The organism is Parageobacillus sp. G301, from assembly GCF_030268025.1.
Classification (GTDB): Bacteria; Bacillota; Bacilli; order Bacillales; family Anoxybacillaceae; genus Parageobacillus_B; species Parageobacillus_B toebii.
Map to the genome: position 1 here is coordinate 1,112,965 of NZ_BSDB01000002.1, position 56,008 is coordinate 1,168,972.

Annotated in this window: 63 protein-coding genes, 3 pseudogenes and 1 riboswitch (2 of these 67 running past the window's edge); of the genes and pseudogenes, 54 read left to right on the top strand and 12 right to left on the bottom strand. The window is 42.1% G+C overall.

Features of this window, described 5'->3' with window-relative positions; translation table 11 throughout:
* On the top strand, positions 1-83 hold the 3' portion of the coding sequence (locus QSJ37_RS14410; RefSeq protein WP_015864493.1) for a rhomboid family intramembrane serine protease. It extends 1,087 nt beyond the left edge of the window; 83 of the gene's 1,170 nt are visible here — the last part of the coding sequence; its start codon lies off the left edge, out of view; the stop codon is at positions 81-83.
* On the opposite strand, the gene QSJ37_RS14415 is transcribed toward QSJ37_RS14410, so the two are convergent.
* Complete coding sequence (locus QSJ37_RS14415; protein ID WP_015864492.1) at positions 80-952, bottom strand: hypothetical protein; 873 nt, start codon at positions 950-952, stop codon at positions 80-82. The two genes, QSJ37_RS14410 and QSJ37_RS14415, sit on opposite strands and share 4 nt — an antisense overlap.
* 169 nt (positions 953-1,121) lie before the next feature.
* Here QSJ37_RS14415 and QSJ37_RS14420 point away from each other — a divergent pair, with 169 nt between their 5' ends.
* From QSJ37_RS14420 to QSJ37_RS14430, 3 genes are all read left to right on the top strand, one after another.
* Positions 1,122-1,334: a YqgQ family protein gene (locus QSJ37_RS14420; RefSeq protein WP_285755816.1), complete on the top strand. Its 213-nt coding sequence runs from the start codon at positions 1,122-1,124 to the stop codon at positions 1,332-1,334.
* Between the two features lie 6 nt (positions 1,335-1,340).
* The gene (locus QSJ37_RS14425; protein WP_285755817.1) at positions 1,341-2,297 is read left to right on the top strand and encodes an ROK family glucokinase; all 957 of its coding nucleotides are present in this window, start codon (positions 1,341-1,343) and stop codon (positions 2,295-2,297) included.
* Positions 2,298-2,429: 132 nt separating this feature from the next.
* Positions 2,430-3,596 (top strand): M14 family metallopeptidase, encoded by a 1,167-nt coding sequence (locus tag QSJ37_RS14430; protein ID WP_285755819.1) that lies wholly within the window; start codon positions 2,430-2,432, stop codon positions 3,594-3,596.
* Positions 3,597-3,649: 53 nt separating this feature from the next.
* Here QSJ37_RS14430 and QSJ37_RS14435 read toward each other — a convergent pair whose 3' ends face one another.
* Together QSJ37_RS14435 and QSJ37_RS14440 are read right to left on the bottom strand one after the other, a co-directional pair.
* On the bottom strand, positions 3,650-3,826 hold the full coding sequence (locus QSJ37_RS14435) for a DUF2759 domain-containing protein (RefSeq protein ID WP_015864488.1): 177 nt from the start codon (positions 3,824-3,826) through the stop codon (positions 3,650-3,652).
* Positions 3,827-3,912: 86 nt separating this feature from the next.
* Positions 3,913-4,323, bottom strand: coding sequence for a hypothetical protein (locus tag QSJ37_RS14440; protein WP_285755820.1), 411 nt, complete (start codon positions 4,321-4,323; stop codon positions 3,913-3,915).
* Between the two features lie 267 nt (positions 4,324-4,590).
* On the opposite strand from QSJ37_RS14440, the gene QSJ37_RS14445 reads away from it, so the two are divergent.
* Positions 4,591-5,223 (top strand): MBL fold metallo-hydrolase, encoded by a 633-nt coding sequence (locus QSJ37_RS14445; protein WP_285756148.1) that lies wholly within the window; start codon positions 4,591-4,593, stop codon positions 5,221-5,223.
* Positions 5,224-5,512: 289 nt separating this feature from the next.
* Entirely contained in the window at positions 5,513-6,646 is a 1,134-nt protein-coding gene (locus tag QSJ37_RS14450) for a class I SAM-dependent methyltransferase (protein WP_483313616.1), read from the top strand.
* 48 nt (positions 6,647-6,694) lie between these two features.
* Here the strand turns inward: QSJ37_RS14450 and QSJ37_RS14455 are convergent, their stop codons facing one another.
* Both QSJ37_RS14455 and QSJ37_RS14460 read right to left on the bottom strand, forming a co-directional pair.
* Entirely contained in the window at positions 6,695-6,937 is a 243-nt protein-coding gene (locus QSJ37_RS14455) for a DUF2626 family protein (RefSeq protein ID WP_285755823.1), read from the bottom strand.
* A 186-nt stretch (positions 6,938-7,123) separates the two neighbouring features.
* A complete protein-coding gene (locus tag QSJ37_RS14460) occupies positions 7,124-7,822 on the bottom strand; it encodes a helix-turn-helix transcriptional regulator (protein ID WP_285755825.1) in 699 nt (232 codons plus the stop codon).
* 200 nt (positions 7,823-8,022) lie between these two features.
* Here QSJ37_RS14460 and comGA point away from each other — a divergent pair, with 200 nt between their 5' ends.
* The 8 genes from comGA (at position 8,023) to QSJ37_RS14500 (ending at position 12,426) form a co-directional block, all read left to right on the top strand.
* Entirely contained in the window at positions 8,023-9,090 is a 1,068-nt protein-coding gene (gene comGA / locus QSJ37_RS14465) for a competence type IV pilus ATPase ComGA (protein WP_285755826.1), read from the top strand.
* Between the two features lie 71 nt (positions 9,091-9,161).
* Complete coding sequence (comGB, locus tag QSJ37_RS14470) at positions 9,162-10,184, top strand: competence type IV pilus assembly protein ComGB (protein WP_285755828.1); 1,023 nt, start codon at positions 9,162-9,164, stop codon at positions 10,182-10,184.
* A gap of 14 nt (positions 10,185-10,198) precedes the next feature.
* Positions 10,199-10,495 (top strand): competence type IV pilus major pilin ComGC, encoded by a 297-nt coding sequence (comGC, locus tag QSJ37_RS14475; RefSeq protein WP_285755829.1) that lies wholly within the window; start codon positions 10,199-10,201, stop codon positions 10,493-10,495.
* A complete protein-coding gene (gene comGD / locus QSJ37_RS14480; RefSeq protein WP_285755830.1) occupies positions 10,479-10,922 on the top strand; it encodes a competence type IV pilus minor pilin ComGD in 444 nt (147 codons plus the stop codon). Before comGC ends, comGD begins: the two co-directional genes overlap by 17 nt.
* The gene (gene comGE / locus QSJ37_RS14485; RefSeq protein ID WP_285755833.1) at positions 10,906-11,229 is read left to right on the top strand and encodes a competence type IV pilus minor pilin ComGE; all 324 of its coding nucleotides are present in this window, start codon (positions 10,906-10,908) and stop codon (positions 11,227-11,229) included. The genes comGD and comGE overlap by 17 nt, the downstream gene beginning before the upstream one ends.
* Positions 11,226-11,648: a competence type IV pilus minor pilin ComGF gene (gene comGF / locus QSJ37_RS14490; RefSeq protein WP_285755834.1), complete on the top strand. Its 423-nt coding sequence runs from the start codon at positions 11,226-11,228 to the stop codon at positions 11,646-11,648. Before comGE ends, comGF begins: the two co-directional genes overlap by 4 nt.
* 16 nt (positions 11,649-11,664) lie before the next feature.
* Complete coding sequence (gene comGG / locus QSJ37_RS14495; protein WP_015864478.1) at positions 11,665-12,051, top strand: competence type IV pilus minor pilin ComGG; 387 nt, start codon at positions 11,665-11,667, stop codon at positions 12,049-12,051.
* Between the two features lie 195 nt (positions 12,052-12,246).
* Positions 12,247-12,426 carry a YqzE family protein gene (locus QSJ37_RS14500; RefSeq protein ID WP_015864477.1) on the top strand — a complete coding sequence of 60 codons (180 nt, stop codon included), beginning with the start codon at positions 12,247-12,249 and terminating at the stop codon, positions 12,424-12,426.
* Positions 12,427-12,481: 55 nt separating this feature from the next.
* On the opposite strand, the gene QSJ37_RS14505 is transcribed toward QSJ37_RS14500, so the two are convergent.
* Both QSJ37_RS14505 and QSJ37_RS14510 read right to left on the bottom strand, forming a co-directional pair.
* Positions 12,482-13,273 (bottom strand): YqhG family protein, encoded by a 792-nt coding sequence (locus QSJ37_RS14505; RefSeq protein ID WP_285755835.1) that lies wholly within the window; start codon positions 13,271-13,273, stop codon positions 12,482-12,484.
* Complete coding sequence (locus QSJ37_RS14510) at positions 13,260-14,927, bottom strand: DEAD/DEAH box helicase (RefSeq protein ID WP_285755836.1); 1,668 nt, start codon at positions 14,925-14,927, stop codon at positions 13,260-13,262. The genes QSJ37_RS14505 and QSJ37_RS14510 overlap by 14 nt, the downstream gene beginning before the upstream one ends.
* Positions 14,928-15,163: 236 nt before the next feature.
* Positions 15,164-15,252: riboswitch (glycine riboswitch) on the top strand.
* Between the two features lie 156 nt (positions 15,253-15,408).
* On the opposite strand from QSJ37_RS14510, the gene gcvT reads away from it, so the two are divergent.
* From gcvT to QSJ37_RS14530, 4 genes are all read left to right on the top strand, one after another.
* On the top strand, positions 15,409-16,503 hold the full coding sequence (gcvT, locus tag QSJ37_RS14515; protein WP_285755837.1) for a glycine cleavage system aminomethyltransferase GcvT: 1,095 nt from the start codon (positions 15,409-15,411) through the stop codon (positions 16,501-16,503).
* 22 nt (positions 16,504-16,525) lie between these two features.
* Positions 16,526-17,872 (top strand): aminomethyl-transferring glycine dehydrogenase subunit GcvPA, encoded by a 1,347-nt coding sequence (gene gcvPA / locus QSJ37_RS14520; protein ID WP_285755838.1) that lies wholly within the window; start codon positions 16,526-16,528, stop codon positions 17,870-17,872.
* Positions 17,865-19,322 (top strand): aminomethyl-transferring glycine dehydrogenase subunit GcvPB, encoded by a 1,458-nt coding sequence (gene gcvPB, locus QSJ37_RS14525; protein ID WP_285755839.1) that lies wholly within the window; start codon positions 17,865-17,867, stop codon positions 19,320-19,322. Before gcvPA ends, gcvPB begins: the two co-directional genes overlap by 8 nt.
* A gap of 598 nt (positions 19,323-19,920) precedes the next feature.
* Complete coding sequence (locus tag QSJ37_RS14530) at positions 19,921-21,114, top strand: ROK family transcriptional regulator (protein WP_285755840.1); 1,194 nt, start codon at positions 19,921-19,923, stop codon at positions 21,112-21,114.
* 167 nt (positions 21,115-21,281) lie between these two features.
* On the opposite strand, the gene QSJ37_RS14535 is transcribed toward QSJ37_RS14530, so the two are convergent.
* Positions 21,282-21,656: a rhodanese-like domain-containing protein gene (locus QSJ37_RS14535; RefSeq protein WP_015864470.1), complete on the bottom strand. Its 375-nt coding sequence runs from the start codon at positions 21,654-21,656 to the stop codon at positions 21,282-21,284.
* A 164-nt stretch (positions 21,657-21,820) separates the two neighbouring features.
* Between QSJ37_RS14535 and QSJ37_RS14540 the strand changes: the two genes are divergently transcribed.
* The 5 genes and pseudogenes from QSJ37_RS14540 to QSJ37_RS14560 all read left to right on the top strand — a co-directional run bounded on the left by QSJ37_RS14540 (position 21,821) and on the right by QSJ37_RS14560 (position 27,569).
* The gene (locus QSJ37_RS14540; RefSeq protein ID WP_285755841.1) at positions 21,821-22,657 is read left to right on the top strand and encodes a lipoate--protein ligase family protein; all 837 of its coding nucleotides are present in this window, start codon (positions 21,821-21,823) and stop codon (positions 22,655-22,657) included.
* A gap of 258 nt (positions 22,658-22,915) precedes the next feature.
* A pseudogene (locus tag QSJ37_RS14545) lies at positions 22,916-23,701 on the top strand (ribonucleotide reductase N-terminal alpha domain-containing protein); the annotation flags it as partial.
* A 243-nt stretch (positions 23,702-23,944) separates the two neighbouring features.
* Positions 23,945-24,127 carry a hypothetical protein gene (locus tag QSJ37_RS14550; protein ID WP_285755842.1) on the top strand — a complete coding sequence of 61 codons (183 nt, stop codon included), beginning with the start codon at positions 23,945-23,947 and terminating at the stop codon, positions 24,125-24,127.
* 116 nt (positions 24,128-24,243) lie between these two features.
* Positions 24,244-26,031, top strand: a pseudogene (locus QSJ37_RS14555) (vitamin B12-dependent ribonucleotide reductase); the annotation flags it as partial.
* 128 nt (positions 26,032-26,159) lie between these two features.
* Entirely contained in the window at positions 26,160-27,569 is a 1,410-nt protein-coding gene (locus QSJ37_RS14560; RefSeq protein WP_285755844.1) for a glycoside hydrolase family 18 protein, read from the top strand.
* An 81-nt stretch (positions 27,570-27,650) separates the two neighbouring features.
* Here the strand turns inward: QSJ37_RS14560 and QSJ37_RS14565 are convergent, their stop codons facing one another.
* Complete coding sequence (locus QSJ37_RS14565) at positions 27,651-28,067, bottom strand: hypothetical protein (RefSeq protein ID WP_285755845.1); 417 nt, start codon at positions 28,065-28,067, stop codon at positions 27,651-27,653.
* A gap of 115 nt (positions 28,068-28,182) precedes the next feature.
* On the opposite strand from QSJ37_RS14565, the gene QSJ37_RS14570 reads away from it, so the two are divergent.
* The 4 genes from QSJ37_RS14570 to QSJ37_RS14585 all read left to right on the top strand — a co-directional run bounded on the left by QSJ37_RS14570 (position 28,183) and on the right by QSJ37_RS14585 (position 31,907).
* Positions 28,183-28,758, top strand: a complete 576-nt coding sequence (locus QSJ37_RS14570) for a DUF2332 family protein (protein ID WP_285755846.1) — start codon at positions 28,183-28,185, stop codon at positions 28,756-28,758.
* 269 nt (positions 28,759-29,027) lie between these two features.
* Positions 29,028-30,296, top strand: a complete 1,269-nt coding sequence (locus QSJ37_RS14575) for a DUF445 domain-containing protein (RefSeq protein ID WP_285756149.1) — start codon at positions 29,028-29,030, stop codon at positions 30,294-30,296.
* A gap of 208 nt (positions 30,297-30,504) precedes the next feature.
* The gene (gene mntR, locus QSJ37_RS14580) at positions 30,505-30,933 is read left to right on the top strand and encodes a transcriptional regulator MntR (protein WP_015864465.1); all 429 of its coding nucleotides are present in this window, start codon (positions 30,505-30,507) and stop codon (positions 30,931-30,933) included.
* 89 nt (positions 30,934-31,022) lie between these two features.
* Complete coding sequence (locus QSJ37_RS14585) at positions 31,023-31,907, top strand: patatin-like phospholipase family protein (RefSeq protein ID WP_285755847.1); 885 nt, start codon at positions 31,023-31,025, stop codon at positions 31,905-31,907.
* A gap of 147 nt (positions 31,908-32,054) precedes the next feature.
* Here the strand turns inward: QSJ37_RS14585 and QSJ37_RS14590 are convergent, their stop codons facing one another.
* Positions 32,055-32,414 carry an SA1362 family protein gene (locus QSJ37_RS14590; RefSeq protein ID WP_285755848.1) on the bottom strand — a complete coding sequence of 120 codons (360 nt, stop codon included), beginning with the start codon at positions 32,412-32,414 and terminating at the stop codon, positions 32,055-32,057.
* 21 nt (positions 32,415-32,435) lie between these two features.
* The gene (locus tag QSJ37_RS14595) at positions 32,436-33,380 is read right to left on the bottom strand and encodes a DUF1385 domain-containing protein (protein ID WP_285755849.1); all 945 of its coding nucleotides are present in this window, start codon (positions 33,378-33,380) and stop codon (positions 32,436-32,438) included.
* Between the two features lie 193 nt (positions 33,381-33,573).
* On the opposite strand from QSJ37_RS14595, the gene QSJ37_RS14600 reads away from it, so the two are divergent.
* The 4 genes and pseudogenes from QSJ37_RS14600 (at position 33,574) to efp (ending at position 36,203) form a co-directional block, all read left to right on the top strand.
* A complete protein-coding gene (locus QSJ37_RS14600; protein ID WP_285755850.1) occupies positions 33,574-34,086 on the top strand; it encodes a YqhR family membrane protein in 513 nt (170 codons plus the stop codon).
* A gap of 66 nt (positions 34,087-34,152) precedes the next feature.
* Positions 34,153-34,484: pseudogene (locus QSJ37_RS18110) on the top strand (type II 3-dehydroquinate dehydratase); the annotation flags it as partial.
* Between the two features lie 72 nt (positions 34,485-34,556).
* The gene (locus QSJ37_RS14610; protein WP_285755851.1) at positions 34,557-35,618 is read left to right on the top strand and encodes a M24 family metallopeptidase; all 1,062 of its coding nucleotides are present in this window, start codon (positions 34,557-34,559) and stop codon (positions 35,616-35,618) included.
* 27 nt (positions 35,619-35,645) lie between these two features.
* Positions 35,646-36,203 carry an elongation factor P gene (gene efp, locus QSJ37_RS14615; protein ID WP_062678718.1) on the top strand — a complete coding sequence of 186 codons (558 nt, stop codon included), beginning with the start codon at positions 35,646-35,648 and terminating at the stop codon, positions 36,201-36,203.
* A gap of 47 nt (positions 36,204-36,250) precedes the next feature.
* Here efp and QSJ37_RS14620 read toward each other — a convergent pair whose 3' ends face one another.
* The gene (locus QSJ37_RS14620) at positions 36,251-36,436 is read right to left on the bottom strand and encodes a hypothetical protein (RefSeq protein ID WP_285755852.1); all 186 of its coding nucleotides are present in this window, start codon (positions 36,434-36,436) and stop codon (positions 36,251-36,253) included.
* Positions 36,437-36,623: 187 nt separating this feature from the next.
* Between QSJ37_RS14620 and QSJ37_RS14625 the strand changes: the two genes are divergently transcribed.
* From QSJ37_RS14625 to spo0A, 23 genes are all read left to right on the top strand, one after another.
* The gene (locus tag QSJ37_RS14625) at positions 36,624-36,905 is read left to right on the top strand and encodes a YqhV family protein (protein WP_285755853.1); all 282 of its coding nucleotides are present in this window, start codon (positions 36,624-36,626) and stop codon (positions 36,903-36,905) included.
* 60 nt (positions 36,906-36,965) lie between these two features.
* Positions 36,966-37,892, top strand: a complete 927-nt coding sequence (spoIIIAA, locus tag QSJ37_RS14630) for a stage III sporulation protein AA (protein ID WP_285755855.1) — start codon at positions 36,966-36,968, stop codon at positions 37,890-37,892.
* On the top strand, positions 37,889-38,401 hold the full coding sequence (spoIIIAB, locus tag QSJ37_RS14635; RefSeq protein ID WP_285755856.1) for a stage III sporulation protein SpoIIIAB: 513 nt from the start codon (positions 37,889-37,891) through the stop codon (positions 38,399-38,401). Before spoIIIAA ends, spoIIIAB begins: the two co-directional genes overlap by 4 nt.
* 64 nt (positions 38,402-38,465) lie before the next feature.
* Positions 38,466-38,672, top strand: a complete 207-nt coding sequence (gene spoIIIAC, locus QSJ37_RS14640; RefSeq protein ID WP_015864455.1) for a stage III sporulation protein AC — start codon at positions 38,466-38,468, stop codon at positions 38,670-38,672.
* A gap of 21 nt (positions 38,673-38,693) precedes the next feature.
* On the top strand, positions 38,694-39,077 hold the full coding sequence (gene spoIIIAD, locus QSJ37_RS14645; RefSeq protein WP_062678715.1) for a stage III sporulation protein AD: 384 nt from the start codon (positions 38,694-38,696) through the stop codon (positions 39,075-39,077).
* A gap of 40 nt (positions 39,078-39,117) precedes the next feature.
* Complete coding sequence (gene spoIIIAE, locus QSJ37_RS14650; RefSeq protein WP_285756152.1) at positions 39,118-40,266, top strand: stage III sporulation protein AE; 1,149 nt, start codon at positions 39,118-39,120, stop codon at positions 40,264-40,266.
* Between the two features lie 12 nt (positions 40,267-40,278).
* Positions 40,279-40,905, top strand: a complete 627-nt coding sequence (spoIIIAF, locus tag QSJ37_RS14655; RefSeq protein ID WP_285755859.1) for a stage III sporulation protein AF — start codon at positions 40,279-40,281, stop codon at positions 40,903-40,905.
* The gene (gene spoIIIAG / locus QSJ37_RS14660; protein ID WP_015864451.1) at positions 40,889-41,515 is read left to right on the top strand and encodes a stage III sporulation protein AG; all 627 of its coding nucleotides are present in this window, start codon (positions 40,889-40,891) and stop codon (positions 41,513-41,515) included. The genes spoIIIAF and spoIIIAG overlap by 17 nt, the downstream gene beginning before the upstream one ends.
* A gap of 23 nt (positions 41,516-41,538) precedes the next feature.
* A complete protein-coding gene (locus QSJ37_RS14665) occupies positions 41,539-42,111 on the top strand; it encodes a SpoIIIAH-like family protein (RefSeq protein ID WP_285755860.1) in 573 nt (190 codons plus the stop codon).
* A gap of 146 nt (positions 42,112-42,257) precedes the next feature.
* Complete coding sequence (gene accB, locus QSJ37_RS14670) at positions 42,258-42,776, top strand: acetyl-CoA carboxylase biotin carboxyl carrier protein (protein WP_285755862.1); 519 nt, start codon at positions 42,258-42,260, stop codon at positions 42,774-42,776.
* Between the two features lie 15 nt (positions 42,777-42,791).
* A complete protein-coding gene (gene accC / locus QSJ37_RS14675; RefSeq protein WP_285755863.1) occupies positions 42,792-44,144 on the top strand; it encodes an acetyl-CoA carboxylase biotin carboxylase subunit in 1,353 nt (450 codons plus the stop codon).
* Positions 44,145-44,162: 18 nt separating this feature from the next.
* On the top strand, positions 44,163-44,561 hold the full coding sequence (locus QSJ37_RS14680; RefSeq protein WP_285755864.1) for an Asp23/Gls24 family envelope stress response protein: 399 nt from the start codon (positions 44,163-44,165) through the stop codon (positions 44,559-44,561).
* 273 nt (positions 44,562-44,834) lie between these two features.
* Positions 44,835-45,233: a transcription antitermination factor NusB gene (nusB, locus tag QSJ37_RS14685; protein ID WP_041269708.1), complete on the top strand. Its 399-nt coding sequence runs from the start codon at positions 44,835-44,837 to the stop codon at positions 45,231-45,233.
* 19 nt (positions 45,234-45,252) lie between these two features.
* Entirely contained in the window at positions 45,253-46,116 is an 864-nt protein-coding gene (gene folD, locus QSJ37_RS14690; RefSeq protein ID WP_285755865.1) for a bifunctional methylenetetrahydrofolate dehydrogenase/methenyltetrahydrofolate cyclohydrolase FolD, read from the top strand.
* 12 nt (positions 46,117-46,128) lie between these two features.
* Complete coding sequence (xseA, locus tag QSJ37_RS14695) at positions 46,129-47,490, top strand: exodeoxyribonuclease VII large subunit (protein WP_285755866.1); 1,362 nt, start codon at positions 46,129-46,131, stop codon at positions 47,488-47,490.
* The gene (locus QSJ37_RS14700; protein WP_062752874.1) at positions 47,483-47,716 is read left to right on the top strand and encodes an exodeoxyribonuclease VII small subunit; all 234 of its coding nucleotides are present in this window, start codon (positions 47,483-47,485) and stop codon (positions 47,714-47,716) included. The genes xseA and QSJ37_RS14700 overlap by 8 nt, the downstream gene beginning before the upstream one ends.
* A 2-nt stretch (positions 47,717-47,718) precedes the next feature.
* Positions 47,719-48,612 (top strand): polyprenyl synthetase family protein, encoded by an 894-nt coding sequence (locus QSJ37_RS14705; RefSeq protein ID WP_285755867.1) that lies wholly within the window; start codon positions 47,719-47,721, stop codon positions 48,610-48,612.
* A 217-nt stretch (positions 48,613-48,829) separates the two neighbouring features.
* Complete coding sequence (gene dxs / locus QSJ37_RS14710; protein ID WP_285755868.1) at positions 48,830-50,722, top strand: 1-deoxy-D-xylulose-5-phosphate synthase; 1,893 nt, start codon at positions 48,830-48,832, stop codon at positions 50,720-50,722.
* Positions 50,723-50,725: 3 nt separating this feature from the next.
* Positions 50,726-51,559: a TlyA family RNA methyltransferase gene (locus tag QSJ37_RS14715; protein WP_285755869.1), complete on the top strand. Its 834-nt coding sequence runs from the start codon at positions 50,726-50,728 to the stop codon at positions 51,557-51,559.
* 66 nt (positions 51,560-51,625) lie between these two features.
* The gene (gene ahrC / locus QSJ37_RS14720) at positions 51,626-52,075 is read left to right on the top strand and encodes a transcriptional regulator AhrC/ArgR (protein WP_015864438.1); all 450 of its coding nucleotides are present in this window, start codon (positions 51,626-51,628) and stop codon (positions 52,073-52,075) included.
* A gap of 19 nt (positions 52,076-52,094) precedes the next feature.
* Entirely contained in the window at positions 52,095-53,816 is a 1,722-nt protein-coding gene (gene recN, locus QSJ37_RS14725) for a DNA repair protein RecN (protein ID WP_285755872.1), read from the top strand.
* Positions 53,817-53,941: 125 nt separating this feature from the next.
* Entirely contained in the window at positions 53,942-55,234 is a 1,293-nt protein-coding gene (gene spoIVB / locus QSJ37_RS14730; RefSeq protein WP_285755873.1) for a SpoIVB peptidase, read from the top strand.
* 313 nt (positions 55,235-55,547) lie between these two features.
* Positions 55,548-56,008, top strand: partial view of a sporulation transcription factor Spo0A gene (spo0A, locus tag QSJ37_RS14735; RefSeq protein ID WP_089097906.1) — the 5' portion only. Its footprint extends 319 nt past the window's final position; 461 of the gene's 780 nt are visible here — the first part of the coding sequence; the start codon lies at positions 55,548-55,550; its stop codon lies beyond the right edge, outside the window.

Here is a 56,008-nt window from a genome sequence, read left to right on the forward strand (position 1 = left end):
ACCATCTTGATTGGAAGCGGCAAGTGCGAACATTGCTAGTGACGGTGAGCGCTGCCGCCTTAGGTTTATATATCGGATTCTAACTGGAAATTTGCTGGATCAGCTGAATTTTTTCTCCATCTTTTGTCTCAGTGAGAACAATTAAGTGGGAATAATCTTTGCTTATTAAAATAAGCGGTATTGTACTGCCGATTGGCGAGAGGATGGATCCATCCTCTTTTTTTATGCCGAGAAAATAAGATTTATATATTCCTTCCCAAAGTTTCCCAAGTATTTCTTGCGTTTTTTCCATAGAAAGGTCAGGCAAAGGTTGTTCATTGTAAATAATTAAATCAGGCAAATAGAATGAATAATATTGTTGGCTGTTTATAGAGAAGTGAGATAAGAGCGATTGTGCTTTCTGCTGAAGAAATTCGTTTGTCGTTTTGTTTAATACTTTTTGCCACTCTTTTTCATCCCTTGTTGTTGCACGGTGAAAGGAAGCAAGCGGGCTGTACGGAGAATCGATCACGTACAAGTAATCGCTTGTCATTGTTTGGCTGCTTGTTATTGCATTTCCTTCATGAAGTTCTCCATGGTGAAAAGAAATCGTTTGAAAAAGATGGCTATCTTTTGCTGTCACTTTTTTTTCCTGCACTAATGTTTGGACATTATTCTTCCATTTTGACAGACGATCAACAAGACGCCCATCTGCAAAAAGCAAGGAAATATCTTGACGCAAGTAAGCGTTCCGGTCTAATGAAGACGATGTTGACCAAAGCAATGAATACTTTCCTTCCCGTTTTCGCGGCTGCAATTGAAGCTTTGTTTTTGCATCATGAAACTTTACGTGCGGATTAATCGGGAAAAAGATGATCGTTTCTTTCGTTGGTCGATGGAAGGAAAATGGAAACAATGAAATAATGCATAAAAACGCTGCTATAATCATTGTGATTGGAACTAATTTTCTCATAATAGCCCCCTACACGGACAAGTTTGTCACCAATATATGCACGTAAAGGGGAAAAGATGTATGAATTTGTTTTCCATTGTCCATGATGCGTTCAAGTTTTTTCCTTTCTTGACGAAAATGGACGTTTCTTTATACATTTATATTGAGTAAAAAATGTGCAGGTGAAACAATGAAAACGGTATACGATGTGCAGCAACTTTTAAAACAGTTTGGAACGATTATATATGTAGGGGATCGTTTAGCAGATTTAGAGCTGATGGAGGAAGAATTAAAAGAACTATACCAGTCGCAGCTGATTGATGTGAAAGATTATCAAATGGCGCTTTTTATATTAAGACATGAGGCGCAACTCGAAAGAGAAAAACGAATGAAAAAGGAATGACGAAACATGACGGAAAGATGGCTTGTTGGAGTGGATTTAGGCGGAACGACGACTAAAATGGCGTTTGTGACAACAGATGGTGATATCGTACATAAATGGGAGATCGATACCGATATTTCGAACAAAGGGGAAAACATTGTAAAGCATATATCACAATCGCTAGAGGAGACGTTACATCGCCTTGGAGAAAGCAAAGATCGGCTTTTAGCCATTGGGATCGGCGCGCCGGGACCGGTGCATATGGAAACAGGGATGCTTTATGAAGCGGTGAATTTAGGGTGGAAAAATTACCCATTAAAAGATCGGCTTGAGCGAGAAACATCCCTTCCTGTAGCGGTGGACAATGATGCGAATATTGCCGCCCTCGGGGAAATGTGGAAAGGAGCTGGAAGTGGCGCGCGCGACCTTATTTGCGTCACACTTGGTACCGGTGTCGGAGGTGGGGTTATTGCCAATGGTCGAATTGTGCACGGCGTAAACGGTGCCGGTGGAGAAATCGGCCACATGACAATGCTTCCAAAAGGCGGTGCGCCGTGTAATTGCGGTAAAACCGGCTGTTTGGAAACGATTGCTTCTGCCACGGGAATTGTAAGAATCGCAAAAGAAAAATTATCACATTGGGATAAACCGACTTTGCTTCGCGATGAAACCGTAACTGCCAAAGCGGTATTTGACGCGGCGAGAGCGAATGACGAACTAGCGCTCGAGGTTGTGGATGAAGTGATGTTTTACCTCGGACTGGCATTGGCGAATGCAGCGAATGTGTCAAATCCGGAAAAAATCGTTATTGGCGGCGGTGTATCAAAAGCAGGTAATATATTAGTAGAACGTGTCAGTACTTATTTCCGTCGTTTTGCGTTTCCGCGTGTCGCGGAGGGAGCCACGATTGTATTGGCGACGCTTGGCAATGATGCGGGAGTAATTGGCGGTGCATGGTTGGCAAAAATGTCACTGTCTGTTTGATTACAAAGTGAATATGCAAGAGGTAAACGATTCATCGAAAGGACATCTGCCGATGAATCGTTTTTTATTTTTCATTTTCTACACCGTATGCTCATATGTTGAAGGTAGAACATCTAGGAAGGAGAGACCGCTTTGAATATATATGCTTCTCTAGGTGACACGCTAGCGATGTATAGCAAATGGTTTTCCGTTCCTTACGAATTGTTGGCAGACTCTAATCCACATATAAAAAAGGATGAACTAGAACCAGGTGAAGTTGTGCGTATTCCAGGATATGAAACCGTTCATACGTGGGAAGAGTTGGCTAGTTTTTTCCCTGTGCATGAAGAAGCATTGCAACGGATGAAAGGGACGCCTGAAATTATCAGCGGATCAGTGCAGCTGCCAAAGAGAGTGATTTCCCGCGTTGTTCAAGGGCAGAAAACATACGATTTTTCCGCACTACAGCAAGATATTGAAGCACTTTGCCGCTGTTATCCATTTGTGCGAACAAGAACGATCGGATATAGTGTGCTCGGATTGCCATTAATCGAAATAAAAATTGGTCAAGGGCCGATTCGCGTTCATCTGAACGGTTCGTTCCATGCGAACGAATGGATTACAACGGCGATTATCATGACGTTTCTCAACGATTACTTGCTAGCAGTGACAAACAGTGAGCCAATTCGAGGACATCATATGCTTGATTATTATAAAAAAGTGACATTATCTGTTGTGCCGATGGTGAATCCAGATGGCGTCGACCTCGTTTTACACGGTCCCCCTGAGCAAGAACCGTATCGAAGCGAAGTGATTCGAATGAATGGAGGATTCTCCGATGACTTTTCACAATGGAAAGCGAACATTCGCGGCGTTGATTTAAATAATCAATTTCCGGCGAAATGGGAAGTCGAACGAGCCCGTAAAATTCCAAAAGCACCGGCTCCCCGTGATTTTCCGGGATTTGCACCGCTTACTGAACCGGAGGCAAAAGCGATGGCTGCATTAACGGAAGAAAGTGATTTTGACATGATTTTAGCGTTTCACACGCAAGGAAAAGAGATATACTGGGGATATGAAGGATTTGAGCCATCTGAGGCGGAAGAAACGGTAAAGGAATTTGCGAAAACGAGTGGTTATCAAGCAGTAAAGTATATTGACAGCCATGCGGGATATCGCGATTGGTTTATTCAAACGTGGAAGCGAAGAGGGTATACGGTGGAATTAGGCGAAGGAGTAAATCCGCTGCCAATTGAACAGTTTACAGAGATTTATGAAGATAGTCTTGGCATTTTTCTAGCAGCGCTGTATATGGCTTGAGGAAAATCATAACATATAAAAAACGCAAGAGGCTTGTAAATGCCTCTTGCGTTTTAATGCGTGCCTGTTGGAATACCATGGTGCAATACGGTCATGATGGTAAACCAGCCAAATACAGCAACAGCCCCAAGCCCGAAAAGAACCCCGAGTATATTTTTGTCACGCAATGAGCGTACAACTCCGTAAAGCGCTAACAGTGCAACTAATGCAAAAATAATGACTGTACCCATTATGTTTCCCCTCCTTTTCGAAATAATCCGTATACAAGATTATGTAGAAAACCGACTAATTCCTTTTCATTGTAATCATTTTTTATTTATTTGTCGAGGGTGAAAATATGAATCATCACATGATACGTATCGGCAACTTTTTTAAGCAGCGGTTCGTAATGATGGCCGATCAAATAAATCGTTTCACCATTGCTGCATTCTTTGGCTACTATATATTCTTCGAGTTGTAATATCATCATATCGATTTCTAACGGATCGCCGTCAATAATCGAAAAAGCCGTAACAACAGAAGCAAAAACATATGCGTTGTTTTCTTTCGATATGAATCCATAATCGGAGAACTGTTCTGTCAGCGCGGGATGTTCGAGCTGTATCAATCGTTCCGTTTCATTAGAAAAATGGGAAGGCGGTTGAGATAAAATCATCCATTCTTCATCTTGTTCTATCACATTTTCCATCGGAGAAAAATGAAAAGGAACGGCATATCTTACAATCATTTTCTCCCTCTTTTTTTCATTTATTCTTTTCCATTATAACACGTCTTTTGAAAATATGTAAGCGAATCCACTAACCAATGGCAAATCGATAAAGGTTAAGATAAAATAAAAATGATGATACGATAGGAATTTACTTGTAAATGTACGAAGCGCTTTTTTGTTGAAGCTGGAAAAGTGGATAAACGGTCCGCTTCTTTATCTGCCGCTATCTTCTCCAATGGATTTTCTTCATTTTGTAACCATGTCTAATTATAGGGAGGAATCATGATGAAATGGGAGCGTATTCCAGTTGGGCCGATTCAGGCAAATGCGTACATTTTATCGCATGATGATGGAACTTGTGTTATTTTTGATCCGGGAGGCGAAGGGGATAAAATTGCACGCCATATTGAAGAACAAGGATTAACACCACTTGCGATTTTGCTGACACATGCACATTTCGATCATATCGGCGGCATTAATGAAGTGAGAAAGAAATGGGAGCTTCCAATTTATATTCATGAAAATGAAAAAGAGTGGCTGACTGATCCTGCTTTAAACGGATCTGCTTATTTTAGCATCGGTCAAGTGGTTGTTCATCATGAACCGACTTGTTTGCGAGGAGAACAAACATTGCAAATTGGGGACTTTGCTTTTGAACTTTTGGAAACACCTGGACATTCGCCAGGAAGCATCTCTTACTATTGTAAAGAGATTGAAGCGGTGTTTTCGGGAGATGTCCTTTTTCTAGGAAGCATTGGGCGCACTGATTTACCAGGCGGAAATCATGAACAGCTATTGCGCAGCATTCATGATAAGCTGCTTACATTGCCGGAAGAAACAGTCGTATTGTCTGGGCATGGGCGCGAAACGACAATTGGAGCAGAAATGGATACAAATCCATTTTTGCATGGATTTTAACGCTCCTTCTTTTCTTTGAAGGGAGGAGAATTTTTGACTTTTCAATAGGAAAAGAGGAGAAGATTGTGAATGAAAAAGCAAACGTGTCGAATTCACTTTAACTACTGCAAAAGCGGCACGTTTTGCTTTTTAAAAACAAAAAACCCTTCTTTAAGAAGAAGGGTTTTTGGGGGATGTTCTATCCATATAATGGGAGGGGATATAGTTAAGCTACTATCTATAACAATATAACAGTATTTTTACTATGTCAATAGTGAAAACAAAAATAGGAGAAGGAAATATGCGAGTGGTGAACCCGATTTATGAAGCAATCAAAACTTCGGAGCTGCGGCGATTATCGTATGCAGATTACATGCAACTTGCTTTATACGACGAACGGTGCGGTTATTATATGCGCAAAAAAACGAAAATAGGAAAAGAGGGAGACTTTTTTACAAACAGCCATGTTTCTGATGTGTTCGGCAAGCTGTTTGCTTCTTTTTTTCTTCGTCTAGTAGAGAGGCAAAATGTGCCGCCGCATATTTGTGAACTTGGAGGTGGAGATGGTAGATTCGCTCGTGCCGTGTTAAACGAGTGGAAAGCAAAAAGTCCAAATACATACAGGCAGCTAACATATACGATGATTGAAACAAGTCCTGCCCATCGGGTAAAACAATTGGAAACACTTGGCGATGTTGCTGAAAAAGTGAAGCAATATAAAGATATAAAAGAATTCCAACAGCATGTATCCTCGTTTTCGGGAATCGTTTTTAGCAACGAGTTTTTTGATGCTTTTCCCGTTCATGTCATCACAAAGGAGAACGGAACAGTGTATGAGTTGTTTGTTACTGTTGATGACCACAAGTTGGTAGAGGAAAAATATCCGTTAGAAAATGAACATATTATTCAATATTTGCACGAAAGACAGCTTTCTTTAGCGGACGGGCAACGTTTAGAAGTGCCGCTTGCGCTGAAAACATTTCTTTTGGATACAGCCCCATTTTTTCGTCATTGCGTGATGTTTACTATTGATTATGGTTATACGGATGAAGAGCTGCAATTGCCGGCAAGACGGCAAGGAAGCTTGCGAGGGTATTATCGCCATCATCTAATAACAAATCCGCTTATGTATCCTGGAGAAATGGATTTGACTGCTCATATTCAGTGGGATGCGTTACGAATGTATGGCAAACAAGCAGGATGGCAATATGTTTCTATGCTAAGGCAAGACCGCTTTTTGCTCGCTGCAGGAATATTGCTATATTTAGAAGAATATAATGACTCGAATCCATTTTCCGAAAAAAGCCGGCAAAATCGGGCGATTCGTTCATTGATCATGGATGGAGGGATGAGTACGGATTTCCATGTAATGATCCAACAAAAAGGAGTTCGTATTCATTGGGATGATATATGGGTACAGCCAGAGTTTTTATCATTTGCCTGACTGGTCACAAAAAATGAGCAGGAGAAATTATCCTCCCGCTCATTTTTCTTATTCTCCCATGCCAGGGATCATCATAAATGTTGTCCAATACGTAAATGCAGCGAAGAAAATTGTTAAGTATGCTCCGAAAATATAAATGTACATTCTTTCCGTCAATTTCAAAAAACCGAGAAATAGGAAAAACACTGTTTGACCAAAGAAAATTAATGAGGTCGTATGCATATGTCCAAGATAAAACATGACTGCAAAAATGCCGGTCCAAAATGCTAAGACGCGGAACATTCGATCCATTATGTATCCCTCCTTTTTATGACCAAGTCCCTATCTTTAATTATTATAATGTACAATTTATGAGAATGTAAATAATGCTTTCAATAATAAGTCGATACACTGATAAAACAAGCTGGACCGCTGTGGCCATAAAAATGCTTTTCTGCCGATTTCGGCAGAAAAGCGATGATCAATCTGCATAAGCGCTTACTTTACTAAATTCGCCCGATATGAACAACAGTCGCAGCCTTTTATCATGTTTTCCATTTCGACTAGTTCAACGTTTGGAAAGAGAACATCAAACATTCCTTGCAAAAATGCGTAGTGCATTTGGCAAATGATTTCTGGTTCTTGAAAGGCGATTTCTTTAAATGGACAATTGAAAACTTGTAAATATATTTTACCTTCTTTTTCATTATATTCAAACGTTGGGTAAAATCCCGCCATTTCTGCTGCTTCTTTTACGATTTCCGCTTTTTCCGCAAACGTTAATTCTTGCACAGATTGATCATGAGGGATTCGCTGGGCAACGAGTTCTTTTCCGAAATTTTTTCCTGTTTCATATAGCGCTTGCTTTCCAACATCACCAAGCTTTGCCATTGTTTGAATGGCGATTTTTGAGAGAAGTTGGTAATCCCGAAATGGAAAATGAAGTTGAATTACTTTGTCAGATAGACGATAAAGCCGGCTCGGCCGTCCTCCTTTTCCTGTTTTTTGTGTTTCCGAAACGATCATATTTACATCCTCAAGCTTTGTTAAATGAAGGCGGGCGACATTTGGATGGATGTTAAACGCTTCTGCAATTTCTTGGACAGATACCTTCTTATGCTTTTTTGTAATGTATTCATAAATATGGTAGCGTGTTGGATCTGCCAATACGTTTGTAATTTTTAATGTTTGTTCCATATTCCATCACTCCTAGACGGATAAATTACTAAGTTCATTATAATACAACGGCTTTTTCGGAAGAAATGATATTTAGCACTACCATCATAAATATCGTGAAAAGTTCATTAAATGTTCATGAAATTTTTTTATTTTTGAAGCAGGAAAATAAAAAAGCAAGTCGAATACATAAACGGAGAAAGGGGGAATAGGATGAGCAAATGAATGAAATTGAATATGTTGCCGATCGTCTCATAAAAGAAGCGAGTTTGCTTCATGTATCTGACATTCATATCGTTCCGCGCAAAGACGATGCGATTGTGCGTTTCCGGTTAGATGGATTGCTGATGGAAAAGGAAGCGTTGACAAAAGAAATGTGCGAGCGGCTTATTACGCATTTTAAATTTTTAGCAGGAATGGACATTGGCGAACGCCGCCGTCCGCAAAGCGGAGCGATGGAAGCAAGGCATCAGGAAGAAATCATTCACTTACGTCTCTCCACATTACCGACATCGTATGATGAAAGCCTCGTTATCCGGCTTCTTCCGCAGAATTTTTTTATTCCTCGATCACAACTTTCTCTATTTGCAAATGCCACGAAAACGTTACTTTCCCTTTTTCGGCAGCCCCAAGGATTAATTATTTTTACAGGACCAACTGGATCAGGCAAGACATCAACATTATATACGTTATTGCGCATTTGCCAATATGAGTGGCATCGCAATGTCATCACATTGGAAGACCCTGTTGAAAAGCGAATCGACAACATATTGCAAGTGCAAATTAATGAGAAAGCGGGAATTACGTATACAACCGGTTTAAAATCTGTTTTGCGCCATGATCCGGATGTGATTATGATCGGCGAAATTCGCGACGCCGAGACCGCAAAAATTGCGGTACGCTCAGCAATGACGGGACATTTGATTGCTACGACCATGCATACAAAAAACGCTGTTGGTGCGATTTACCGTTTGCGTGAATTCGGGATTCCGCTTGGAGATATTGAGCAAACATTGCTCGCCGTGGTCGCACAGCGGCTCGTGGATTTAGTATGCCCGTTTTGCGGTGAACATTGCTCCATATTTTGCCGTAAACATCGCTCCATTCGCCGCGCTGCTGTCCATGAACTGCTGTATGGGAATGCATTGTCGAACGCCATTCAATCCGTACAAACAAAGGAAAAGACGCATCACTACTATACGTTGCAATACGTTATTCGAAAAGGAGTTGCTCTTGGATTTTTGCCAGCACACCTTCTTTACAGGCAGTGTCAAAAGTTTGATAAATAAGGAATTTGGTGGAGAAACGAGGGACGCCATCGCCTCTTGACATTCCATCGGAAAAGGCTAGGGGGGAGAAAATGAATAAACGAAAATGGCCGCTGCGTCAGCAAGGAGCATTTTTAGTACGGCTTGGAGACTTGCTTGAAAAAGGGTATTCATTATCTCAAGCTATTGAATTTCTAGAAATTCAGCAACCTCTTTCCCGCCGCCGTGACTTACAGCATTGTCTTTCCCATCTTCGTTCTGGACTGCCTTTTTATCAATCGATTGCCCCGCTTCATTTTCATCGGGAAGCAATCGGCTATTTGTTTTTTGCCGAACAACATGGCGATTTGTCACATGGAATCGCGGAAGCAGGGAAAATGCTGTTGCACAAGGCTGAATATTTACAAAGGTTTCGGAAAACCAGCAGCTATCCGCTATTTTTGCTTTTCTTTATGGTATTGATGTTAGCGATCGTGCAACATGTGCTCCTTCCTCAATTTTTTCAGTTTTCCGCATCGTTATCTTCTTCCATTACCTCTATTTTTATTCAAGTCGTTTCGATCATTCCCAATATGTTTGTCGTTTTAGGTGTTTTCGCTATTGCTTGTTTTCTTTTATACATTAGCTGGTTTCAAAAACTCGAAATACCTACACAGATCAACATAATAATGAAAATCCCTCTTATTCGCTCCTTTGCGAAGCTATATTTTACACATATGTTCGCAATGCAATTAGGCCATTTATTACAAGGTGGTTTATCTATTTATGAATCGCTGCAAATATTTGAGCGGCAAGAGAAACTCCCTTTTTTACGTGAGGAAGGAAAAAGAATGAAACAACAGCTTGTCAAAGGAATATCGTTAGATGCCATTATTGCGTCACGTGAGTACTACGAACAAGAGTTGGCGCTTGTCGTTCGTCACGGGCAATCAAACGGAGAATTGGCAAAAGAATTAAGCCATTATAGCGAAATTGTTTTTCAAACAATGGAAGAGCGTATAGAAACATCGATGAAACTCGTCCAACCGATCTTGCTTTCCTTTGTGGGCATTCTCGTTATTTGCATGTATTTAGCGATTTTGTTTCCGATGTTTTCGATAATGAACAATTTATAGGAGGGAAAATGCCAATGAATGAAAAAGGGTTTACGTTAATCGAAATGTTAATTGTATTAATGGTTATTTCTATTTTATTGCTTATTGTCATTCCAAATATAACGAAACACAATGGAATGATTAATAACAAAGGATGTGAAGCGTTTCTGAACACCGTTCAAGCTCAAGTAAAGGCATATGAAATGGAACATAAACAAATTCCGACAATACAGCAGCTCATCGATGGAAAGTACATCAAGTCAGAGCAGTGTCCAAACGGACATAAAATTCAAATTAATAGCAACGGGGAAGTAAGTGAAAGTGGCGCGTAATGATGGCTTCACCTTTATTGAAATGCTTCTTGTTTTAACCGCCATCACGGTATTGATGGCGGTATCTTTCCCTTCTTTAAACAGCGTTGCGAAACAGAAAACAGAAATGTATATCATTACACAGCTCCGCAATGATTTGTTGTATGCACAACAATATGCAATGACCCATAAAACATCGGTGGCGGTTGCGTTTTCGGAAAATCACCCAGAGTATCGTATTACGGAAATAACATCAGAGAAAACGATTTTAAAACGATCGATCCCTAGTGAATGGAAATTTCAGCTGACTACATTGACGATGCCGCTCATTTTTTTAGAAAACGGAAATATCAATAAAGCGGGATCGCTATTGTTAAAAAGAAAAGATAGAACATATAAAATCGTATTTTTGCTGGGAAAAGGGAGGTTTTATGTACAAAAACTGTAATGGCTTTACCTTAGTGGAAGCGGTTTTTGCTTTGGCGTTATTGCTCGTTATTACAACAGTATTGTTGCCTTTGTTTGCACAAATAATGATGGAGCGTCAAAATATTGCGCTGAAAGCAAAAGCGCAACAAATATTGGATGCGGCATTATACGAAGAAAATATCCACAAAGAAACGACGGTGGTAGATGGACGAACAACATTTGTGATTCGTTCGGATTATGAAGAAAACGATATGTGGAAAGTATGCGTGCGTTGGAATGACTACGCAAACCGCAGCGCAGAAAGGTGTGGATATGTAAAACGATGATCGATTCGAAAAATGGGTTTACTTTTTTAGAAATGCTGATCGTCTTGTTGATCGTTTTACTGATTACATCATTGTTGCCGCTTCTTTTAGATGAGCGTTTATTCAAATATGAAAACGTTAATGGATTTCATCGTATCGAGTGGGAAATTTTTGTACAGCAGCTCAAAAGGGAGTTAAATGAATCGAAACAATGGAAAAGCAATGGTACGACGCTATATTTAGAAAAATTTACAGGGGATCAAGTCAGTTTTGACCTATACCGCTCATCGATTCGCAGACAAGTAAACGGCACAGGCAATGAAACGGCGCTGCAATTTGTCGAAAATGTCACATATACATTGACCAATCACGGAATTTTTCTTCATGTAAGAGCGATGGACGGAAAAACATATGAAGCGTTTATTTCTCGACTTTTTTAGCAGGGTGGCGTTTGTGATGCGAAATCAAAGCGGTATGATTTTTCCAATTACAGTCGTGGTTTCTTTTTTCTTTCTGTTAGCATTTTCTCATGTGCTCGAATTGTATCGGGTGGAAATGGAATCAATCGCGTACGAGCAACAATCGTATGAAGTCGATTCGATTATGCAAATGGCGGTTTTTGATGTCAAAAAACAGATTGCATCTTTTCCCGATTTACAAGGGAATGAGGGGGTTTTTGTTTACCCGATTGGCAAAGCAAATTATAAGTGGGAAAAAATTGATGAAACGAAAGTAAAAGCTTTGATTTTTGCCCGTTCCGATGGAGGAATTCGCTATAGCGCTACGTTTATCGTTTTATTTCCATCCCTTGATATTATCGAATGGACGGAGAATAATTCGTGATAAACGGTTTGTGATTCATTATTATCCATTACTTCATCTTGATGAATTGAAAAAATTACTCTTCCTTATTATCGAGAAGCAGATATAAGCGTCAATACAACCAATCGAACGGTGGAGCAAAATGGCCGAAGAGATTGCAAATGTGATTAAAGTAGAAAAAGAATGGAAAAGCTAATGGAAAAGGGGGTGGCATGTATGTCGACAAACGATTACGTAAAGTTTGTCACCCAACAGCTTGTAACCTATATGGATTTGCCGAAAGAAGAGCGCAAGAAAAAGCGGATGCAGCGCAAACAGGAGAAGCCGCCGCTATTGTACCGATGGTTTGGAATGATTCCTATCTCTCTTCGTCTCTTATTTCGGCGCCATTCGTAAAGGAGCGTTCCCATGACGGAAACGCTCCTTTTTCAACAGCGCGAAAACAGAACGATTAGGAACGGGGATGCAAGTAAAATAGTCCTCCGTTAATGACAGAAACGATAATTCTTGGTTTATACTGTTCTTCAAGCGCTTCTTTCTCAATATAATAACATTCTGGTTTTTCTTCCATCCCTTCATAAAAATGATCAAGAAGCGCCAAATCTTCTGCCCATCTTTCTTTCGCTTTTTCCGCCCATGTGTGATCATCTTGAAAGATGTGTCTACGAATGTATTGTTCTAAACGTCCAATACCGCTTTTTGGTTTGATGAGTGGGGAAATCGTAAAACAATAATCTGGTATTTTCGGGGTAAGCTTCAGTTTCTGTAATCGGTCATGAAATTGCTCGATAATTGTTCCGCTGATTAAGTGCAATCCAAGTGACAAAATTTGATCTTTCGTTCTGTCACACTGGTAAGAAATTTTCACGTTTAACCCGAGCCAAGGATGAAGTGGAATGTGTGATTGCTGATGAGTATCTACTTCCTCATACAAGCGAATGAAGCCGCCGCGTTTTTGCGCGGAGCGGAAAATCTGATGTAATCTAGGTGAACCAAAATGCAGCCGTTCTCCTTCTAGTGAGTTTGTTTTCTCCGTTTGTTTTGTAATAAGCGTTAGTCGCATTGGCGCAGGCGTGCCGCCGGTTCGCTCAATATAATGCCAATAAAACGGACGATTCATTAACTCTTTATCCATTTCAATCGACAATTGCACTTTTATATATCCGTCATCTGCTTCGAGAATGTCGCATTCATTGGCGCGAAAATACCGTTCTAAAAATTGGTGGATCTCATGTTGCTGCATATTGTTCTCCTCCTTTGGCAAGCTGGTCTGCTAGCTCAATCATTGCGGTAATATTCTCCATTTTAATTTTCATTTCTCCTTCGCTTCGAGAGTTCAGGAGTGCGTCTTGTAAATAATGCTCCAAATTCGCGAAGTTCATTTTTGCCAAAATGTCATCCAATTGGCCAACTACCCGTTCAAATAAACGAATTTTTTCATATAACAATGTTAAAATATGTTCCTCCACTGTATTTTTTACAGCGAAATTGTAAATGTACACATCGCTTGTTTGGCCGAGCCGATGAACGCGCCCAATTCGCTGTTCGAGCCGCATCGGATTCCAAGGCAGATCATAGTTGATGACATGGCGGCAAAATTGTAAGTTAATTCCTTCTCCGCCCGCTTCTGTTGCGATAAAAACTTGCGCATGATTTTTAAATAACTCTTTCATCCAATCTTTTTTTCCACGTTTAAATCCGCCGCGGAACGGGACGGAAGAGATGCCATGCTGTTTTAAAAACCATTGCAAATAAAGCTGGGTCGCCCGGTATTCAGTAAAAATAATGACTTTGTCATTAATGGATTGAATAAGCTGCAACGCTTTTTCTGCCTTCGAATTGGTTGTAACGGCATTTATTTTTTCCATTAGTTTGTGGAAAGAATCTGGAACCTCTCCTTTGCACTTGTCCATCATGTTTTTTACGGTAAGAAATAGCGCTTCGCGGCTGCTGCACGCTTCCCGCAGCATGGTGATAAGTGAAAACTGATTGCCAAATAACAGCGATCCGTCATATTTTAACGCTTGTACCGCCTCATACAATTCTTGTTCCTCTTCCGTAAACTCAATAAGCACGGTTTTTACGTGGCGTTTGGACCATTCAATGCCAGTATCAACGCGGCGGTTGCGAATCATGACTTTATTAATAAGTGTTTTTAAATGTTCATTTGTTTGTAAAGAGCGCGTTTTTCCGTACGTTTTTGCAAAATATTCCACGTTTCCTAAATGACCGGGCTTTAGTAGGGAAACGAGGTTAAAAATTTCTTCAATCCGGTTTTGAATCGGCGTCGCTGTTAGGAGCAAGCAAAACTTCTTTTTTAAATTTTGAACAAACTCATAGTTTTTTGTTTTATTGTTTTTCAGCTTGTGCGCTTCATCAATGATGACCATGTCGTATTGCTGTTTGTAAATAATTTCCCGATGCGGGCTTTTTTTTGCCGTGTCGATCGAGGATACGACGACATCGCATTGTTCCCACACATAGCTTTTTTTCTGTTGCACGGCAGGAATAAAAAATTTTTCGTTTAGCTCCTTTACCCATTGCGATACAAGAGAGGCAGGGACAAGAATCAGCACTTTTTTTACCAACCCGCGGATCATATATTCTTTTAAAATAAGGCCTGCTTCAATGGTTTTTCCAAGACCGACTTCATCGGCAAGAATCGCTTTTCCATTCATGTTTTCGACGACTTGCCTTGCAACTTCAAGCTGATGAGGAAGAGGAGTCAAGTGTGGCAAATGTTTTGGCGCCTGCAGGCCGTCAAATTCAGGTACGCTTAAATGCGTAGCAGCCTCGAGCGCTAATTGATACATTTCCCAGCTCGCCCAAGGCCCGTCCTTTTCGATTCGTTCGATAAATTCTTCCTTCCACGTTTCATCCATCTCGATGTCCATCATTGCATCCAACTCCTTTATTTTCACGAACATTTTATTTATAATTTTTATTAATATACGTATATTATTTGTTTTTTGTTGTTTAATAACATTAAAAAGTTCGGTTATTTTTTTATTTTTTTATTGCTCTTTTCCATTTTTTAATGGTAGTATAATAGTAAAGTTAGAAAGTTAAAATTTATTTTGCGATTTTTTACTAATAGTGTGCCCATTTTCTTGAAAATTATATATGGCCGCGGATGAGAACAAGGGGAGAGACTACGTAATGTAGCGCCGAAGGAGCAAGCGGAAACGCGAATCTCTCAGGCAAAAAGACTCTTGTTTGACGCAGCTCTGGAGAGTGTTCACGACCTTGTGAACCACCAAAGAGGAAACCTATTTTACAATAGGGAAACTTTCAGGTGCCAGGACAGAGCCTCCACTCATCATGGTAGGGAGGAGTCTGTCCTTTTTGCGTTTATGTAAAAAATTAGGAGGGGAAGAAATGCTAAAACGCACGCCGTTATTTGCTGTTTACGAGCGTTATGGTGCCAAAACAATCGATTTTGGCGGATGGGAGCTTCCTGTTCAATTTTCCAGCATTAAAGAAGAACATGAAGCAGTACGTACACGTGCTGGCTTATTCGATGTATCACATATGGGAGAGTTTGTCGTCAAAGGGAGAGGAAGCCTTGCGTTTTTGCAAAAAATGATGACGAACGATGTATCGAAATTGACAGACGGCCGTGCACAATATTCGCTTATGTGTTATGAAGATGGCGGAACGGTGGATGACTTATTAATTTATAAAAAAGCGGATGGCCATTATCTCCTTGTTGTCAATGCCGCCAATATTGAGAAAGATTTTGAGTGGCTGCATGACCACTTATTTGGCGATGTGGAACTTGTAAACATTTCTCAGGAAATTGCTCAACTTGCTTTGCAAGGGCCGCTTGCAGAACAAGTGTTACAAAAATTAACGAATACCGATTTATCGGCAATCAAATTTTTCTCGTTTCAAGATGATATAAATATTAACGGCGTAAAAGCGCTTGTTTCCCGTACCGGTTATACTGGGGAAGATGGTTTTGAAATTTATTGCCGAAGAGAAGATGCAGTGACGCTCTGGGAATCCATTTTAGAAGCAGGGAAAGAAGAAGGAGTGCTTCCATGCGGACTCGGTGCGCGCGATACGCTTCGTTTTGAAGCGACATTGCCGCTTTACGGACAAGAGCTATCGAAAGACATTACCCCTATTGAAGCCGGTCTTGGATTTGCGGTGAAAACGAACAAAGATGCCGATTTTATCGGAAAAGATGTATTGAAAAAACAAAAAGAAGAAGGAACAGCGCGAAAACTGGTCGGGATCGAAATGATTGACAAAGGCATTCCGCGCCATGGCTATAAAGTGTTTGCCAATGGAGAAGAAATCGGATTTGTCACGACTGGAACGCAATCACCGACATTGAAGAAAAATATCGGCCTAGCGCTTATAAAAACAGAATTTACCGAGATGGATACGGAAGTAGAAGTCGAAATCCGCGGTAAACGTTTGAAAGCGAAAGTAATCGCAACGCCGTTTTATAAGCGGGCAAAGTAAAGAAAAAAAGGGGAGAATGGACGTGCTTCATCGTTATTTGCCGATGACAGAAGAAGATAAGCGGGAAATGTTGAAAGTAATTGGCGTTGATTCGATTGATGATTTGTTTGCAGATATTCCGGAAAGCGTACGCTTTCGCGGCGAGTTAAACATTAAAAAGGCGAAATCGGAGCCGGAACTGTTCAAAGAACTGTCCGCGCTTGCAGAGAAAAACGCGGATACGAAAAAATATACGTCCTTTTTAGGTGCAGGAGTGTATGATCATTATATTCCTGTGATTGTGGATCATGTTATTTCACGTTCTGAATTTTACACAGCATATACTCCATATCAGCCGGAAATCTCGCAAGGCGAACTGCAAGCGATTTTCGAGTTTCAAACGATGATTTGTGAATTGACAGGAATGGATGTAGCGAACTCTTCCATGTACGATGGGGGCACAGCGCTAGCGGAAGCAATGCTATTAAGTGCTGCGCATACGAAAAAGAAAAAAGTATTGCTATCGAAAACGGTTCATCCGGAATACCGCGATGTGGTGAAAACATACGCAAAAGGACAGCGGCTTAGCGTGGTAGAAATTCCGTTTCAAAATGGCGTAACCGACTTAGAGGCATTAAAGATGGAAATGGATGAGGAAGTTGCTTGTGTTATTGTTCAATATCCAAACTTTTTCGGACAAATTGAACCGCTAAAAGACATCGAACCGATCGCCCATAGCGGAAAAAGCATGTTCGTTGTTGCGAGCAATCCACTTGCTCTTGGCATCCTTACTCCGCCAGGACAGTTTGGCGCAGATATCGTTGTCGGCGATGCCCAGCCATTTGGCATTCCAATGCAATTTGGCGGACCGCATTGCGGCTATTTTGCCGTCAAATCAGCACTAATACGCAAAATTCCTGGACGCCTTGTCGGACAGACGAGCGATGAAGAAGGACGACGAGGCTTTGTGTTGACATTGCAGGCGCGCGAGCAACACATTCGCCGCGATAAAGCGACGTCCAATATTTGCTCGAACCAAGCGCTAAACGCGCTCGCTGCTTCTGTTGCGATGACGGCGCTTGGCAAAAAAGGTGTGAAAGAAATGGCGGCGATGAATATACAAAAAGCGCAGTATGCGAAAAATGAATTAGTCAAACACGGATTTCATGTACCGTTTACCGGTCCGTTTTTCAACGAATTTGTCGTCCGTCTCGAAAAACCGGTAGCGGAAGTGAACAAACGCCTTCTTGAAAAAGGAATCATCGGCGGTTATGATGTCGGCCGCGATTATCCGGAGCTGCAAAATCATATGTTAATTGCGGTAACCGAATTGCGAACAAAAAAAGAAATCGACACGTTCGTGAAAGAATTGGGGGATTGTCATGCATAAAGATCAGCCGCTTATTTTTGAATTAAGCAAACCTGGGCGCATTGGCTATAGTTTGCCGGAGTTAGATGTTCCGGCTGTCCATGTCGAAGATGTCGTACCGGCCGATTATATTCGCACGGAGGAGCCGGAGCTTCCAGAAGTGTCGGAACTCGATATTATGCGCCATTACACCGCATTGTCCAAACGGAATCATGGCGTCGATTCCGGCTTTTATCCGCTCGGTTCTTGTACGATGAAATACAATCCGAAAATCAATGAAAATGTCGCACGTCTCGCTGGATTTGCTCATATTCATCCGCTTCAGCCTGAGGAAACGGTGCAAGGTGCGTTAGAATTAATGTATGACCTGCAGGAGCATTTAAAAGAAATCACCGGGATGGACGCCGTTACGCTACAGCCGGCGGCGGGAGCGCACGGCGAATGGACAGGGCTGATGATGATTCGTGCGTATCACGAGGCAAACGGCGACTTTCACCGGACGAAAGTGATTATTCCTGATTCCGCTCACGGAACGAATCCAGCTTCCGCAACGGTAGCCGGTTTTGAAACCGTTACTGTCAAGTCGACAGAAGACGGGTTAGTGGACTTAGAAGATTTAAAACGCGTCGTTGGCCCGGATACAGCGGCATTGATGCTTACAAATCCAAATACGCTCGGCTTGTTTGAGAAAAATATTTTAGAAATGGCCGAGATTGTGCATGAAGCTGGCGGAAAGCTGTACTATGACGGCGCTAATTTAAATGCTGTATTAAGCAAGGCAAGACCGGGAGATATGGGTTTTGATGTCGTGCATCTCAACTTGCATAAAACATTTACTGGTCCGCACGGTGGAGGCGGCCCAGGCTCCGGTCCAGTCGGGGTTAAAGCGGACCTTATCCCGTTTTTACCAAAGCCGGTCGTTTCAAAAGGTGAAAATGGCTATTATTTGGACTATGACCGACCGCAAGCGATTGGACGAGTAAAACCTTTCTACGGCAATTTCGGAATTAACGTCCGCGCTTACACCTATATTCGCTCCATGGGCCCCGACGGTTTAAAAGCAGTGACGGAATATGCCGTGTTAAATGCCAACTACATGATGCGCCGTCTCGCGGGATATTACGAGTTGCCGTACGACCGCCATTGCAAGCATGAATTTGTCTTGTCGGGCAAACGGCAAAAGAAACTTGGTGTCCGCACGCTCGATATTGCTAAGCGTTTGCTGGATTTCGGCTTCCATCCGCCGACAGTATATTTCCCGCTTATTGTCGAGGAATGCATGATGATCGAGCCGACGGAAACGGAATCAAAAGAAACGCTTGATGCGTTTATCGATGCGATGATTCAAATCGCCAAAGAAGCGGAAGAAAATCCGGAAATCGTGCAAGAAGCGCCGCATACGACCGTTGTCAAACGCCTCGACGAAACGACAGCAGCGCGCAAGCCAATCTTGCGCTACCAAAAACAATAAAACGAGTAAAACAGGCGATTCATTCCGGTGGGAATGGGTCGCTTGTTTTTGTATATTAATGATAGACAGAAAAATGAGAAAATAATGAAGGAAGTGAAAAGATGCTCATCGGTTACATACAGGAAATCATACGCTATCCTGTCAAATCGTTTCAAGGAGAACGTGCACAAAAAACGAGAGTGATGGATTGATGAAGTGTATCTTTTAGATTAATGAAAAGTAATGCCCATACCACAAACACATAGTTCCTTTCTCTGCAAAGAAGATGAATTCATCTGTTTTTTATTGACATAAAAACTATGTTAGTTTAGTATATAAACTAACGTTATTAAACAGAAGCAGTAAGTCGTTTTTATATTGTACATCAAAGATGGAATATAGGAGACTGGGGAACAGCGATTAGTGGTGGGTGAAATCAGTTTTGGCCGCAGGGATCGTGGGAAAAAGTAAGCGATGAAGAATTGCTGCGTGCATTTGCATATGCTATGGCTCACGAGATAAACTTTTTTCATACAGCCGCTGGCGATGGAATTGATCAGCGACTAATCCGCCTATTCGCGCGGCATACTAAAAAAGGTTGCAGAAGGAATGACCGTATATGGTGCGAACAGGAAATATAGGACTCGTCAAAAAAATCAATAAACAGATCGTATTAAAGCTGATTCGCGAAAAAAATAATATTTCGCGGGCGGAGATCGCCAAAATCACCGGATTAAACAAAGCTACGGTATCAGCGTTAGTCGATGAATTAATTTCCGAACATTTTGTCAGCGAAAGCGGAATTGGCGTTTCCACCGGCGGCCGCCGGCCGCTCATGCTCCGCTTTAACGAAGCGGCTGGCTCACTAATCGGCATAGAGTTGGGGGTCAACTACATTTATGCCGTGTTAACGGACTTAAACGCCGAGATCATTTGGGAAAAGATGTGCCATTTTCGTGCCAATGAAAAGCAGGAAACAATCATCGAAAAAATGATCGCGATGATTCACGAAGCCATTCGCCAGGCGCCGACTACTCCGTATGGAATAATGGGCATCGGCATTGGCGTGCCAGGGATTGTGGATACGGAAGAAGGGCTTGTTGTATTTGCGCCGAACCTTCATTGGGATCATGTTTCCCTTTCTTCCATTCTTCAAAAACAATGGCCAAATTATCCGATTATTATTGAAAACGAAGCAAAGTTGGCGGCGCTCGGTGAAAAATGGTTTGGCGCCGGCAAAGAGTTTGCGAATTTTGTATATGTCAGCGCCGGGATCGGGATCGGCGCCGGAGTCATCATTCACAACCAGCTATACCGCGGGATTGATGGCATTGCCGGCGAAATCGGCCATCATGTCATTGACGCTCACGGCTTTCGTTGCAGCTGCGGCAATAACGGATGTTGGGAGATGTACGCGTCAGAAAAGTATATTCAGCGTCGGCTCGAGCAGGAACATTATCATTCCATGTTAGAAGGCTTTTCCGTAGAGAAAGTACGCGCATTAGCTGAAAGCGGCGACAAGCAAATGGCGCAAATATTGGCGGAGGTCGGCCATTACCTGGGGATTGGCATTTTACATATCATTTATGCGTATAACCCGGAAGCCGTTATTGTCGGCAGTACGATTGGCAAGGCGGGCAAATGGGTGCTGGAGCCGGCACGGGAAGAAGTCGAAAAAAGGATATTAGTGAAAAATGGGAACGGTCCGTTCATTATTCCATCACAGTTATTGGAAAAAAGCTGTGCGATCGGCGCCGTGGCTTCTGTACTAGAAAAAGTAGTGATGCCTTCGGAGTTAGAAGTCATTTCCTAGCAGTCTAAACTGGGTGCCCTAAACGTTTTTTGGGCACCTTATTGCATAATAAATCCTTCACTTTGGCAAAAAGTAAAGCGGAGCCTACTGTTTTCTTTATAATTGACGATGAGAAAAAAGGATAGATGAAAGCGTTTCACGGCTTCCATCTATCCTTTCTAGCTGCCTTAAGCCTTTTTCTTGATTTTCCCCGTCCACGTTTTAAAACCGCCTTTTAAATGGTACAAATCGCGGTATCCTTTACGGTACAGCATTTGCGCGGCGCGGCCGCTGCGCAGCCCGTTTTGGCAATATAAATAAATTGGCTGATCCTTTCGCAACTCTTTCATGCGCATGCGCAGTTGGGTCAAAGGAATATTGCGCGCTCCTAAAATATGTCCAGCCGCAAACTCATCCGGTTCGCGGACGTCAATTAATTGCGCTTTGCGATAACCGGCGCGGAATTCTTCTTCTGTTAATGCTTTTACTATTTTTCGCTGCATGAGATAGGTGACAACAGAATAGATGATGATTGCGCCGAGAATAATAAGCAATATTTCCACAAGTAGCGCCCCCTTTCCGTTCATTTGCCAACTTCTATTATATAAGCGTTGCTTTTGATAAGCAAAACATTTTCCAAGAGTATAACAGCGTTTTTCTTTCCATGATTCGGATTGTTTGTTAAACTAGTAGACGCAAACTTTAAAATTAAAAGAAGGGTTGAAAGATGGCAAAAGAAATTTGGCGCTTTATCGACTCCGGATACTGTTCTCCTTCGTTTAATATGGCGCTGGATGAGGCGCTTTTAGACTGGCATAGCGAAGGCAAAATTCCGCCGACGATTCGCTTTTATGGTTGGAATCCGCCGACGTTATCGATCGGGTATTTCCAAAAAGTGGAAAAAGAAATTGATTTAGAAGCGGTAAAACGCCATGGTCTCGGGTTTGTGAGACGGCCGACAGGAGGACGAGGCGTTCTTCATGATAAAGAGCTGACGTATAGTGTGATTGTTTCCGAAGAACATCCGGATATGCCAAAAACGGTGACCGAGGCGTATCGGGTGATTTCGCAAGGAATTTTAGAAGGATTTCGTTTTCTCGGCTTAAATGCCTATTTTGCTGTGCCAAAAACGGAAGAGGAGAAAGCGGATTTAAGAAGCCCAAGATCTGCCGTCTGTTTTGATGCGCCGTCATGGTACGAGCTTGTCGTCGAAGGCCGCAAAATTGCCGGCAGCGCGCAGACGCGGCAAAAAGGGGTTATTTTGCAGCACGGCTCGATTTTGCTTGACTTGGATGAAGATTTGCTTTTCAGCTTGTTTAAATATCCGAACGAACGGGTAAAAGAGCGCTTGCAGCGCAATTTTAAAAACAAAGCGGTGGCGATTAACGAATTGATCGACCGCAAGATTACGATCGAAGAAGCGAAAGAAGCGTTTTATAAAGGATTTGAAAAAGGGCTTGATATCGTGCTGGAACCATATACGTTATCGCCGGAAGAACTAGAATATGTTTATGAGCTAGCACGAACGAAATATGAAAGCGATGAATGGAATTTCAAACGCTGATTGGCAACATGGAAAATCATTCATTTATCGGCAAAAAAGGCGTAATTTTTCTGTTTCTCTCCTTTTTCCGCCGTTTTCTATTGTTTTTTTTATTTGACAAAATGAAAACTAGTTGACCTAAACACAATATATAGTATGTTTTTTGTTAAAAAACATACTATATATTGTTTTTTTGTGGTTAATATGGTAAGGTAAAAAAGACAGGACACGCAGGTAGAAAAGTGATGAAGAAATAGAAAGAAGAGGAGAGATTGAAGAATGACGGTCGCGTCTTCAGAAAAAATGAAAATTGATATCGAAAAGCTGAACGAGGATATTCGCCTTTTTCCGCAAGTGCATCCGATTACGGAGGATATGAAAATTACGCATAAAGGCGTTTCTCGTTTAGTGATGTTGGACCGCTACTCATTTAAAGATACGGAAAAATTGACGCTGGGAGTCGGCGATTTTGTCGTATTGACGATTAAAGAAGATCCGAAATTCCCGGCTCGCGGCTTGGGCTTTATCGTCGATATTGATTGGGAAGCGAAAAAAGCGAAAGTGCTCGTTGAGGAAGAATATCGGCACGTGCTTGAAGGTGAAGAAGCAGAGACGGGAATCGTCGTCCGCTCGCTTGATGTGATCGACAAACCGCTCGAAATCTTTTACGAACAAATCGCGAAACGAAATGCAACAGGCTTGGCAGCGGTGGAAAAGACGGAGGAAAAACGGAAAGAGTGGTTTGAAAAGTTTTATCAAGAGCTTGTCAGCTTGAACTTTGTGCCGGCAGGACGCGTATTGTACGGCGCAGGGTCCGGGAAAGATGTGACGTATTTCAACTGCTATGTCATGCCGTTTATAAAAGATTCGCGTGAAGGGATTTCCGAGCATCGCAAACAAGTAATGGAAATTATGAGCCGCGGCGGCGGCGTCGGCACGAATGGCTCGACATTGCGTCCGCGCAACACGCTGGCGCGCGGGGTGAACGGAAAATCGTCCGGATCGGTCTCCTGGCTTGATGATATTGCGAAATTAACCCACCTTGTTGAACAAGGTGGCTCCCGTTAAAAAGCGCCATGGCGGGAGTAAAATCTCGTGAATTGCTGGAACCCCCTAAAGCCAACTTGACCACAACGTGGCCGGCAACGGCGAGCGTGATGGTTTGAAAACAAGTTGGATGTAACAATGGGCAACCAGCAGCCAAGCATCTCTGGAAACGGAGATGAAGGTTCAACGACTATTGAAACTTCCTACAGCTCCCAACATAATTAAATTAAAATTATAATATTAATCAAGGTAGTTGTTATATTGGGAGCCATGGAAGGAGTAAATCGTAACGCTCGGCAACGACGTTACGAGGCACGAGACAAAGAAGAGATCATGAAGAAAGCAAAATATCTCCATGAACAAGGATATAGCCAAGTTAAAATAGCTGAAATGTTAGGTTATTCCATTACCTTATCAACATGGAGATATAAAATTGAAACGTAATATGAAAAGTTCTCTGATCTCTTCTTTGATGATATAGTCTGACCTCCGTTCGAAAGACGGAGAGCTAGGCAGAAATGACCTAGCCCACTCCAGCATATGGAGTGAGTAACAAATAGCGTGGCGCGCAAATGATTATGCTGGCAGACTGGCATCCGGACATTATCGAGTTCATCGTCTCAAAAATGCAAAATCCGCGCATTTTGCGCTACTTAATTGAAAATATGGAAGACGAAGGAATTAAAAAAGCGGCGCAAGATAAACTGAAATTCACGCCGCTTACCGAACGGGAACGAGCAATGTACCAAGCAATCGTCAACTACAAAAACGTTCCGGGCTACGGCGGCTTCAGTGAAGAAATTATTAAAGAAGCAGAAGAAAAATTACGTACAGGCGGCACATACACGGTACATAATCCGGACTTTTTAACAGGAGCAAACATTTCCGTCTGCCTGACAAAAGAGTTTATGGAAGCCGTCGAAAAAGATGAAGAGTACGAACTGCGCTTCCCGGATGTAGAAACTTACTCAGAAGAAGAAATGCGAATTTACAACGAAAAATGGCACGAAGTCGGCGATGTACGCGAATGGGAGAAAATGGGATACCGCGTGCGTGTATACCGTAAAATTCGTGCCCGCGAGCTTTGGAAGCTGATTAATATTTGTGCGACGTATTCCGCGGAACCAGGCATTTTCTTCATTGATAACGCCAACGAAATGACGAACGCCCGAGCGTACGGTCAAAAAGTGGTTGCGACAAACCCATGTGGGGAACAACCTCTCGCACCATATTCCGTCTGCAACTTGGCAGCTATTAACCTGGCGAATATGGTCGATAAAGAAAAGAAAGTCGTCGACTATGAAAAATTAAAACGCACCGTCGAAATCGGCGTGAGAATGCAAGATAACGTTATTGACGCAACGCCGTATTTCCTAGAAGAAAACAAAAAACAAGCGCTCGGGGAGCGGCGCATCGGCCTTGGCGTTATGGGGCTAGCTGATTTGCTTATTTACTGCGAAAAAGAGTACGGTTCCGAGGAAGGAAACAAACTTGTCGATGAATTGTTTAAAACGATTGCGACGACCGCTTATCGCGCTTCAATTGAATTAGCGAAAGAAAAAGGCAGCTTCCCATTCCTTGTTGGGGAAACGGAAGAAGAAACGCAAAAACTGCGGGAAGCGTTTATTAACACCGGCTATATGAAACGGATGCCGGAAGATATTCGCCAAGATATTTTGAAATACGGCATTCGCAATTCGCACTTGCTTACGGTCGCTCCGACTGGATCCACTGGAACGATGGTTGGGGTTTCTACAGGACTTGAACCATATTTTTCCTTTTCTTACTACCGCAGCGGCCGCCTAGGCAAGTTTATTGAGGTGAAAGCAGATATCGTTCAAGAATATTTGGACAAACATCCGGAAGCGGATCCGAACAACTTGCCGCATTGGTTTGTCACGGCGATGGATTTATCGCCGGAAGCGCATGCGGATGTGCAATGCATCATTCAGCGCTGGGTCGACTCCAGCCTTTCAAAAACGGTAAATGCGCCAAAAGGATATACCGTTGAACAAGTGCAAAAAGTATATGAACGCTTATGGCGCGGCGGCGCGAAAGGCGGCACCGTGTATGTGGACGGAAGCCGCGACGCGCAAGTATTGACGCTGAAAGCGGAAGAAAACACAATCGAAGAGCAGCTCGAACTGCTCCCGGAAGAAAAAGAGGACAAAGAAACAAAACGCGCCGTTGTTCTCGTTGATACGATTCAAGATTTGCGCGCAACTGATGTAACGATCGGGTCCGAAGTCGGCAACATTTGCCCGGTTTGCCGTGAAGGTACGGTCGAAGAAATCGGCGGCTGCAACACATGCACAAGCTGCGGCGCGCAGCTAAAATGCGGGCTGTAAGCAAGGCAAATCAATAAAACGGAAAGCTGGCTCAGTCAACTGACTGAGCCAGCTTTTTTCATTCATAAGAGCAGAAAAACGAAAATATAGTAGCATGAGGTGTAATTATTGACTGGGGGAGGAAGACGATGCTGATCCATATTGTGCAGAGAGGGGAAAACTTATGGGCGATTGCTCAACGCTACGGGGTGATGCTGGATCAAATCATTGCGGCTAATGGTCTCAAAGATCCCAATCGTCTCGCGGTCGGGCAGGCGCTCGTCATTCCGGTTCCATATCGCTATCATACCGTTCGTCCGGGAGAAACATTATGGGCTATCGCTAGGCGATACGGCGTTTCAATGGATGCGATTGTTCAGGCAAACCGAATCAGCAATCCTTCCGTCCTTTATCAAGGAACGGCTCTTCTTATTCCGCCAAGAACCCACACGGTGCGGCGGGGAGAAACGTTGTCGCAAATCGCCGCGCGGTATGGAACGACCGTGCAAGACATCCTGCGAGTTAATCGGATTGCCGACCCGAATTTCATTTCCTCCGGCATGGTATTAACGATTCCTCATTCTAAGCCGGTCATTGAAGTGAATGCATTTACGATTGATCCAGGAGAAAAAGGAGCGCAGCAAGTCAGGGAAGTAGGCCGCCATTTAACGTACGTATCTCCGTTTGCGTATACAATCAGAGCAGATGGCGGGCTCAATCCGTTCAATGATGCAGCCATCATTCAGGCTATAGCGGCAGAAAGGGTCGTTCCAATGATGGCGATCACCAATTTTACGTATAAAGATCCGGGATCAAGATTGGCGCAGACGATCCTTTCCAATACACAATTGCAAAACCGGCTGCTTGATAATATTGTCCGTACGATGCGGGAAAAAGGGTATCGAGGGTTGAACATTGACTTTGAAAACGTCTATCCGTCTGATCGCGAGCGGTATAATCAATTTTTGCAACGCGCTGTGGAGCGCCTTCATCAGGAAGGCTATTTTGTATCCACTTCTCTTGCTCCAAAAACAAGCGGGGAGCAAAAAGGACTGTTATATGAGGCGCATGATTACTCAGCCCATGGGAGAATTGCCGATTTTGTCGTGCTGATGACGTATGAATGGGGATACCGACTTGGTCCGCCGCAAGCGATTTCCCCTGTTCATCAAATTAGAAGAGTGCTCGATTATGCAGTCACCGTGATACCAAGAAACAAAATTTTTATGGGATTTCAAGTTTATGCGCGCGACTGGGTTCTTCCGCACGTACAAGGACAAGAGGCGGAAACGTTCAGCCCGCAGGAGGCAGTAGAAAGGGCGGTTCGTTATGGCGCAACGATTCAATACGATCCAATCGCCGCATCGCCGTTTTACCGCTATGTCGACAGCCAGGGGCGGACGCATGAAGTCTGGTTTGAGGATGCCCGCAGTGCCCAGGCAAAATTTGAGTTGGTGAAAGAATATCAGCTAAGAGGCATTAGCTATTGGGTGCTTGGTTATTCTTATCCGGAAAATTGGATATTATTAGAAGATAATTTTCGCATTCGTAAGTTATGATCAATGGCCTTTTCAGGCAAAGTGCGTGCAAGTGGGTCGCTCCGACAGCACGCGCTTTTTTTCGTTTGTGGGGATGGTTGTTTATAGCTGCTGTAATTCGAGCCGTTTCTTTATTTGATGAATTTCCGCGTCATGTTTTCCGGTTTTTGCGCTTAAATAGTCGATGTCGATTTTCGCATTTCTCCAGTCATTGGAAAGCAGCTCAAACATCCGGCGGTGCTCAGCCAATTCTTCTTCGATTTTTTTGAAATGACTTCTTGTTTCAATAAGGAAATTGTCTAGTTTTTCTTCCCAACGTTGTTGCCGCTCTTCTAACCGCTGCTGTTGCTCTTCCAATCGTTGTTGCCGTTCTTCCAATCGCTGCTGTCGTTCTTCCAAGCGAAGTTGATTTTCTTCCAGCCGTAGTTGTCCCTCTTCGAGACGGCCAAGCCGCTCATGAACCGGCTGCAGCTCTTCTTTTAAAACGGAACGAAATAATTCGATTAATTCTTGCGCCATTTTATGTCCCTCCTTTCTATTGACTCCATTGTACCATTGCTGGAATGGAATGTCATGATGGATAATGGGAGAAAAGAAGTTTTTGACGAATAGAAAACGAGAGGAGAAAATAAAGATGTCGCTAAAGATTATTTCTGAGCGGTTTCGCCGTTTTGCCATTCGTGAATGCCGTGGGTCTAGTGAACTGTACGAACAGCTGTCATTAAACGTTGCCGAAGATGAGGAGATATTGCGCCTTGCTTCAGCTGCCCGAAGCGGCCAGCCGATTCCGAACTTGTTATTTGGAGCGGTGCACTATTTATGGATGCAAGCGCTTATTTGGCCGGAGCATAAAGAGCGGCTTGAATTGTTTCAAAAAGCCGCCCGCTGCCTGCAGCAAACGCCTGTCCGCTTCATAGAAAGAGATGGAATAGCGCTCTTACCTAACATAGTAGCTACAATTCCAGAAGATACTATTATTTGCGTGTTTCACACCCATGTGGCGAACCAAATTCCTGATAAAGCAAAACAGCTTCTTATCAAACAAATTCGGGAGATTGGCCAAATGAGGGATATTTTCCATCTATATAACAATATGTGGGACACAAAGCTTCATCTTGACTACTTTATCGATGGCATCGAACATAACGAAATTGTCGCAGAAACAGATGGACATGCCCGTTGGTTTCGCTGGGAGCTTGATCACAGCTAATTTAACATGTCCACCGAGAAGTTTCCCACCTCTAAACAGAGTGTAGGTGGGAGAGGTTCATTGAAAAGGAAGAACAGCGTCATTCCAGTCTATGTGAATGAAATATGAACAAAGATTTGCTATATTGTTGTAAGGCAATATCATATCTGTAACGATATTTGGTACCGTCAAGAAGTTGGATTCGAGAAAAGCTGGACATAGTACTCCTTTGTGCATCATTTTACACTCATTTGGTTAAAGTAATTTATATCATAAAGGATGAGGGAAGCATGATATCTAAAAAGTCAAAGCAACCAAAGAAATCAAAGCGATTAGCTAGTTTTTCGCTTGTTGTTATGGGAACCGGCTTTGTCGCAACCATTCCTTTCCAAGGATCGTTTCTAGGCGGATTACTGCAAGGAGGCTTTGAGGCGGGGCTTGTGGGTGGATTAGCCGACTGGTTCGCCGTTACTGCCTTATTCCGACATCCATTGGGGCTTCCCATCCCCCATACAGCTCTTTTGCCTAAAAATCGGGAAAGAATGACAAAAGCACTCGTCTCTGCACTTGAAAATGATTGGCTTTCAAAAGAAAGCATTAGGGATAAAATCAAACAAATCCATTTTACAGAGAAAATGTTGCCCGTCCTTGAGAAAATGCTTCATTCACACTCAGTTAAAAAAGGGGCTGTGTCACTCGTCGTACAAATGATCAGTCATATCAATCTTGAAAAAATTACCCCTTTTGTTGAAAAAGAAATAAAGTCTTCTTTTTATTCCATTAAAATGTGCACTGTTCTTCAGTCTGCCATCAATCAAGCGCTCATTCGTGAATATGATGAGAAGGCGTTAGATTATCTTCTTGGCAAGGCAGAAGAATGGATAAGGAAAAGTACCACAAAGAATCAACTCGGAAATCTGGCAATACGGGCGCTTGACAATATAAAGTTAGACGGTTTTCTGCAGTTTGCGCTAAAGTCTTTTCAGAATCTATTGAATGAAGAAAAACTCGGCAGCATACTACAAAACTTCCTTCTTAGTGTTGTAAGCAGTTTGCGCCAGACTGATAATCCAAACAGGAAGGCTTTGCTTTTGCATGTTCGTACGGAATTGCAAAACATAAAGGACAATAAGGAACTGTTGGAAGAAATCGAAAATTGGAAGAACCATCTTATTGCTGATTGGGAGCCAGCTGAAAAAATAACAGGAATTTTGCAGAAAGCTCAGCAGAAAGCATTGGCCTTTGTTCAAGAAAGCAAGTTTATGGATACGTATCTTCTTCCCTTTTTAACACGCTTATTGAACAAACTAAAGGAAGATCCAGCAAAAATCAATATCATCGAAAATTGGATAAAAGAGGAAATTACCAATCTTGTTGAAGAGAATCATTCAAAAATAGGCAAGCTTGTACAGGAGAATCTGGATAAATTAGATAATGAAACGCTTGTTCATATGATGGAAAATAAAATCGGAAAAGACCTGCAATGGATTCGGGTGAATGGAGCTATTTGCGGTTTTATTATCGGGATTTTTTTAACGGGAATCAAAGCGCTGATTTAATGGTTCTAGCGCCAAAAGAATCGGATGGCAAACGAGGAACATTCCGTCCGTAGTGGAAAATTTTATGACAAATTTTTAACAGATGAGCGATATATTGACGAGTTTTTCCCTGAAGAGGAAGTCCAATCTTGTCATTTTAAGCCCTCATGATATAATAATACTGATTGTTATTTTTTTCTTACAATGGTTTTATAGGAGGGAACAGAAATTGCCGACACCAAGTATGGAAGATTATATTGAACAAATCTACATTTTAATCGAAGAAAAAGGATATGCGCGAGTATCAGATATAGCTGAGGCATTGTCCGTACATCCCTCCTCTGTTACAAAAATGGTGCAAAAATTGGACAAAGATGAGTATTTAGTTTATGAAAAATACCGCGGTTTAGTGTTAACGGCGAAAGGAAAGAAAATCGGAAAAAGACTTGTATACCGCCACGAATTGTTAGAACAATTTATGCGCATTATCGGTGTGGATGAGGAAAACATTTATCACGATGTCGAGGGAATTGAACACCATTTAAGCTGGAATGCGATTGACCGCATCGGCGATTTGGTGCAATATTTTCAGGAAGATCCAAAGCGCATCGAGACGCTTCGTAACATTCAAAAACGGAACGAACAAGCAGAAGAGTAAGGGAAATCTTACTCTTTTTTATTTGGCGTACTAAATTGGGTTTCTCCCTCTTACATATATACAAATGGCAAATAAGAGGGGGAGGCAGCATGGAGATTGACATCGTATTTTCTGGCGGTGGAATAAAAGGGTTTGCGCTCATTGGTGCTTACGGAGCAATTGAAGCAAAAGGACTTCGCTGGAGACGGCTTGCTGGGACGAGCGCAGGTTCGCTCATTGCCGCATTGATTGCCGCAGGATATACAAGCAAGGAAATGTCCGATTTGTTGGATGAATTAGAGTTAGAGCGTTTCCTTGATGAACGGAAATGCCCGTTTCCATTTCCAGTATGGAAATGGGTGAGGCTTTATTGGCGGATGGGACTTTATAAAGGGGATGCGTTTGAACAATGGTTAAAGGAAGTATTGGCAGCACGCGACGTCAAAACATTTGGAGATTTGCCGAAAGAAAGTTTATATATCATTGCGTCAGATGTCACCAATGGGCGAATGTGTATTTTGCCAGATGATTTGCCGCAATACGGAATCGACCCAGCAACATTTTCTGTTGCCAAAGCGGTTCGAATGAGCATTAGCATCCCATATTTTTTTGAACCGGTCAAATTACAGACGAAGGAAGGAAAATATATCATTGTAGACGGAGGTGTGCTCAGCAATTTCCCGCTTTTTTTATTTGATGAAGAAAAGAAAGTGAAAAAACGGCCTGTTCTTGGCATACAGTTAAGCGCGAAGCTTACGGAAAGGCCAAAGCGAAACATTAACAATGCCATCCAATTGTTTGAAGCTCTTTTTAGCGCAATGAAGGAGGCACACGATACCCGCTACATTTCCCGGCGACATGAAAAAAATATCGTGTTTCTTCCCGTAGAAAATGTTTTTTCCACCGAATTTTCCCTCACCCCAGATATTAGAGACAGCTTAATTCAATACGGAAGAGAAAAAACCGAACAATTTCTCACAAAATGGACGTATTAACTAGAAAAGCGGAGGCACCCCAATTTCGTCTAAAAGCGGCCCGCGTCGTTCGGGCGGCGAAATGTTGCCATCCTGGCTTCGAGAAAATATAGAAGAAAGGCGTCAAAGCGTAATTGATATAGTTTTTCAAAAATAAAAAGAATCAAGCTAAAACGATGCTCGATTCTTTTTTTTGCCTTTTTTTCCTTCGATGACGGTTAAATGAGTAGCACGTTTTCTTGGCAGGCGTTTCATTTTTAGATTCGTACTTTTTGTTTTTTGTTTTCGAACCGCTTGGGGATGGAGTTTTTTCGATTGGCGAACCGCTTTTAAATAAGCGATATGATCTTTATTGATACGCCGTCTGAAAACAAAATGATAGATAACATATATTCCCGCAATCATAAGAGCAATGAACATCGCTTTTCGAAACAGAGCGGTCGGCTGTTCGAAAATGGCGTATATGAAACCGAACACTCCGAAAAAAAGGATAATCCCGACAAGCGGATGAATGGCACCGCGTCGCAATAAATCCACCCCCTTACATTATTACTGAACTGCTTTTGTTTCTGTTTCCACGTTTTTCTCTAAACGAAGCAGCTCTTGAAAGGAAGCAATCGCAACTTCGACTTGGTCATCTGTCGGTTCTTTTGTGGTAAGAAGCTGTAGCCATAAACCAGGGTAACCGAGCCAGCGTAAAACCGGGATATTACGCAATTTATTCGTAAACTGCAATACCTCAAACGAAATGCCAAGTACAACCGGAATAAGAGCAAGCCGGTTGACTACCCTTAACCAGAGAGGGTCTGTTGGAACAAACATATATACAAATAAGCCGACGATGACAGTAAATAAAATAAAGCTACTGCCGCAGCGATAGTGAAGCCGGGATGAACGCTGGACGTTCTCTACCGTGAGAGGGAGCCCTGCTTCGAACGCGTTGATTACTTTATGTTCCGCGCCATGATATTGAAAAACGCGTTTAATGAGTGGGGTTAAAGAAATAAAGTAAATATAAGCTAGCAGCAAAGCAAGCTTAAACGCTCCTTCTACAAAAATTTGTGCCATTTTTGTAGGAAATAACGGTTTTAAGGATGCTGCTAAAAATACAGGAACAAGCGTAAAAATGGTTTTAGCGAACAAAAAGGACAATACCCCGATCACTGCGACGCCAAGTACGAGGGAAAGTTTTGACGAATCCGTTTTTGTTTTTTGCAAAGCTTGTTCTTCGTTTGGATCTAGTTCATAACGCTCGCTGGCAAACTGCAAGTGTTTCGCCCCGTTTGCGCTCGCTTCTATAATCGCGACGATTCCGCGAATAAACGGGATTTTTTTGAGAAACGCAACTGTTAGATTTGTCTGGCGCGGCAAACGAAAGTATTCAATGGAATGATCTTTGCGGCGAATTGCGGTAACAGAATATATTTTTCCAGCAAACATGACCCCTTCTACCACTGCTTGGCCGCCATACACTGGTTTTGTTATGTTTTTCATTGTTGACACCAACCTATTTTTTCTTTACTAATTTTATTCTACAAGAAACATCTAGAAACCTCTAGATTGGTGCAATAATTATTATTTCCAAAAATTTCAATGTTCACACATACGATGTTGTGCTTTTTTTATCGTTATATTCATGACTTTATTGATAATCGGTCATACTACCTATAAGGAGGTGCAAAGAGAAATGGCAGAAAATCAGGCGCAGTCTGAGCAAAATAAGAAGGAGCGCCCGATGTCTATTCTTATGAAAGTCGTGATTACTGGGTTTGTCGGTGGAGTATTTTGGAGTCTATTAGGATATTTAGCTTACTTTTTTCACTTTACGGAAATTAGCCCAAATATGATTTTGTTCCCATGGGTTGCCGGTGACTGGAAATACGGAAAGCTTGGAAATTACATCGCCATTTTTCTCATCGGATTATTATCCATATTAGTCGCTCTTATTTATTATGTTGCCTTAAAACAAATTAAAGGAATGTGGGGAGGAATTTTGTACGGCGTCGTTTTATGGCTTATCGTATTTTATGGGTTAAATCCGCTTTTTCCGAATTTGGAAGCTGTTTCACATTTAGAGCGGAATACAATTATTACGACACTTTGTTTATACATTTTATATGGAGTTTTCATCGGATATTCGATTTCATTTGAAATGCAAGAAATGAATCGACAAACACAACCGAAAACAGCAAATAAGTAGTGTGAGGCGGTGCGCTTTTATGATAAAATAATGAATGTTTAAATATTCTTTTGATGATTGAAGCATATGAACATAGCGCATCTTCTTCTCATTAACGGTCCGAACTTGAATCTTTTTGGCAAGCGGGAACCGTATTTTATGGAAGCACAACGCTTCATAACTTAGAACAGGAATGAATATCGTTTGCTTAGGAGCGCGTTGGGTGCAACGTTAACGTGCTTTCAGAGCAGTATTCATGAGATGGAAGGAAAATCATTTTAAATGTCGGTGCGTCTACACATTATAGCTATGCAATCCATGGCGCGATTGCTAACATTAGCGCCCTAGTGGTGGAAGTACATATTTCCAATATTCACGCGTGTGAGCCGCTTCGTCATTGGTCTGTCACTGTTTTAATTTTGCCTTTGGATTAGCAGGGTAGCGGATAGCCACTTTATCGTTATTAGACATATAGGAAGAGGAGAGTAAATATGGAAAAATTAGCGAAATTACGTGCGTTGTTTACCGAACATGGCATTGACGGAATGCTTGTAACCAATCCATATAACCGTCGTTATATGACGGGTTTTACGGGTACGGCAGGTGTCGCTGTCATTAGCCAAGACAAAGCGGTGTTTATTACTGATTTCCGCTATGTCGAGCAAGCGTCCAAACAAGTGCAAGGTTTTGAAATTATAAAACATACCGGGCCGATTATAGAAGAAGTCGCTAAGCAAGTTGCCCGCCTCAACATTCAAAAACTCGGTTTTGAGCAAGAAGACATTTCTTATGCAACGTTTAAAGCATATGAAAAAGAGGTTAACGCGAAACTCGTCCCGACTTCCAATGTGATTGAAAAGTTGCGCTTGATTAAGTCGGAATCAGAGATTAAGATATTAAAGGAAGCGGCGGAAATTGCCGATGCGGCATTTGAACACATTCTTTCCTTTATTCGTCCGGGCGTAAAAGAAATTGACGTGGCGAATGAGCTGGAATTTTTTATGCGCAAACAAGGTGCGACTTCCTCTTCGTTTGATATCATTGTCGCATCTGGCTACCGCTCTGCATTGCCGCACGGAGTGGCAACTGATAAAGTCATTGAAAAAGGCGAGCTCGTCACCCTTGATTTTGGCGCCTATTACAAAGGATATTGTTCCGACATTACAAGAACCGTCGCAGTGGGCGAAATTAGCGACGAGTTGAAAACGATTTATGATATTGTGCTCCAAGCTCAATTGCGCGGCATGGAAGGGATTAAGCCCGGAATGACCGGAAAGGAAGCGGATGCGCTTACTCGTGATTACATTACAGAAAAAGGATATGGAGAGTATTTTGGGCATTCGACTGGTCACGGGATTGGATTGGAGATTCATGAAGGACCGGCGCTATCAGTTCGCTCCGATGTTGTGCTCGAGCCTGGAATGGTTGTCACCGTAGAGCCGGGCATTTACATAGCGGGACTTGGCGGCGTGCGCATTGAAGATGATACGGTTGTCACCGAAAACGGTAATGAATCGCTGACTCATTCGCCAAAAGAACTGATCATTTTATAAATTTATCGTGTGGGAGGATTTTAACGGATGATTTCAGTAAACGATTTTCGTACAGGATTAACGATTGAAGTAGATGGCGATATTTGGCGTGTTATGGAATTCCAGCACGTCAAACCTGGTAAAGGCGCGGCATTTGTCCGTTCAAAACTTCGCAACCTTCGTACAGGTGCGATTCAGGAAAAAACGTTCCGCGCTGGTGAAAAAGTAAACCGCGCGCAAATCGATACGCGCAAAATGCAATATTTATATGCCAACGGCGATCAGCACGTATTTATGGATATGGAAACATACGAGCAAATCGAACTTCCGGCGAAACAAATCGAACATGAATTGAAATTTTTAAAAGAAAACATGGAAGTTTACATCATGATGTACCAAGGTGAAACGATTGGGGTAGAACTTCCAAATACTGTTGAATTAAAAGTAGTAGAAACAGAACCGGGCATTAAAGGCGATACCGCTTCTGGCGGTTCGAAGCCAGCGAAGTTAGAAACTGGTCTTGTTGTTCAAGTTCCGTTCTTTGTCAATGAAGGAGACACGTTAATTATCAACACAGCAGATGGCACATACGTTTCCCGTGCCTAACGTTGTTTGCCCCTTGCGCTTGGCGCAGGGGGCTATTTTGTTTTTCTTTAAACCTTTTTCTTTTCGTATAAAAAAGATGCACTGATGAGCATGACGCCAATGAAGACATAATTAATCGATGTCGATATATCTCTTGCTAGCAAAAAATTATGGAACAGACCAAAAATTCCGGGAACTGCAAATATACATCCAATCCAAAAGGTAATTTTCCCGAATGTAGAAAGTTTCCACATAATTTTTCCCCCTTCGTTTTCGATGATTATTTACCATCCCCCTCTTCTTCCATTATAAAACTGTTTTTGAAAATATGTCCATATACCTCTTCTTAAGAGTTCATTGTCGCAAAAAAATCTCTTCTGAAATTCCCTGTTACGGCATACGTTTGTACTAACCATCTCATTTTTATATTAGGAGGAACAAATGAAACGGTGGCTGCTATTTATCGAACCAACCGTTTTGGCAATGGCGGGAATGCGGTTGCTGTCGGCTGCGATAGAGATGATCGCTGCTCTTGTCATGCTGCTGTTCAATGATGTCAAAAAAGCGTTGGCTGTCAATGCAATCCTTGCAGTGGTTGGACCGACTATTTTTATCATCACGATGACGATGGGCCTGCTTTCTTTAGCAGACGAGCTTTCTTTTTCGAAATTAGGTTTTATTGCTTTAGGGGTCATTCTTATTCTCATCGGTATTTATAAGTAAGTCATAAATTCGTTTTCTATCCCATACATATGAACTAGTCCATCAGGAAGGAGGAACAAAATGCAAGCCGTATGGGATATACTTCCAAAAACGATTGCTGCGATATTGCAACAACTGCCTCCTTCATGGCATGAGCAAATCGAGGAAATTCGGGTGAGAGTTCTTCGTCCATTAGAAGTGATCGTAAAAGGGAAAGCACATTTTTTGCCATATCAAGTGACTTCCGAAGATGGCATCCATCTGCTCAATAAACTAAGCCAATATTCGATTTATGCCATAGAAGAAGAGCTCAAGAGAGGGTTTATTACGGTACAAGGCGGCCATCGTGTTGGACTAGCAGGAAAAGTAGTGACAGACGGCGGAAGCGTGAAAGCGATTCGCCATGTTACTTCTTTTAACATTCGAATTGCTAAGCAAAGAATCGGAATTGCCGAGCCTCTCCTTCCGTATGTGTACAATGGCCGCTGGTATAACACGATGATTATCGGTTCACCGCAAACAGGAAAAACGACACTGCTTCGTGACGCGGCGCGAATGATAAGCATGGGGATTAGCGACAAACACATTCCATCGCAAAAAGTCGGCATTGTCGATGAACGTTCTGAAATTGCGGGATGTGTGAAAGGAATTCCGCAATTTGAGCTCGGAAACCGTGTTGACGTACTCGATGCATGCCCGAAAGCAGAGGGAATGATGATGATGATTCGCTCGATGAGTCCAGACGTACTAATCGTGGATGAAATTGGCCGTGCCGAAGATAGTGAAGCAATTTTAGAAGCAGTAAATGCAGGGGTATGTATATGGACAACTGTACACGGTAGAAAATGGAAGGATGTGTTTCAACGCCCCACATTGCGTCCGATTATTGAACAAGGTGTATTTGACCGATTTGTGGAATTGACAAACGAATATGGGCCAGGAACAGTAAGGCGCATTACTGATGCAAATGGGGTGGTGCTGTATGAACAGGCGGTGAGGAGCAGATGAAACTTGTCGGTGCGCTTCTTATTCTGCTGACGACAACATGGGCTGGATTTGAGGCAGCAAGAATGTTGCATGAACGCCCAAGACAGCTTCGCCAGTTAAAGGCGGCCCTGCAAGCATTAGAAGCAGAAATTATGTATGCTCATACTCCTTTATCTGAGGCAGCATTACATATTAGCAGGCAAATATCATCGCCGCTGTCCAAGCTGTTTGCCCAATTCGCTGCTAAGCTGCAAGCCGGCGAAACGAGTGTGCATCAGGCATGGGAAGAAAGCCTGCAGGCGGTATGGAAGGAGACTGCGTTAAAGCAGGGGGAGTTAGAAATTATGAAACAATTCGGAGAAACGCTTGGACAGTATGATCGCCTGACACAACAAAAACAAATTGCGCTGGCGCTCGCTCATTTGGAGCGCGAAGAGGCGGATGCGCGCGAACGGCAGGCCCGCTATGAAAAAATGGCGAAAAGTTTAGGGGTTCTTGCGGGATTGTTACTAGTGATTTTATTGATTTGAACTTTTGCTTCATAGAAGTGAGAATCTTCTCGCCTATTTAAGATAAAACAGGAGGCAGAACAAAATGGGCATTGACGTGGATATTATTTTTAAAATCGCCGGGGTCGGGATTGTTGTGGCGTTTTTGCATACGGTGCTCGATCAAATGGGGAAGAAGGAATACGCTCAATGGGTGACGCTTCTTGGTTTCATTTACATTTTATTTATGGTCGCCTCGATTGTCAGCGACTTGTTTCAAAAAATTAAAGATGTGTTTTTGTTTCAAGGTTAGGGGGGAGCGGCGATTGAAATTTTGCAAATTGTCGGTCTTGGCTTAATTGCAACGTTTTTAGTAGTGTTATTGAAAGAACATAAATCAAGTGTGGCGTTTTTGCTGACGGTATTTGTCGGATGCGTTATTTTCCTTTTCCTCATCGATAAAATTAGCGAGATTTTGCGTATGTTACAAAAAATGGCATCTGATACAAAAATAAATATGATTTATTTTGAAACGATTTTAAAAATTGTTGGCATTGCTTACATTGCCGAATTTGCCGCCCAAATTTCGAAAGATGCCGGCCAAGGAGCAATTGCTTCCAAAATTGAACTTGGCGGGAAAATTATTATTTTGGCGCTAGCCATTCCGATTTTGACAGCCATTATTGAAACGGTAATCGGTTTAATTCCTTCGTCATAACGTGAGAATGGGAGGTGATGGATTGAAAGAAAAAGTAGTCATGGTCGTCGGCCTATTTTTCTTCTTTTTATCGCCATTGATTGTACAAGCTTCTTCGCCGAATGATCAACTTGTGCAAAAGCAAATGGAACAGCTGGATATAAGTGAAATTCGTCAATATTGGGAAGATATTGTCACAAAATACGGAGGATTTTTGCCAGAAAGCCAAAAAGGGCCGATTGCCGAGTTTTTAAGCGGGGAAAAACAATTATCGTTAAAAGAATGGCTGATCGCGTTTGGAAAATTTCTTTTTTATGAATTACAAGCAAACGGAAAGCTGCTTGGGACATTAATTTTATTAACGGTATTTAGTATGGTGCTGCAATCATTGCAAAATGCGTTTGAGCAACAGGCCGTTAGCAAAGCCGCTTATGCGGTTGTTTATATGGTGCTCCTTATTATTGCGTTAAATAGTTTTCGGGTGGCGATGGATTACGCATTGGATGCTGTCCAGACGATGAGTCATTTTATGATCGCGATGATTCCGCTGTTGTTGGCGCTGCTAGCTTCTTCAGGGGGAGTAATATCCGCGGCATTTTTCCATCCTATTATTCTTTTTCTGATGAATACGACAGGAACGATTGTGGAATACGTAACGTTGCCTCTTTTATTTTTAGCTGCGCTTTTAAGCATTGTCAGTACGTTAACCGATCATTATAAAGTAACACAGCTTGCTGAATTGCTCACAAAAGTTGGAATTGGAATACTTGGCGTGATTTTGACAATTTTTCTTGGTGTCATGTCTGTGAAAGGAACAACGTCAGCGATTGCCGATGGCATTGCATTGCGGACGGCAAAATTTGTGGCGGGGAACTTTATCCCGGTCGTTGGAAAAATGTTTACCGATGCAGCGGATACGGTAGTGACAGCTTCGATGTTATTGAAAAATACAGTTGGCATCGTCGGTGTTGCCATTTTATTTATCATCGCGGCGTTTCCAGCGCTTAAAATTTTTGCCATTGCGTTTATTTATAAGGTTTCCGCAGCGGTGATGCAGCCGCTTGGAGGGGGACCGGTCATTTCTTGTCTTAGTATTATGAGCAAAAGCATTGCGTATGTTTTCGCTTCTCTTGCGATCGTATCGCTTATGTTTTTCCTCAGTTTAACTATTATCATTACAGCAGGAAACATCACGATGATGGTTCGTTAGAGGGGGAAAGCAATGCAAATTGTGATCGAATGGGTTACAAATATTCTTATTTTCATTTTATTTGCTACGATGATCGATTTACTGCTTCCATCTAGCAATATGCAAAAATATGTAAAAATGGTCGTTGGACTGATTTTGCTTTTGCTTATGTTGTCTCCGATTTTAAAATTGTTTTCCATCGATCCGGATCGATGGATCGCCTCGATTATATCAGAAAAGGGGAGTCAACAAGAAATGATGAAAAATGAAATCGAAATGAAGAAAAAAGAAATACAAGCCTCACAACGTGCATATATTTTAGAACAAATGGCTGTCCAGATGAAAAACAAGGTGGATGAGGAGTTGATGAAAGAATATGGATTAAGCGTGGAGGACGTCTCTCTTCAAACAAAAGAAAAAGAGAATTTACAAATTCCAAAAGATATTGAAACGATTGAAGTAGTGCTGACAAAACAGGAGAAGCTGGGAGAAATTCAGCCTGTTATTATTGACACATCAAAGCCGATCAATGAACCAAACAATGATCACCAACTTGAAAAAGAAATACGCACATTTTTAGCAACAACATGGGAAGTAGATGAAAATAAAATTGCCGTGCAAGTAAAGGGGAGGGAATGGGGGGATGCTCGAGGTCATTAAACGATTGTTTTTGTCCACCAAAAAAGAAGCTGGAGAACAGAAGCGAACGCCGTTTTCGTATGTGTTTCTCTTATTATTAGCAGGGATTGCATTAATGGTGATGAGCCACTTTTCTAAAGAAGAAGTTACGCCAACAATCAAAGGAAAAGTGGAAGAGCCGCAGCAAGCAGAACCGGTATTTGGACAAAAACAAGATACGAAGTCAAAAATCATCGCCGCTTATGAACAACGTTACGAAGAACAGCTGAAAACAGCCTTGGAAGCTATCGAAGGGGTTGAAGATGTGACCGTCGTCGTCAATATTGACACAACAGAAACGAAAATACTGGAGAAAAATCGCGTCACTCAACAACAAACAACAGAGGAAACGGATCGCGAAGGTGGAAAGCGAAAAATTGAAAACCATTCTACTAATGAACAAGTTGTTATCGTTCGCGATGGGGAGAACGAAACGCCGATCGTACTGACAACAAAAAAACCGGAAATTCGAGGAGTATTAGTAGTGGCGAAAGGCGCTGATAACTTACAAATAAAAAAATGGATTGTTGAGGCAGTGACGCGCGTTTTAAATGTTCCAAGCTATCGTGTTGCTGTATTGCCGAAAAAATAATACGTTGTGGGGAGGATGGTTGTATGTTAAAGAGACAAACCGTTTGGCTATTAACGATGCTAAGTTTAGTCGTTGTGTTATCCGTTTATTATGTAACGGCCCCGAAAGACATGAATGACGATATGGCTTTTACGAATAATGAAAATGTGACAAAGCAGCAAGTAAATGATAAAGAAAAGGCAGACGTAGCGGTGGAAGAAATGGAAACAAAAGATGGAAAAGTCACTTCCAGCGTTTCAAGCGATGATGTATTTACTGCTCTTCGCATGCAAATTGAGGATGAACGAAGCCGGTTGCGCGACCAATTAAATGATATTGTTGCTTCCGCAAACGCAACCGCACAGCAAAAAAGCGAAGCAATGGATAAAATTGAAAAGCTAGAGGCGTTAGCGGAAAAAGAGGCGACATTAGAAACATTAATCAAATCAAAAGGTGGGTATGATGATGTATTGGTGCGCGCTGAAGATGATCAAGTGCGTGTAACAATTAAAGCGAAAAAGCATTCTGCGCAATCTGCCAATGATGTTATTCATATGGTAAAAAGTGAAATTCCGGAAGCCGATAATGTGACTGTCGAATTCCAGCCAGCTGGATAATGAAAAACAGCTGCTCTACAAAGGGCAGCTTATTTTTATGATAAAAAACCGTTTTATTGTATAATCATTATGTGTATAATCGTTATGAATGGATTTTATAATAACGAATTCATAATCTGAACAACGGAAAGAAAGGTGTGGAGAAAATGAAAATCCAAGAAATTCGCGAATTGATTCGTCTCATTGATCAATCAAACATTGAAGAATTTGTTTACGAACATGATGGAACAAAAGTACATATGAAAAAAACAACCAAAGAAGCGCCGGTTCAAGCGACGGTTCAACCAGCAGTGGAACAAGCAGCAAAACCGGTAATACCGGTAATAGAGGAAGTAAAACCGCAAGCGCCGGCACAGTCAGTTGCTTCGCCAACAGAAGTGAAACAACAAGAATCACCAAAACAAGAAGTAAAAAATACAGAAAATTTACATAAAATCACTTCGCCGATGGTTGGCACATTTTATGCAGCTCCATCGCCAGACGCACCTCCATACGTGAAAGTGGGCGATAAAGTAAAAACAGATACGATCGTTTGCATTATTGAAGCGATGAAGCTATTTAACGAAATCGAAGCAGAGGTAAATGGAGAGATCGTCGAAGTGCTTGTTGAAAACGGGCAGCTTGTTGAGTATGGACAACCTCTATTTCTTGTGAAACCGGAATAAGGGAGAGAACGAGCGATGATTAAGAAAGTATTAATTGCCAATCGCGGAGAAATCGCCGTTCGAATTATTCGTGCTTGCAAAGAGCTTGGAATTGAAACGGTTGCCGTTTTTTCAGAAGCAGATCGCGATGCGCTTCATGTACAGCTTGCGGATGAAGCGTATTGCATTGGTCCGACAGCATCAAAAGATAGTTATTTAAACTTTACCAATATCATGAGTGTGGCTACATTGACGGGCTGCGATGCGATTCACCCAGGGTACGGGTTTTTAGCCGAAAATGCCGCGTTTGCTGAGCTATGCCGCGAATGCAATATCACGTTTATCGGCCCAAGCCCGGAAGCGATTACAAAAATGGGAATTAAAGATGTTGCTCGTGAAACGATGCGGGAGGCTGGCGTACCAATCGTTCCAGGTTCGAAAGGAATTATTGAAAGTGTGGATGAAGCGATTGCTTTAGCGAACGAAATCGGCTATCCGGTCATCATTAAAGCGACGGCAGGCGGAGGCGGAAAAGGAATTCGCGTGGCAAGAAACGAGCAAGAGCTTGTTAAAGGAATTAACATTACACAGCAAGAGGCCGCCACAGCGTTTGGAAATCCAGGTGTATACATAGAGAAATACATTGAAGACTTCCGTCATGTTGAAATTCAAGTGCTTGCTGATTTATATGGAAATGTCATCCATCTTGGTGAACGTGACTGCTCGATTCAACGCCGTCTGCAAAAGCTTGTTGAGGAAGCACCATCGCCGGCGCTTGACGAGGAAACGCGTCAAAAAATGGGACAAGCAGCAGTGCAAGCGGCGCGCGCCGTCAATTATACCGGTGCTGGTACAGTAGAATTTATTTATGACTATAAGGAGAAAAAATTTTATTTCATGGAAATGAATACGCGCATTCAAGTGGAGCATCCGGTCACAGAGTTAATTACCGGAGTAGATTTGATTAAAGAACAAATTCGCATTGCTTCAGGAGAGAAGCTGTCGCTTACCCAAGATGAAGTGACGTTTAACGGATGGGCCATTGAATGTCGGATCAACGCGGAAAATCCGGAGAAAAACTTTATGCCATCACCTGGAAAAATCAATATGTACTTGCCTCCAGGCGGTTTAGGTGTACGGGTTGACTCCGCGGTATATCCAGGCTATACGATTCCGCCTTATTACGATTCGATGATTGCGAAATTGATCGTACACGCCCCTACCCGTGAGGAAGCAATCGCCCGCATGAAGAGAGCATTAAGTGAGTTTATCATTGATGGTATTCATACAACGATTCCGTTTCACATAAAATTATTCGAGCACGAAAAATTCGTAAATGGCGAGTTTAATACGAAATTTCTGGAGTTATATGATATTATGAAATCATAATAACGGGAGGTGTGTACGATGTCAGAACATATTTTTGAGATGGAGCAAGAAGAAGGCGGATTAGGAAAAGTGGAAATTGCGCCAGAAGTAATTGAAGTCATCGCCGGCATCGCTGCAAGTGAAGTAGAAGGAATTGCGCAAATGCGGGGGAACTTTGCTGCCGGTGTTGTCGAACGCTTTGGAAAGAAAAATCATGGAAAAGGCGTAAAAGTGGATTTAAGAGAAGAAGGTGTTGCGATCGACATTTATTGTCTCATTCAATTTGGCGTTTCGATTCCAAATGTAGCGAAAAAAGTTCAAGAAAACGTTCGCCAGGCGCTCTTTAACATGACAGGGCTGGAAGCGAGCGAAGTGAATGTTCATATTGTTGGAATTCAGTTTGATGGAGGAAAGCAAGAGCAAGAAGCAGAACAATAAGAATGCAGGGCACATTCGCTTAGCGATAGTGCCCCTTTGTATTTTTGCGGAAAGTTTGTTATTGTAATGAACGGGCCTTTTTTATGGAGAGGGAGATACAGGAAAAAAGATGATTGCCCAATGAAAAACTTCCATTTTGGCATAAGAACGACCGGAAAATGAACCGCTAAAAAATGGAGCTAATGATTTGTGCGAATAATAGTATCGTTTATCCGAAAAATATGATATGATCATCATATAAATGTTCGTGTTTAAGGGAAGGAGGCGAAAATGATGAAGCGGCATGAAGCGCGAGAAAAGGCGTTGCAGGCGCTATTTCAAGTTGATGTAGGTCATATACCTCCAGAGGAAGCGCTGCAAAACGTAACGGGCGGCAAAGAAGTCGACCCATTTTTACGTCAGCTTGTCATTGGTGTTACAGAGCATCAAGAAGAAATTGATGCATTGTTGCGCGCTAATCTTGAAAAATGGACGTTAGAGCGTGTTGCCAACGTTGACCGGGCGATTTTGCGGATGGCGACATATGAAATGAAATATGTCGATGATGTTCCGGTCAAAGTGAGTTTAGATGAAGCGGTCGAATTAGCGAAAAAATTTGGCGACACGAAATCAGGCCGTTTTGTAAACGGCGTGCTTTCAAAAGTGAAAGATGCGTTACATATTCAAGAATAGAGAGGGGAAATTGGAAACGATGACAGCACAAATCATTAGCGGTGCGGAATTGGCAAAAGAAAAGCGGATGCAATTAGCCAAAGAGGTAGAACAGCTTAAACGTGAAGGAATCGAACCGGGACTGGCGGTGATTCTTGTCGGCGATGATCCTGCTTCTCATTCATATGTAAAGGGGAAACAAAAAGCGTGTGCGGAAGTCGGAATTCGTTCTACATTGTTAACATTTCCAGCTACCATTACAGAAGAATTTTTATTGGAGAAAATAAAAGAATTGAACGAAGATCCATCTGTACACGGCATTTTAGTGCAGCTTCCGCTTCCAAAGCATATTAACGAATTAAAAGTAATTGAAACGATTTCACCTGAAAAAGACGTAGATGGGTTTCATCCGATCAATGTAGGGAGAATGATGGTTGGGCAAAAAGCGTTTCTCCCTTGCACGCCGCATGGCATTTTAGTGATGGTAAAGTCCATCGGAGTGGATATCGCAGGAAAACACGTTGTGGTCGTCGGCCGCAGCAATATCGTGGGCAAACCGGTCGGACAATTATTTTTGCGCGAACATGCGACTGTCACGTACTGCCATTCAAAAACAAAAGATTTAGCGTCTATTACGCGCCAAGCAGATATTTTAATTGTTGCTGTAGGCAAAGCGCGTCTTATTGGTGCGGAACATGTAAAAAAAGGGGCCATCGTCATTGATGTTGGCGTCAACCGGTTAGAAAACGGAAAACTTTGCGGCGATGTCAACTTTGATGAAGTAAAGGAAGTGGCAAGCTATATCACGCCGGTTCCAAAAGGGGTCGGACCGATGACGATTACAATGTTGCTTCATAACACGATCGAAGCGGCAAAAGAACGTGCGCATCGGGAAGTTCACTAATAAGCGAGGGTTATGCTTGTGGCAGAAGTAAAATATGTAACCGTTGGAGCGTTGACAAAATATATTAAGCGCAAATTTGAAGTAGATCCGCATTTGCGCGACTTATGGATCAAAGGGGAAATTTCTAATTTTAAATACCACTCACGCGGACATATGTATTTTACGTTAAAAGATGAACAGGCCCGCATTCAAGCGGTCATGTTCGCTGGATATAATCAATATTTAAGCTTTCGCCCGGAAGATGGTATGAAAGTGCTCGTTCGCGGCGAAATTTCGGTTTACGAACCGAGCGGAAACTATCAAATTTATGTGAAAGAAATGCAGCCAGAAGGAATCGGAAATTTATATTTGGCGTACGAACAATTAAAAAAGCGGCTGGAGGCGGAAGGGTTGTTTTCGCCAGAGCATAAAAAGCCGATTCCGGCGTTTCCGCGCTATATTGGTGTGGTCACTTCCCCGACCGGTGCGGCGATTCGCGATATTATGACGACGATTCGCCGCCGCTACCCAATTGCGACGGTGATTTTGTTTCCGACGCTCGTTCAGGGGGAACAGGCTGCAGAATCCATTGTTCGCTCTATTGAAAAAGCGAACGAGCTTGGCTACATCGATGTGCTTATTGTCGGACGTGGAGGCGGTTCGATCGAAGAACTATGGGCGTTTAATGAAGAAATGGTCGCCCGTGCGATTTTTGCTTCCGAAGTGCCGATTATTTCCGCGGTTGGACACGAAACGGATTTTACGATTGCCGATTTTGTTGCCGATTTGCGCGCCCCAACTCCAACCGGTGCTGCGGAACTGGCGGTGCCGCATATTGCGGAATTGATGGAACGGATTTCACAACGAAAATTGCGGTTGATGCGAGCGATGAAAGAAAAAATAGCGACAGAATCCGATCGTCTTTTGCGCTTGCAAAAATCGTATGCGTTTCGTTATCCAGAAAAACTATATGAACAAAAGGAACAGCAATTAGACTCTTTGCTAGAACGTCTCGAACGTCATACAGAACGGCTTTTTGATAAAAAACGCGAACGTCTCGAGCAGCTTCGCTTGAAATTGTTGCGGCATCACCCGAACGAACAGTTATCAAGAATGAAAGAAAAACACGAATCTCTTACTAAATCATTGGAAAAAGAGATGCGCTCCCATATTCATCATCAACAGCTTCGTTTTACGTCTCTCGTTTCACATTTGCATGCGCTTAGTCCGCTCAAAATTATGGAGAGAGGTTATAGCTTAGTTTATAATGAAAAAAAGGAACTGGTAAAAAGCATTCGCCAGCTTCAACTAGGAGATACGATTCAAGTACGTTTGCAAGATGGGCAAATTGATTGTCATGTATGGGGAATGGAGGAGAAGCATTTACATGAGTGAGGAAAAAGAGCTTACTTTTGAAGAAGCGATGGCAAAGTTAGAAGAAATTGTAGAGAAGTTAGAAGAAGGAAATGTACCGCTTGAACAGGCGATTTCCTTTTTCCAAGAAGGAATGAAGCTTTCCAAACTTTGTCATGATAAATTGCAACATGTGGAAAAACAGATGGAATACATTTTACGAGAGGATGGGCAGCTCGCTCCTTTCTCGATTCAGGAGGAGGAATAGCCTTGAACCGGGCGGAGGTAGAGCAATTTTTACAACAACAAAAACAGCGTTTAGAAGAATCGTTGCCGAACTATATTGCAAGGCTGAATGCTCCTGGGACGATTAAACGGGCGATGTCTTATTCGCTGGAGGCAGGCGGAAAGCGCATTCGTCCGCTTCTGTTGTTTGCGACGCTGCATTCGTTTGGAAAAGAACCGGATATCGGGCTTCCAGTTGCGTGTGCTATTGAGATGATCCATACATACTCATTGATCCATGATGATTTGCCAAGTATGGATAACGATGATCTGCGGAGAGGGAAACCGACGAATCATAAAGTGTTTGGAGAAGCGATGGCTATTTTAGCGGGAGACGGATTGCTCACTTACGCGTTTCAAGTGATTGCGGAAACGAGTGATGCGCGCATCGTTCCGGCGATAAAGATTCGTTTAATCGAAGAACTGGCAAAAGCGGCTGGACCAGAAGGAATGGTGGCAGGGCAAGTTGCCGATATCGAAGGAGAAGGAAAACAGCTGTCGCTTGAACAGCTGGAATATATTCATCGCCATAAAACAGGGAAAATGCTGCAATACAGCGTATTGGCAGGAGCGCTGCTCGCAGATGCGAAAGACGAGCAGCTGCACCATCTCCATATGTTTGCATCCCATCTCGGTCTTGCTTTTCAAATTCGCGATGACATTCTCGATATCGAAGGCTCAGAAGAAAAGATTGGCAAACGGGTTGGCAGCGATATAGAAAATAAAAAAGTGACATATCCATCGCTTTTAACGATTGCTGGGGCGAAAGAAAAGCTATCTTTCCATATCGCAGAAGCAAAACGTTATTTGCAAAAAGCAGAAGTAAATGACATTGTACTAAGTTATATTTGCGATTTAGTCGCTACGCGCGACCACTAAGGAAACGCTCATTGCTGATTCTTTGCGAATATGTTATAGTGAAATAATAGAGAGTTTTTTCTTGCATGCCGTTATCACAGTTGTGTTAGCGGCTCTTTTTTCTCTTTTTTAACGGAAATCGATTTTTTATGTTTAATCATGTATAATAATAACTAACTTCTGTATTATATCAGCTGTAACAAAAGCGAACGATAAAAACGAAAGCGAGTGATCTCGTTTGGATGTTACCAAAATTAAAAATCCGCGCTTTTTAAAAAATATGTCAACAAAGCAGTTAATCGAATTAAGTGCTGATATTCGCAAATTTTTAATTGAAAAGCTGTCGAAAACAGGCGGGCATATCGGCCCCAATTTGGGCGTTGTCGAACTGACCATTGCGCTTCATAAAGTGTTTGATAGTCCGAAAGATAAGTTGATTTGGGATGTCGGCCATCAATCATACGTCCATAAAATTTTGACAGGGCGTGCATCCGAATTTGATACATTACGGCAATATAAAGGTTTATCGGGATTTCCAAAGAGAAGCGAAAGCGAACATGATGTATGGGAAACCGGCCATAGTTCTACATCATTATCTGCGGCGATGGGGATGGCGATTGCCCGTGATTTAAAAGGAACGGATGAATACATCGTTCCGATTATTGGCGACGGTGCATTAACAGGAGGCATGGCGCTCGAGGCATTAAATCATATCGGACATGAGAAAAAAGATATCATCGTTGTTTTAAACGATAACGAAATGTCCATTGCTCCAAACGTTGGCGCGCTCCATAATGTGTTAGGGCGGTTGCGGACAGCGGGCAAATATCAATGGGTGAAAGACGAGCTGGAACTTTTATTAAAAAGAATTCCAGCTGTTGGCGGAAAGTTGGCGGCAACGGCAGAGCGCATTAAAGATAGCTTAAAATATTTGCTTGTTTCGGGCGTTTTTTTTGAAGAATTAGGGTTTACGTATCTCGGTCCTGTTGACGGACATAATTTTGACGATTTGTTTGAGAATTTGCATTATGCCAAAAAGATAAAAGGTCCTGTACTTCTTCACGTTATTACGAAAAAAGGAAAGGGATATAGTCCGGCGGAAAATGATAAAGTCGGAACATGGCATGGCACCGGACCATACAAAATCGAAACAGGTGATTTTCTAAAACCGGTGGATACTGCTCCATCATGGAGTGAACTTGTTAGCGAGACGGTGCGAAAATTAGCCCGCACAGATAAACGGATTGTCGCAATCACACCGGCAATGCCAGTCGGATCAAAACTAGAAGGGTTTGCGAGCGAATTTCCTGACCGAATGTTTGATGTTGGAATTGCGGAACAACATGCAACAACGCTTGCTGCGGGGCTTGCGACGCAAGGAATGAAGCCGTTTTTAGCAATTTACTCGACGTTTTTGCAGCGGGCGTATGATCAAGTCGTTCATGATGTTTGCCGGCAGAATTTAAACGTTTTTTTCGCCATTGATCGAGCAGGGCTAGTCGGCGCGGACGGTGAAACACATCAAGGTGTGTTTGATATCGCCTTTTTGCGCCACGTTCCGAACCTTGTCATTATGATGCCAAAGGATGAAAACGAAGGGCAGCATATGGTGTATACGGCAATTCAATATGATGACGGACCAATCGCGCTTCGCTTTCCGCGCGGCAACGGGCTTGGCGTCAAGCTCGATGAAGAATTGAAGAAAATTCCGATAGGAACGTGGGAAGTATTGCGCGAAGGCCGAGATTTAGCGATTTTAACGTTTGGCACTACGATTTCCATGGCATTAGAGGCCGCAGAGAAGCTTGCCAAAGATAATATTTCTGTGAAAGTAGTGAACGCCCGTTTTATTAAACCGATGGATGAGAAAATGTTGCATGATTTGTTAGAAAGCAATATCCCAATTTTAACGATTGAAGAAGCGGTATTGCAAGGCGGCTTTGGCAGCGCTGTTTTGGAGTTTGCCCACGACCATGGCTATCATCAAGCGGTGATTAACCGAATGGGCATTCCTGACCGCTTCATTGAACACGGCAGTGTCAAAGAGTTGTTAAATGAAATTGGTTTAACGACAGCACATATTATTGATCGTGTAAAAACCATTATACCAAGAAAACAAAAAAGGGCATGAGAGATGAAAGGGAAAAAAGAACGTCTGGATGTATTGCTTGTTCAACGAGGTTTAATAGAGACGCGTGAAAAAGCAAAACGCGCGATTATGGCTGGGCTTGTGTATTCGAATGAAATTCGATTAGACAAGCCTGGAGAAAAGGTGCCTGCAGATATCCCGCTAGCGATAAAAGGAGACGTGCTTCCGTATGTAAGCCGCGGAGGATTGAAGCTGGAAAAAGCGTTGCGCACGTTTGATGTCAGTGTCCAAGATAAAATTATTTTAGATATCGGGGCATCTACGGGAGGATTTACGGATTGCGCGTTGCAACATGGTGCAAAATTATCATACGCGGTTGACGTCGGCTATAACCAACTGGCATGGAAATTACGCCAAGATGATCGTGTTGTTGTGATGGAACGGACGAATTTCCGCTACGTCACGCCTGATTATTTTACGAAAGGGCTTCCACAATTTGCAACGATCGATGTCTCATTTATTTCATTGAAACTAATATTGCCTGTATTAAAGACCGTGCTTGTCCCTGAAAGCGATGTGATCGCTCTAGTCAAACCGCAATTCGAAGCCGGCAAAGAAAAAGTCGGCAAAAAAGGCATCGTTCGCGACCCGAACGTGCATGAAGAAGTGTTAACGTCCATTATCGACTTTGCGCTTTGCGAAGGATTTGATGTCATGAACTTATCGTATTCCCCGATTACCGGCGGGGACGGGAATATCGAATTTTTGCTTCATCTTCGCTTCCAAGGCGACAAAGAAATGGGAGAAAACTTCTTATCGCAATCGGTAAGCACGGTAGTGAAAGAAGCTCATTTGCAGCTGAAAAGCAATTCTACTTAAGAAAGGGAATAACGGACATGGTTATTCCCGTTTTTACCGTGAATTTACTTGTGAGAGGTGTCGAATTTGAATAAAGGACAAAGGCATATTAAAATTCGCGAAATTATTATGAGCCACGACATAGAAACACAAGATGAGCTCGTTGATATGCTTAAGAAAGCAGGATTTAATGTCACGCAGGCGACGGTGTCAAGAGACATTAAAGAAATGCAGCTTGTCAAGGTGCCGATGGCAAATGGCCGTTATAAATATAGTCTTCCTTCCGATCAGCGTTTCAATCCTGTTCAAAAATTAAAACGCGCTTTAATGGATGTGTTTATCAAGCTTGATGGAGCTGGCAATTTGCTCGTTTTAAAAACATTGCCAGGCAATGCGCATGCCATTGGTGTTTTGCTTGATAATTTAGACTGGAACGAAATCGTTGGAACGATTTGTGGAGATGACACTTGTCTTATTATTTGTCGAACAGCGGAAGATGCCGAGAAGGTTTCCAAACAATTATTAGAAATGCTTTAAATGAAGGTGGTGATTCCACTTGCTAGCGGAATTATCCATAAAAAATTTTGCTATTATTGAATCATTGTCCATTTCGTTTGAAAAAGGACTGACGGTGTTAACTGGGGAAACGGGAGCGGGAAAGTCGATTATTATTGATGCGATCCATCTGCTGATAGGAGGGCGAGGTTCGGCAGAATTTGTCCGCTACGGAGAAGACAAGGCGGAAATAGAAGGACTTTTTTTACTAGATAATGAAAACCATCCATGTTATGACAAATGTGCCGAAGTCGGCATTGACATTAGCGAAGGCATGGTTGTTTTGCGCCGTGAAATTTTCGCAACTGGAAAAAGCGTATGCCGCGTAAACGGAAAATTAGTGACGACGGCTATATTGCGCGATATCGGTTCTACGCTTGTCGATATTCATGGGCAACATGAACATCAAGAATTAATGAATCCATCTCGGCATCTTCCGCTACTTGATGAATACGGCGGGGCGGAAATTGCGGAGGCTCTTGAGGAATATCGCGCCGTTTATGAGAAGTATGAACAATTGCGGAAGAAACTAAAAAAGCTAAATGAAAATGAGCAACAAATGGCGCACCGCCTTGATTTATTAACATTTCAGCTAGATGAAATTCAAAAAGCGAATTTACAGCCAAACGAAGATGAACAGTTGATGGAAGAAAAAGTCAAAATTATGAACTTCCAAAAGATTTACGAGGCGCTTAAACATAGTTATGAGGCATTATCCGGCGAGCAGCGCGGTCTTGACTGGATTGGTTTGGCAATGAGCCATTTAGATGATGTCGCTTCTATTGACCCGGCATTAAAAGAAGCGTATGAAACGATTGCGAATAGTTATTATTTATTGGAGGATATTACGTATAAATTACGCGATGAACTCGAACAATTGGAATATGATCCAGCCCGTCTCGATTTTATTGAAAGCCGCCTTAGTGAAATCAATCAATTAAAACGAAAATACGGATCGACCATCGAAGATATTTTGCAATATGCAGAAAAAATTACAGAAGAAATCGATACGATTCAACATCGCGAAACCCATATTCATGAACTGCAAAAAGAACTGAAATCGGTGACGGAAGATTTATTAATCGAAGCGAAAAATGTGACGAATGTTCGCAAAAAGTATGCGAAAACATTAATTAACCATATTCATCAAGAATTAAAAGAGCTATATATGGAAAAAACACAATTTGATATCGTATTTACGAAACGAGAAGGATCGCTTGATGCACCGCTGCTTGATGGCGTACCAGTGAAATTTCATGAAGATGGTGTCGATGATGTGGAATTTTATATTTCCACAAACGTTGGCGAACCGTTAAAACCGTTAGCGAAGATTGCCTCTGGCGGGGAATTGTCACGCATCATGCTTGCATTAAAAAGCATATTTTCCAAACATCAAGGAGTTACATCGATTATTTTTGATGAAGTCGATACGGGAGTTAGCGGCCGGGTTGCACAGGCGATTGCCGAAAAAATTTACCGCATCTCCATCGATTCGCAAGTGCTTTGCATTTCCCACCTGCCGCAAGTAGCGGCGATGGCTGATACGCATTTGTTTATTGCGAAAGAAACAGATGGAAACCGCACAAGAACGTCAGTCAAAGAATTATCGGACGAAGAAAAAGTAAAAGAAATCGGCCGGATGATTTCTGGTGTGGAAATTACAGAACTGACGAAAAAACATGCAAAAGAGTTGCTTGAGTTAGCAACAAAAATCAAAGGATGAAACGCTATCCATTATGGGTAGCTTTTTTTATGGGGAAAACGATTATATTTCCACTGTTTAAGGCAAAATTAAAACTGTAGCCGCTTTTTGGAGGGTGTAGGTGGGAGCGAGGAGAGTGACAAAGATTGAATACAGAGGCAATCCGAAAAATAATGGGGGTTTTTCTCCTTGTTTCGTTCATCATAATCGGTATGTCGAAACCGGTTAAAGAATATTTTCAAATTCCAAAACAAATCGTGATGTTTGAAGGTGAAGCGATGCGATTTTCTACTGCAGCGCTTCCAGTCCAAGCAACGGTGAAAGACGCTCCCAAATCGATAGAAGTTCACAAACATGCTGATTCGTTTTCCGTAAAAGCAAAACAAAGTGGAGAAAAGAAAATGGTATTAGAAGTTGCCGGAATGCCGGTAAAACAGGTAGATGTAAACGTTTTGCCGACTTTGAAAGTCATCCCTGGAGGGCAATCCATTGGCGTTAAGTTAAATACAGTAGGAGTTCTTGTGGTTGGCTACCATCTCGTCGAAACAGAAAAAGGGAAAAAATCACCAGGCGAAATTGCTGGGATTAAAGTAGGAGATATTATTACAAGGATTAATGGCAAAAAAATTGAAAAGATGAGTGACCTTTCTCCTTTTATTGAGGAAGCAGGAAAAACAGGAAAACCGCTACATCTTCAAGTTCTTCGCGACAAACACTCTTTTACGACGAAATTAGTTCCGTTAAAGGATAAACATGATCATGCTTACCGCGTTGGATTATACATTCGGGATTCTGCCGCTGGTATCGGGACGATGACGTTTTATGACCCTGTTTCCAAAAAATATGGAGCACTAGGTCATGTCATTTCCGATATGGATACGAAAAAACCGATTGTTGTTCAAAATGGCCAAATTATGAGATCAACTGTGACATCAATTGAAAAAGGAAGCAGCGGCAGCCCTGGCGAAAAATTAGCACGGTTTTCCGATGAGGAAGAAGTAATTGGGAATATTACGAATAACAGCCCGTTTGGCATTTTCGGAAAGTTGAAGGAACCAGTAGACAATGGAATTATTAATAAACCAATTCCAATTGCCTTATCGAATCATGTAAAAGAAGGCCCAGCAAAAATGTTAACCGTTGTGGAAAACGATAAAGTCGAGCAATTTGATATTGAAATCGTAAGCACTATCCCGCAAAAATTTCCAGCAACAAAGGGACTGGTCATTCGTGTTACGGACCCGCGCTTATTAAAAAAGACGGGTGGCATCGTTCAAGGAATGAGCGGAAGTCCAATTATTCAAGACGGGAAATTAGTTGGCGCAGTTACTCACGTATTTGTCAATGATCCGACATCTGGCTATGGCGTCCATATCGAATGGATGTTAAATGAAGCAGGAATTGATGTATATGGAAAATCAAATAAAAAGGCGAGCTGACATGTAGCTCGCCTTTTCCAATTTTTTATGTAAAAAATTTCGAGAAAAACGTCAATAAATTCAGCGTTTTTGCATAGATATTTGGTGAAACATCATATAAAATGAATGTGTAAAGATTTTTCGACAAAAATGTGGCAATATTTATATTAAAATTGTCCAATCAACTCAATTTTTGTTATAATTTTATGAATTATTTGTTTTTTTAGCATTTTTGAAAAAAGTAAAAGGATTTTTCATCATATTGTCGAATTGTCTTAATGGAATTTTCTACATAGTGAAAATAAATAATTAGGAAGTAAGGAGGAAGATTTTCTTGAAAATTAAAGTATGTATCGCAGATGATAATCGTGAATTAGTGAGCTTGCTGGAAGAGTATATTTCCAGCCAAAACGATATGGAAGTGATCGGGACTGCCTATAATGGGCAAGATTGCTTATATATGCTTGAGGAAAAACAGCCGGACATTTTGCTGCTAGACATTATTATGCCGCATTTAGATGGGTTGGCTGTATTGGAAAAAATCCGCACAAAGCTGGAAAAACAACCAAACGTGATTATGTTAACGGCATTTGGCCAAGAAGACGTGACGAAGAAAGCGGTTGAACTTGGCGCCTCCTACTTTATTTTAAAACCGTTTGACATGGAAAATTTAGTACATCATATCCGTCAAGTGTATGGAAAAACAACACCAATGGTGAAAAAAGCATCTTCTTCCTACCAAGCACGGGATAACAAGCCGAAAAACTTGGATGCAAGCATTACGAGCATTATTCA

What these genes read in the sequence shown, in the direction of transcription:
- QSJ37_RS14510 (WP_285755836.1), bottom strand. Translation starts at nt 14,927, where the DNA reads ATGATGGACATCGAGATGGATGAAACGTGGAAGGAAGAATTTATCGAA.
- comGA (WP_285755826.1), top strand. Translation starts at nt 8,023, where the DNA reads ATGAATGAAATTGAATATGTTGCCGATCGTCTCATAAAAGAAGCGAGT.
- accB (WP_285755862.1), top strand. Translation starts at nt 42,258, where the DNA reads ATGAAAATCCAAGAAATTCGCGAATTGATTCGTCTCATTGATCAATCA.
- QSJ37_RS14560 (WP_285755844.1), top strand. Translation starts at nt 26,160, where the DNA reads ATGCTGATCCATATTGTGCAGAGAGGGGAAAACTTATGGGCGATTGCT.
- comGB (WP_285755828.1), top strand. Translation starts at nt 9,162, where the DNA reads ATGAATAAACGAAAATGGCCGCTGCGTCAGCAAGGAGCATTTTTAGTA.
- QSJ37_RS14715 (WP_285755869.1), top strand. Translation starts at nt 50,726, where the DNA reads ATGAAAGGGAAAAAAGAACGTCTGGATGTATTGCTTGTTCAACGAGGT.
- accC (WP_285755863.1), top strand. Translation starts at nt 42,792, where the DNA reads ATGATTAAGAAAGTATTAATTGCCAATCGCGGAGAAATCGCCGTTCGA.
- QSJ37_RS14585 (WP_285755847.1), top strand. Translation starts at nt 31,023, where the DNA reads ATGGAGATTGACATCGTATTTTCTGGCGGTGGAATAAAAGGGTTTGCG.
- QSJ37_RS14595 (WP_285755849.1), bottom strand. Translation starts at nt 33,380, where the DNA reads ATGAAAAACATAACAAAACCAGTGTATGGCGGCCAAGCAGTGGTAGAA.
- comGC (WP_285755829.1), top strand. Translation starts at nt 10,199, where the DNA reads ATGAATGAAAAAGGGTTTACGTTAATCGAAATGTTAATTGTATTAATG.
- QSJ37_RS14600 (WP_285755850.1), top strand. Translation starts at nt 33,574, where the DNA reads ATGGCAGAAAATCAGGCGCAGTCTGAGCAAAATAAGAAGGAGCGCCCG.
- QSJ37_RS14500 (WP_015864477.1), top strand. Translation starts at nt 12,247, where the DNA reads ATGTCGACAAACGATTACGTAAAGTTTGTCACCCAACAGCTTGTAACC.
- QSJ37_RS14530 (WP_285755840.1), top strand. Translation starts at nt 19,921, where the DNA reads ATGGTGCGAACAGGAAATATAGGACTCGTCAAAAAAATCAATAAACAG.
- QSJ37_RS14610 (WP_285755851.1), top strand. Translation starts at nt 34,557, where the DNA reads ATGGAAAAATTAGCGAAATTACGTGCGTTGTTTACCGAACATGGCATT.
- spoIIIAA (WP_285755855.1), top strand. Translation starts at nt 36,966, where the DNA reads ATGCAAGCCGTATGGGATATACTTCCAAAAACGATTGCTGCGATATTG.
- QSJ37_RS14425 (WP_285755817.1), top strand. Translation starts at nt 1,341, where the DNA reads ATGACGGAAAGATGGCTTGTTGGAGTGGATTTAGGCGGAACGACGACT.
- nusB (WP_041269708.1), top strand. Translation starts at nt 44,835, where the DNA reads ATGAAGCGGCATGAAGCGCGAGAAAAGGCGTTGCAGGCGCTATTTCAA.
- comGG (WP_015864478.1), top strand. Translation starts at nt 11,665, where the DNA reads ATGCGAAATCAAAGCGGTATGATTTTTCCAATTACAGTCGTGGTTTCT.
- spoIIIAF (WP_285755859.1), top strand. Translation starts at nt 40,279, where the DNA reads ATGCAAATTGTGATCGAATGGGTTACAAATATTCTTATTTTCATTTTA.
- QSJ37_RS14445 (WP_285756148.1), top strand. Translation starts at nt 4,591, where the DNA reads ATGAAATGGGAGCGTATTCCAGTTGGGCCGATTCAGGCAAATGCGTAC.
- QSJ37_RS14575 (WP_285756149.1), top strand. Translation starts at nt 29,028, where the DNA reads ATGATATCTAAAAAGTCAAAGCAACCAAAGAAATCAAAGCGATTAGCT.
- comGE (WP_285755833.1), top strand. Translation starts at nt 10,906, where the DNA reads ATGTACAAAAACTGTAATGGCTTTACCTTAGTGGAAGCGGTTTTTGCT.
- spoIIIAC (WP_015864455.1), top strand. Translation starts at nt 38,466, where the DNA reads ATGGGCATTGACGTGGATATTATTTTTAAAATCGCCGGGGTCGGGATT.
- efp (WP_062678718.1), top strand. Translation starts at nt 35,646, where the DNA reads ATGATTTCAGTAAACGATTTTCGTACAGGATTAACGATTGAAGTAGAT.
- QSJ37_RS14625 (WP_285755853.1), top strand. Translation starts at nt 36,624, where the DNA reads ATGAAACGGTGGCTGCTATTTATCGAACCAACCGTTTTGGCAATGGCG.
- xseA (WP_285755866.1), top strand. Translation starts at nt 46,129, where the DNA reads ATGCTTGTGGCAGAAGTAAAATATGTAACCGTTGGAGCGTTGACAAAA.
- QSJ37_RS14455 (WP_285755823.1), bottom strand. Translation starts at nt 6,937, where the DNA reads ATGGATCGAATGTTCCGCGTCTTAGCATTTTGGACCGGCATTTTTGCA.
- QSJ37_RS14665 (WP_285755860.1), top strand. Translation starts at nt 41,539, where the DNA reads ATGTTAAAGAGACAAACCGTTTGGCTATTAACGATGCTAAGTTTAGTC.
- gcvT (WP_285755837.1), top strand. Translation starts at nt 15,409, where the DNA reads ATGCTAAAACGCACGCCGTTATTTGCTGTTTACGAGCGTTATGGTGCC.
- QSJ37_RS14460 (WP_285755825.1), bottom strand. Translation starts at nt 7,822, where the DNA reads ATGGAACAAACATTAAAAATTACAAACGTATTGGCAGATCCAACACGC.
- QSJ37_RS14620 (WP_285755852.1), bottom strand. Translation starts at nt 36,436, where the DNA reads ATGTGGAAACTTTCTACATTCGGGAAAATTACCTTTTGGATTGGATGT.
- comGF (WP_285755834.1), top strand. Translation starts at nt 11,226, where the DNA reads ATGATCGATTCGAAAAATGGGTTTACTTTTTTAGAAATGCTGATCGTC.
- spoIIIAE (WP_285756152.1), top strand. Translation starts at nt 39,118, where the DNA reads ATGGTCGTCGGCCTATTTTTCTTCTTTTTATCGCCATTGATTGTACAA.
- QSJ37_RS14680 (WP_285755864.1), top strand. Translation starts at nt 44,163, where the DNA reads ATGTCAGAACATATTTTTGAGATGGAGCAAGAAGAAGGCGGATTAGGA.
- QSJ37_RS14565 (WP_285755845.1), bottom strand. Translation starts at nt 28,067, where the DNA reads ATGGCGCAAGAATTAATCGAATTATTTCGTTCCGTTTTAAAAGAAGAG.
- folD (WP_285755865.1), top strand. Translation starts at nt 45,253, where the DNA reads ATGACAGCACAAATCATTAGCGGTGCGGAATTGGCAAAAGAAAAGCGG.
- QSJ37_RS14420 (WP_285755816.1), top strand. Translation starts at nt 1,122, where the DNA reads ATGAAAACGGTATACGATGTGCAGCAACTTTTAAAACAGTTTGGAACG.
- spoIIIAB (WP_285755856.1), top strand. Translation starts at nt 37,889, where the DNA reads ATGAAACTTGTCGGTGCGCTTCTTATTCTGCTGACGACAACATGGGCT.
- QSJ37_RS14570 (WP_285755846.1), top strand. Translation starts at nt 28,183, where the DNA reads ATGTCGCTAAAGATTATTTCTGAGCGGTTTCGCCGTTTTGCCATTCGT.
- spoIIIAG (WP_015864451.1), top strand. Translation starts at nt 40,889, where the DNA reads ATGCTCGAGGTCATTAAACGATTGTTTTTGTCCACCAAAAAAGAAGCT.
- QSJ37_RS14505 (WP_285755835.1), bottom strand. Translation starts at nt 13,273, where the DNA reads ATGCAGCAACATGAGATCCACCAATTTTTAGAACGGTATTTTCGCGCC.
- QSJ37_RS14540 (WP_285755841.1), top strand. Translation starts at nt 21,821, where the DNA reads ATGGCAAAAGAAATTTGGCGCTTTATCGACTCCGGATACTGTTCTCCT.
- QSJ37_RS14415 (WP_015864492.1), bottom strand. Translation starts at nt 952, where the DNA reads ATGAGAAAATTAGTTCCAATCACAATGATTATAGCAGCGTTTTTATGC.
- QSJ37_RS14700 (WP_062752874.1), top strand. Translation starts at nt 47,483, where the DNA reads ATGAGTGAGGAAAAAGAGCTTACTTTTGAAGAAGCGATGGCAAAGTTA.
- QSJ37_RS14440 (WP_285755820.1), bottom strand. Translation starts at nt 4,323, where the DNA reads ATGATTGTAAGATATGCCGTTCCTTTTCATTTTTCTCCGATGGAAAAT.
- QSJ37_RS14435 (WP_015864488.1), bottom strand. Translation starts at nt 3,826, where the DNA reads ATGGGTACAGTCATTATTTTTGCATTAGTTGCACTGTTAGCGCTTTAC.
- gcvPB (WP_285755839.1), top strand. Translation starts at nt 17,865, where the DNA reads ATGCATAAAGATCAGCCGCTTATTTTTGAATTAAGCAAACCTGGGCGC.